Genomic DNA, 57,671 nt, shown 5'->3' on the forward strand with positions numbered 1-57,671 from the left:
ATCTTCTACTGCAACAACATCATATGCCTCTGCCATTTCATAACTCAGCTTATGTAAGAAATCTTTCCTCTGGTTTCAGATTTTTTCGTGACATAATGCAACACGTTTTTTCTGTCGGTAATCAGCTCATTGACGATTCGGCCTTCTTCACTGATTATTTCTCTCTCATAGACACCGGTCTTCACCGCTTCCGCTACATCCTGATCAAAAATAAGATTCACCAGATCGCCATCAAAATCCGCACCGCCTAAGCACAAAGGCGCCACTGATGAACGTGAAACCATCACAATACCTGTCAGATGGCCAAAATATTTTGTGTAAATATCATTTAAATAATAGGTATAATTTTTATAACTCGCATTTTTAGGATGATCTGCTTTCTGATAAATCGCAGCATCCGTTCTTACCATTGGCTTTAGCAGGCACTGCTCATTTCTTGACAAATGCGGACTTCTGAAAAAAGCATAGCTCTTATCATAATCCAAACCGTACACATCCGAGGCATCTATATACCGCATTTGATCTGTCTTTTCATCTTTGACTTCGACAGTTCCGACTGGCAGAAAAAAGCGTGACCAGTTCAAATACAATGTCACTTAGTTAAGCTTATTACAAATTAATGGATTTGTGTGCATCTAGCGTGAAAAAAATGTGGTAAACAAAAAAGAATAAAACAATCTTCATTCAAAAAAGATCATATAAATATCAGGCATGATGTTTTAATATCGATGTTATACATCGCCTGCATCAGTTTCCGCAGACAACAATACAAGACTATACCAAACTTTCTGTATTAATCTTGAAGATATTTTTCATCCTTTCTCCCTTCATTTTCCAATAGCTTTCCGCAAGTTCCATATAACGAACAACGTCTTTTCCTGATTTAATCTCTCTTTCTCCACTTTCTATCAATTTATCCACATAGCCTATACTATCTATCAAATACATATATTTGCAATATTCATATACATCATTAAATAGATTCAAAAAATTGAATAACGTTATCTTTAATTTATTTTTATTTTCTTCTGCGCTTCCTGATTTCGATTGTTTAGCCTGTGCCCTAGAAAATATATCCTGATCTAAATTTCTGTTATTAAAAAATTGATTCATATAATAAATATATTTATCAAAACGATCTAAATCTAGACCTCCTTTAAAATTATTCATTCCCGCTGTACACGGCATTAACGAGCAATTATTCAATGAATAATTTGCCTCCCAACATTTTTCTAACTGATTTAAATAATAATTTTTTTGCTTTCCATTATCAGAAAAATCTTGAATTATTAGTTTTTCATAATACTCGTATTTTGGTATTTTCTTTCCTTTTCCAAAATTAAAAACTATATCACCCGATATTTTGCAGCAATCGTCATCCTTACCAAACCAGAAACCAAATCCTTTTCCTACACGAACTAAAGTTATTTTACCAAACTTTTTCCATATATTTTTATTTAAATAGTATGGTATATATAAATTTTTCCATGTATAACAACATCTATCTGCTTCATCTGTTCCTTCAAAACATTTTTCTGGAATCTTTATTATATAATTCTCAGTTTTAGAATAGTTACCTTCCATCCTCCACCATCTCCACTTCATATTCCTCAATCGGCAACCATGCCCATACATACTCTAAGTCTATGGTCCCACCACGACTTTGTCTAAATTCACCAGGTGCTCCGTCCTTTGTTGCCAAAGTACCAGTATCCCAACATCCTGCCGACAAATGTCCTGTCCTTTCAACAATTAAACATACTTCAAAATCATCTGGCAAATCCCCATCCATGACATAATGGAAATCCTTCAATTCTACTGAAAGTTTTTGATGGAAATGGCATTCATCGTCAATATCAATCGCTAGCGATTTACGTGGAAATGGTGGAAAAGTACAGACGACCTTTTCTTGATCTTCTGTGTTTTCCATCCGTTGCATTAGTTTACACTCTCTACATTTCATCTTGTCCCATCCAAATACTCAATTATTTCAATTCTGCATCTTATCTTCTTAATTATCTCATATCTTTCAGTTATCGTAAATTAATTTTCATCATATTTATTATTATTTTGACATTTTTGTTAATGCTTTGCTATTTTCTTTCATTTTCACTTCTTCCCATTCAACCACAAGTTGAATGATTTTTCTTCTGAACCTGTTATACTTCAATATAAGTAATACAAATCCGTTGCACTATAGATGACAACTTTATAAACATGAAAGGTATGGGATAACGATGAGCAAATACAGAGAAACCCCTTGCAAATATTACATCAGCCACGGTGAATGTGCCAAAGGTCGCGATGCCGAACACAAAACCTACTTCCAGCATTGCAATAAATACTACCCACGCGCCAAAGTTCACTATATCAATAAGAAGCGCCAATACAATGAACGCCAGCGCAGCCAAATCACCCCCTGACACCAAACCGTGCCAGGGGATGTTCCATTTTATCGATTCAATTCTTTGGCAAAAGCTTCATAATTGGACGTATCTCTTGGTGAACAGTAGATGGCCAATTCTATGGTTTCAAAATCATAGATATGCGCTTCAATGGCTGCATGCATGGCTTTGGCCACCAATTTCGGAGGATTGGCAAAGGCGCCACAACCAAAAGCCCCCAAAATCACAACCTCTGATCCCAGCCATCTGGCCATATCCAGAATGCGATGAATCCGCTTCTGATAATTTTCATACAGCATCTGATCTGTCACTTTCTTTTCCCAATCCCGATCACGCTGTGACAGTAATCTCAAATTTGGTGCTGCACAACTGATCACATCCACATCAAACCACTCATTTTCCGGCAATGCGACAGGCATAGCCGTATCCTGCTTAAATACAGTGACACCTCTGGTAAGGATACAGTCATCGTTGTATAAAGCATCTATCTCTCCCGCTTTTAATGCCCATTTATGCTTTTTGTGAAAGGCATGCGTAATGGCATTGACTGACAGACATTCATATAACGTACTTGTTCGGCACAGACATTCTTCCTGCGCACTGGAACCTTTTTTCACACCGCCACCAGGATTCGTTGCCGAAGCAAAGTTGAGTACACAGACACGTTTGCCTTTATAAGCGGATGCCGCTTCAAAACTTCTTTTTTTAGATACAATCACCTCCGCCTTTTTCCCAGTGTCATGTGGCAGTGGTTTCAAATACTGCGCTGCATTTTCATCCGTAACCACCCGGTTATGTTGCCTGGAATAATTGATACTATTCATCAATCTCTGATTCGTATGGCACATAGATAAGGTATCTTCAAATATGTTAATCAATTCTACTCTGGACATTTTATTCACCCCTTGCATGTATTAAAAATTAATCTTTATCCTTGTCATATAAATCTATCTCAGCTTGCAGCTCATCCATTTCTACACTGATTTTGTCTTTTTCCATCTTTGAAAAAATGCGTACTCGCATATCTACAATTGCCTGTGCCTGGCATTCCTGAAATCCAAACAGATTCTGCAGCGATTTCTTTGCCATCCAAACATCTTGCGATTCATTAATCACAGATAGTATTAAATCATAATTATTTTGCGCCCACCTTATTGCTTCTAAGATAGTCAATCTTTCCCTTTTTCGGGCTAAACGCTCTGTAAAATCATCAGCCATTTCCCATACTCCTAATACCACTGTAAAAATTTCGACTAATCTGATTCCTCAATCGGAAATTGGTTGTACTGCAATCGTTTCAGCAGTTCTTCATCCTCCATAGAAAAGAAATCACAATTTCCACACACATTCAACAGGAGCTGTCCAAGCCTCATATCCGGATATTGCTTCCATACTATCTCTAATTTTGTAAGAATCTCCCGGATTCGTTCCGGCTTTCTTCCTGTACCTGAGAAAAGTGTATTCGATTCACGTTCATACAACACCTGTTTGATGTATTCCAGGAATCCTTTTCGTGGATCACCTTCATCAAGTGTCGCATATTCCAGCTCTGTAGGGCAGACATGCTCATGCGAAAAAACGGACAAATACTTATTCCCGTTAAACATAAGATTGACTGCAACCTGGAAATCTGAATAGTCGCCTTTTCGAGCCAAATCGCAATATTTTTCTTCCTCTGCATCATCCTTCGGGCCATCCACAATTCCAAGCAAGTCTGTGCCCACGATATGTACAATATCTCCCTGTCGGTACAATAACGGCAAATCCACATACCGATCTTCAAATCGATTCTTCACTCCTGTTTCATTTTGCTCAAAATCCAGTCCTTTATTTTTCTCATATAACCACAAATTTTTATGAAGATATCCCTGTTCGTCAAATTCAACAGCTCCAAATACACCATCCGTATCTCTTGCCTGTTTTTTACATGCCAATAATGCTTTCTCAATCCTAAATGGATCCCCTTCTTTTTTGCCGTCTAAATATGCTGCATCAAAACTGAGATAGATACCTTCAGTACTGTATCTTCCTTCATAAAGTACTGACAATTTGTAATAAGCATTACCATTACATTGCTTATATGCCTCATAAAATCTGTGATTTCTGTCCAGTCGTTCTGTAATCTGCCTCTGCAAGTTCGGATCTTCTGTCCGCTTTTTTAGTTCTAATAATGCAAAAATTTTCTCCGTGTGTGACATACCTGGTGCATGATAGATCAATGTCGCTTTGTCCCAATCCGACACGATCACACCATTTTCTTCTATAAACTTTTGGTAATCTTTAGACCTTATATAATCCATTTTCTTTACACCCTTTAGCTATTTTCATTCTCTTGACCATGCCAAAGAATTATCCAATCATCCTGTTGTGCATGATCTGGTTTTGATAGATCACCACTTTGTTTAAAACAAATTTCATTTCTAGCAACACAGTATTGAACACAATCCATATCCGTTGTGCACAAATCATTTTCACTATCATTTAGAAGCACTACATCTTTACGAATATGATTGTCCTGAATAATTTTCTCTAGAAGTTCAAAAGTCATCATCATTCCTCATCCGAATAAAACCGCTCTCCAGTTTCGATACACATGCAAGCCAATCGTCCGCTTTCGAATCCACTCCCACAATCCATAAGATACACATTCGACTTATCATTTTTCCATATCGAACACGACATTTCATCTAAAGAGACTAATTTGTGTTCCGCCCAGACGACACTACTGGCAGGCGTATGTCCCACAAATGAAATGTAACCATCAATGCCATAAAGAAAATAGTAATCAAGCGAACTGTTACCCATCAAGTAATATCCCCTTTTATGAATCACTGCCGGATGGGAAGTCATTGCATGGGCAAATAGATAGGATTTGCCATCAATTATCATTTCTTTTTGAAGCGGCAACTGTTGGATCTGTTCTGCTATATGAAGCATATCCGCTTGTGTCAGTCTCTTTCGCATCATTTCAAAAGTATTATACGCATAAGGCGCCATCTTTCGGCGTTTGCGTTCAGATTGTGCGTAATATTTCTGTACATAATCTGCCAGCCACTGGTCATGATTACCTCGTATCCATGTCAGCTCTCCCTGAATACCAGATAACATAAAATACACTTCTACCGGATCCGCTTCTGTACCACCGCGATCAAAAATGTCGCCCAGAACTATCAACGAATCTTTCGGTTTTATCTTTATCTGATTTAAAATACTTTGAAGTTTCTTCGCTTCATTGTGAATATCTCCGATTACATAATGCATTTTCTTCTCCTTCCCAAATATTTTTAATCCATAATATCCTCTGGTTTTTTTGCTTCTTCCAGTCTCTTTTCTGACAAGCTTTTTCTCCGACATACATCGGCATATTCCCGTGCATATTTCAATACCAGTTCCGGACAAAATATTTTTCCCATACTTTTATGACTAAGATAATCTCCCATCGCTTCCATTGCATATCTCAGTGCCTGTCTTTTGGGATTGTCTTCTATATATGGCGGAAATTCAACGTCCAGATACAACGGATTGATATGTTCATGCGACCAGATGCCAGATTCGGTAAGCCTGCTGCAAATAACCTGATCGTCCGAGAAATCTACATACCATTGGTTTTCTTCTATGCACTGCCAGTAACAATTCCAGTCTTCTTCTCCTTCTCCAAGAATATAATACTCACCATCTCTTACATCTTTAACTGGTAATCCTACTTGTAGCTCATTTTTTTAAAGCTCTCTCTCATCCACTGTGAAGGCACTAATTCAAACATCTTATTTCTTCTCCCATCCTCAATTCTGCCGTGCTGTGCGCATCGCATCCATAGATGATTTTCGCATCCGCCGGCACCAGTTTCCAAAACTCTGGCCTGTACTCCTTGGACTGCAATCTGCACATTGATCTGGCATTCTTTTCTAAGTAAATATTGCGATTCATGGCAATCTTAATCATCAGCTCTGAAATCCTGTCAAATGCCTCACACCAGTGGGTGTGTGCCTTAAATATTCGATCCGGATGCGCCACTACGTCAAAGAGTCCTGTATTCATTCCCTTAAGCGTCGCATTGCCCAGTCCGAAATAGGCCATTTCAGAATCATGAAAAAAGTACTGACCTCTGGATTCTTCATAATGATGCTGGCCAAGCATCAGCATATCGATTTCTTTATTCGCCCGCAATTCCTCGTAATAATCTCTGAAGGACGGCAGATATTCTATTTCCAGCCCCGTTTTAACTGTAATTTTATGACGATATTTTTCTTTTAAATACTTCAGTGACGCAAGATAGCTATCCAACTGTTCATAGGGCATGCGATTCGTAAAGGGATTCCCAAGAAATGGGGCATGGTCCGTAAAAATAATATATTTTGCACCCATTGCCACCGCTTTCCTGATATAGGCTTCATCCTGTTCATCGCTCGCATGCCCACACCGCCAGGTATGGACATGAAATAGATAGTTATACATCTCTGCCCTCTATTTGATCCATTTTCTTTTTCACATTTTCATAGTATGCATCATTCCAATCCCAGGTATAATCCTCGTCATATTCTGTCAATATGCTGCCGTCTCCTTTTTCCAAATCATAGACTTCATTATCCTCATTGACGAAAATACCTCGAATACCATATAAATCTACCAGATGTTCAAATGTTCCAATCGCAAACAGCCACTGGCTGGTTTTTGGTAATGCATAGGCATCTGCCAGCTTGCACGGTTTCTTTTCAAATTGTCTTTTTAAATCCAATAGTGTATGGTCGATTCGGTCTCCAAATACAGATGCCCGGGACATGTTAATGCCATTCATCTCCTGTGGAAAGAAAAAGATAGAGCGCTTTCTGTAATGTTCATACGTATCAATCATCTTTTCTGAAAATCCGTATTTTTTATAGATTCGTCGGATTGACAATAAACCATCTGCAGAGCACGGCACATCGGCTATCGATTCGTTCCAGTATCCATCCGGATCCAGATAAAATGCGTAGATCATGCGCCAGATCCATGCTTCATCATTGAAACCACTATCTAACATAAACAGATGCAGCAGATCTTTCATAACATCCACATTAAACTGATGCACCTGCGCGTATGTTTTTAATCCATCCGCGCAATGTACACGAATATTTTCACCAAATACTTCTTTTAAAATTTTATCTGACACATAAGTTCCTTTGTATTTTTCATAAAATGCGCTCTTTTTGTATAATCCTAAGATCTGTTCCTTTTCCATATGATTTTCTTCCCTTCTGCAATTTTCCAATATGCTGAATTTAAAATTCTTTGATATATTCCATAAATAAAATTGTCTCTGTCGCTGGGGTTTTGGCTGCAAATTGCGCCCGTTCGATACCATTTGTCAGCAACAACCGTTCCCAGATTTTTGAATATTGTCTGAAATCGAACTCGTTGTCATCCAAGATGAACTGATAGGCCTCCTGATAAGACAGCTTTTTCTCATCATACGCAAAAACAGCCGGAATACTTTTTTCTTCTTCTCTGTATGCCAGAAAAGAAAGATGATTTCTAAGATTTTTCGTCATATATTCATTGATGACTTCTAAGGTTTCCTCATATGAATTCCAATGACGACCCAGCTCTTCATTTTCTCTAATTGCCTGTGCGCTGATACCCAAGCTAAAATGATAATATCTCATCGCTTGTCCTCCTCTTCTTTTCTATCTTTTATTATACATTTTATGTCGTGTAAGAACTTACATTTTTTGAAGCCATCTCCGCGTATACCAAATTCCAAATTATTCAACGTCACCATCGAACCCCCATATCGGAAACCAAGACAAAAACTTTCTTCCTGCAATTTTGCAATTGCGCCAAATACCTGGTCTCGCTGATCAACTATTTCCTTTAACTCTTTGCTGTCCTTCACACTGGCTGCAATGTCAATGAGTTTCTGGATTGCCTGATCAACTTCTTTATTGGCCTCATGCAGAATGTCTCCTTCCGAAACCAGATATTGATAAAAATCCCTGGCCAAAAATTTTTCATCATCTTTTTTCCTATTCTCCATTCTGTTGCTTCATCCCCTTTTCTCTAATTGATATTGTCTTATCTTCTATGCTCTTATTCTACAGGATATTTTCATCCACGTATGGACAAAAAGTGGGACAAAAAAACTGCTGAATCAATATAGAAATTGAAACAGCAGTTTTTTGTTGTGTTCATAATTAATATGCCGAATTTGTTACCTTAAAACTCTTTAGCATTGCTATAACTTCCGCCTCCTGTTCCTCTGTAAATTGTCCCTCCGGTGCATGTGCCATGAAAACATGATACGTCAGATATTGAAACGAAAATGTCTCCAGCTGACCTGATCGTCCTACATATACTTTTTCTTTTTCAAAATTTTTAGGAAGAACCGCATACGATGTATAGTCACATGGTGACCAATCATCTTCTATAGTCCCCATCATTGTTGCAATATCATGGACTTTGGCAACCATAAACTTTCCAAGATACGAATAATCTTCATCTGTACCTTCCGGATATCCCGGTTCGAAATCTGAATCTGCTGCCTTCGTTAGCTCTGCTTTTGATGCTGCACGCCCATGTCCGCCAAGTAAATTTGGAAAATCCCAATATTCAACTGTCAGCCCCTCATCATTCTGTAATTCCACATGTTCTCTGATCACATCCGGTGCACTGTCAAGTTCTTCCGTCACCACTTTCCATCCATCCGGCACTTCAAACTGAAAGGTTGGATATTTTGTCTGATGCGCTTCACCCCATCTTGTGATATAAATTTTCTCTTCTTCTGGCCAATGATATTCCCAGAACTTCGGAAGATTTACCGTAAATAACGGTTGCTCAATTAAACCAGGTGCAATAACAGGTATATCTACCGCCAACGTTCCTGTTATCTCAGGGCCAATCTCCATATTCAATGCTCCGATATCCCGAATACCACTTGTCTTAGTTGACACTTTGACCGTTCCAACCACTTCGCCATCAACGCCGACTGACACATCGATTCCTGAACACCCGTATAATTTCACAATTAAATGTGCACTCACTCCTGCTGATGCATTCGCGGATACCTCAATTGCTTTAAATTCAATTCCTGGCGTCTAATGTTTCGTCTATAGAACCACCTGAGCCTATCAAACCGTCAGAATAATCTATTAAAACATCAACCGCCCCTGCACTTTTCACCGCCATGCTGCACTGTACATCCCCATGATCAATATTCATATCTATCTGAATCCATGCATTAATCCCTGCTTCTCCTGATAATGTAACCCCCTCATCTTTTATTTCTACTTCTGCGCCAAACATATAGTCACTGCTTGGCTTTACTTCAACCTCCGGCATTTGATATGTGGAGGTATCTGCTTCCATAGACATATTTCGAAATGACCCCTGCTGCTGACTTCCTACTTCAAGCCCATCTACTTGTTGAACGCTGACTTCTTCAAGCCCATTTTCTGTCAATTGCATGTATTTAACAATATGAGCTTTTTCAAACACATCTGTCAATAATGCCGGTTCTGTATAAAACACAAACTGGTTATTTTCTTTCTCTGCATCTATCACTCTCCGTATGAACCCAGCTTCTGCTTTCTCGATCATTCCCGAGACAATGACATCTCCTTTTTTATATTTCGGATTTTTCTCAAATACCAGCTTGTCCTCAGTCACTTCGACAGGCAGTTCATCAGCATCCATTTCACTGGTAATCACCCTGACATTTTCTTTGATGATCGTATCTCCATCTGTTTAACGAATAATATCCCCGTCAATGACGAGGATATCTTCGATACTTGTATGTAGTAATCGACTAAGTATAATGAAATTATCAAGACTTGGCAAAGATTTGCCGGAAATCCATTTATAAATCGCCTGTGATGTGTAGGATTGCAATACATATGGCACTACAAAAAAAGAATGTGACCAAGCACATTCTTTTATAACCACTTATTCTTCTGTCTCAAATTCACCTACTGAAACTTCCTTGCCATCTCTCCAGATTCTTTCCAGATCATAGAATGTTCTGGACTCGTCAGAGAAGATGTGTACGATGATATCATTGTAATCCATCAGGATCCAGTTGGCACTGCCGTAGCCTTCCACCTGACGTGGTTCATGACCGGCTCTTCCAAGGGCCTCACGAACGCTGTCAGCCATGGCCTGTACCTGATTGGTGTTGGAACCGCTTGCGATCACAAAATAGTCTGCAATAACAGATACACCGGCAATGTCAATGACACGAACATCATTGGCTTTCTTGTCTTCCAGTGCAGCAATTGCAAGTTTGGTCATTTCTTTAGACTGATTCATGCTTACCTCCATTTATTATCTGTATGCACATCATAAATCCGGATACAAATTCATCCTTCCGTATTCTCTGCACATTTCTGTAAGTAATAACTATAAGTAACTTCTGTGGCAGGATCGATCTCCCCGCCTTGATCACGCAGATAATCCAATGTCTGCTTCAGAATTTCGCAGACTGCCTGGTCAATGTCTGTAAATGCCAATTGACGAAGCCATGCAAGATTCGGTGCCTGATCCCGTCCCGGCTCAATATAATCCGCTGTAAAGACGATTTTCTCCAAAAGCGTCATATCCGGCTTACCTGTAGTATGCCACTCAATGGCGCTGAGGATCTCCGGATCTTCGACACCGTATCTGTGCCTGGCCAGCCATGCCCCAACTCTCCCGTGAAGCAGGAACGGATTTTTAGCCTCCACATCTGAAACAGGCAGATGGTGACTGCGGCACTTCTCCAACAGCTTCTCACCGGACATATGCTTAGCACAATCATGCAGCAAGCCTGCGTAGGACGCCTTTGTCAGATCTTCGCCATAACGCATGGCCAGACAAATGGATGTATAGCGCACACCGATGGTATGTCTGTATCGATGCGGATTCTGTTTCTGCTGCAACATCTCTTCAATTTCCTGTATTTCCATCATCAATCACCTCTTGAGCCTGCCCTTTCATTCAAAATCTGCCGAAAGATCCGCAAAAGGTCCGACTATCATCTTTTATTGATTGTACAGCTGATGTTCCTCTATATACTCACGCACACCTTCCGGAACCAAAAAACGTATGGACTGATGTTCCCTGACACGACGCCTGATTTCGCTGGATGACAGTGCAAGATCCGGAATATTCAGAAAACGGATATCCGCATGATATTTAACTTCCAGATAAGCCATCTGCTTTTTGAAAATATCATCCGGTGTATGATTCCGCATCGCTGCTAAGATCACACAATCCGACATGAGCACAGCCGGTTCATGCCATGTCTCGATCTGAAAGAGTGAATCTGCCCCCATAATGAAATAGTAGTCCGTATCAGGATGTGCGTTTTTCAGCTCCTCCAGGGTCACTGAAGAATAACTGTAACCCTCACGCCTGATTTCCATATCAGATATAGAGAAATATGGAATTCCTTCCACCGCCCGCTGAAGCATGGCCATTCTATGAACCGCCGGCGTGATGATTTTGTCTGTTTTGTGCGGCGGATCACCATTTGGCAGCATCATCACTTCATCCAGTCCAAAGCTGTGATAGGCATTCTCAGCCAGCGTCAGATGCACCATATGCACAGGATCAAAGGTACCTCCCATGATTCCGATACGTTTTCGTCGGCTCATCGCAAGCATCTCCTCCGACGTATATTATTTTTCAGGAAGAACAATCTTCTTTTTGTTATCCTTGCCTTCTTTATAAAGAACGATTTTTTTGCCAATGACCTGAACCACCTCCGCACGTGTACGTTCAGCCAGCATTTCTGCCATCTGGCGAGGATCATCAAGACAATTCTGAAGAACAGAAATCTTGATCAGTTCTCTCGCTTCAAGGGCTTCCGCTACAGCCTGTGTTAACTCAGGTGTTACGCTGGATTTACCAATCTGGATGATTGGTGTCATATTCATGGCAAGACCTTTGAGATATGCTCTCTGCTTACTGTTTTTAATCATCTGTATTAACCCTCTTATTTATAATAATCAAATTCCAGACCATACATACGGACCGTATCGCCCTCCTGTATGCCTGCCTTTTCAAGTTCATCAAGAATACCGTTTTCTTTCAGGAATTTCTGGAAGAAATCAAAACCTTTTTCAGATTCAAGATTCGTATAACCAAGCATTTTCTCAATACGCGGTCCCTCTACAACATAGACACCGTCTTCAACGCTGACTGTATACGGTTCCTCAACATCTGTATTCATAGGAACATATTCCGGTTCAAATACAACCGGCTCATCCCCAATCTGATCCAGCATCTCACGCACATAAAAGAGCAGTTCTCTGACTCCTTTGCCGCTGACTGCGGAAATAGGGAAAACCTTGATCCCCTTCGGCTCAAATTCTTCTCTTAACAATGTAATGGCATCGTCGTTCTCGCCCTCATAAAGGGTATCGATCTTGTTGGCAGCAATCACCTGCGGACGCTTCGCGATCTCAGGATTATAGGCTTCCAGCTCCGCATTGATCTTGTAAATATCATCAATCGGATCACGTCCCTCAACGCTGGCCGCATCCACAATGTGAATCATCACCTTCGTACGCTCAATATGACGCAGGAACTCAAAACCAAGTCCCACACCATCTGATGCACCTTCAATGATACCCGGAATATCCGCGATCACAAATCCTCTGCCATCCGGAAGATCCACAACACCCAGATTCGGATTCAATGTGGTGAAATGGTAATTAGCAATCTTCGGGCGTGCATTGGTTACACGTGAAAGGAAGGTTGACTTGCCGACATTCGGAAAGCCTACAAGGCCTACGTCCGCAATCACCTTTAATTCCAGGGTAACAACAAGCTCCATGGCTCTCTGACCCGGCTGAGCGTATTTCGGTGCCTGCATTGTTGCTGTTGCATAATGCTGATTGCCCTTACCGCCGCGGCCGCCTTTTAAAACAGTCACCCGCTTGTTGCCATGAGACATATCCGCAATAACACGTCCTGATTCAGCATCTCTGATAACCGTTCCTTCCGGTACTTTAATGATCAGATCTTCACCGTCTGCACCGTGGCAGCGGTTTTTACCGCCGTCTTCGCCGTTTGGTGCACAATATTTCTTCATATGACGGAAATCTGATAATGTATTTAAACCTTCGTCTACAACAAAAATAACGTCTCCGCCCTTACCGCCGTCGCCGCCGTTTGGTCCTCCTGCAGGAACGAAGAGTTCACGTCTGAAACCAACGTGACCGTCTCCGCCCTTGCCGGAGCGTATATATATTTTAACCTGATCAGCAAACATAAAAACACTCCTTCCTGCCAGAGCAGCCACATGCCGCGCTGCCTCTGTCTTTTAATTATCTACTGATTCAAAAAAACGACTTCAAATATCAAAATCTGAAGCCGTTTAATCTATTATTCGTTTACTACGACTGGGTAGATAGAAACCTGTTTCTTATCTCTACCTTTTCTTTCAAACCTTACAACACCGTCAACCAGTGCAAATAAAGTATCATCGCCGCCTCTACCAACATTCACACCTGGGTGAATCTTAGTACCACGCTGTCTGTAAAGGATATTGCCAGCTTTTACAAACTGTCCGTCTGCTCTCTTCGCTCCTAATCTCTTGGATTCGGAATCTCTACCATTCTTAGTAGAACCAACACCCTTTTTATGAGCGAAAAACTGAAGGTTCATTGTTAACATGAGTTACACCTCCTCGATTTCAAAATGTATAAACTCACTGTACTGTTCCGAAAGTGACTGCATACCAAGTACCAGTGCATCAATGAGCAATGAAGCATCATGTCCCGGAACATCCTCAAAATCAAAATCAATCAAACCTGATTCCTGATCTGCACCAACACTGAATGCATCTTCTGTCAGTGCCTCAATAGCATTACATGTATTCAATGTAAGTACTGAAACTGCACTGCAGACAATGTCCTCACCGGGCTCTGCATATTCCGCATGTCCATCGCATCTGAAACCTGTATAGTGATTATTCCTGTCTTTATAGACTGTCACACTGATCATCACATGACCTCAAAATTAAGCGTTAATCTTTTCAATCTTAACCTTTGTATAAGCCTGTCTATGACCGTTCTTCTTATGATAGCCAGTTTTTCTCTTATATTTGTAAACGATAACCTTCTTAGCCTTGCCATCGCCAACAGCTGTAGCTGTTACTGTAGCACCTGCTACTGTTGGATCACCAACTTTAACTTCGTCACCACTTACAACGAGAACCTGATCAAAAACAACTTCAGCACCAGCTTCAACACCAAGTTTCTCAACTCTGATGACATCGCCTTCTGCTACTTTATACTGTTTTCCACCTGTTGCAATAATTGCGTACATTTATAGGGCACCTCCTATTCACATTACTCGCCAGTTACGGTATCTGCAAAGCAATTCTGCAAATTTAGACCTCACTGTGCGGCATCTTCTGTATACTACCATGTTTTTCAAACTCTGTCAACAGTTTTTTCATCAACTTTTGCGTCTTTTTTTCGGAATATAAACTGACCAATGACAAAGTAAGGCCAGAGATACAGCATCATTCTCTTTCCCTCTATCATGACACCGGATCTGTGAAGCAGATACACAGCGATCAATTCCGTCACGCATACGGCAAGCATCATGCCATATAAACCTTCTGCCTTCTCCGGTTTAAAAAATCTTCCTACAGCAAAAAACATGATCACCGCCGCAGTGGCATAACCTACCATGGATGTCAGCGAACGGTAGTATCCCAGTTCCACTTCACTCTTGTCAATAAAAAGAATATGTTGAATACTGTTTTTGAAGGTTGTGATTTTTTCACCCCAAAAGTCAAAATCAGACCAGGTATTCGGAATCATATCTGCAGGAATCGATGGCTTGGCCTGGCAGATCACAAAAAAAGCGGTAAGCATTACAGCCAGCCCAATTATGCCCGCGATCAGCCAGAATGGACGATATCTGTTGCGCAGCAGATATTCGACACCGCGAAAGATCACCGTTATCAGGATCAATGCCGGAAGGAGAAACATAAAAAACGCCGCCAGACGCTGATAGACCAGACAATCTGTTTTGTTCTCTGTCAATCCCCATCTATTTTCAAATGCCTGAAGATATTCCGTCCTCTCTGAGCTGCCGTTTAATTCGGATCCCGGTTTAATAACAATTCTACCAAAAGCCGCCTCAATCCCGGAAGCATCGCCATCTCCTGTACTGCCGGAAGATGTCCCTGCATCATAATCTGCATCACCTCCGCTGCCTGAAGGGACGGCCTGACCGGCATTGGAAGCAGGCTTTTTGGCAAATACAGTCTCCGCCGGCAGGATAACAACGGCGTTAGTATCTTCATAGACACCTCTGACATAATAATTCTTTTCATTATAAGTCAGTATGCCGCCTGTAATGCTGCTTTCACCGAAGAGTTTCCATGCGGCTTCCGTGCTGAGCACACAGCCATTCAAGTCATCCTCCATCAATTCTCCGGTAGAGGTACACAGGTTTTCAGAACTGCCGTAGATATAAGTCAGTGTACACGTCAGTGACTTGCCCAGATCATTATTAGTGAATGTCTGCTGATCCAGACTGCCTGTTGCTGTAAACGGAAGATAATTTTCAAGGGCCTCATCGTTTTTGCGCATATTCTGAACAGTATCCAGAGAATACGTGTCCTTGAGATAATACACAACCGATGTACCATAACTGCCAAGTTCCGTCCCTATAGCAAGAATATGACCAAAGCATACGAGCATAACCAGCACGAGAATATATTTGCCCGCATGCTTTGCTGCCCGCCGCATTATTGTTCCTCCAGAAGACGTACACGGTCTCCGTCACGCAGTGTTTTGCTGGATGTCAGGACAAACTTCTGATCCCAGCTGAAGGTACCATCAATAGCTGCCTGTTCGTTATTTTTGTCAAGGATTTCCACCTGGACTTTGTCAACCGCTGTCTCCGTACCGAGAATCGTATCCTTTTCATTAATGACGTAGACATAATACTTGTCTCCATCACTGTGGAGTGCAGTCAAAGGCACACAGGTATCATATTTCTTACTTGCTTTTTCAACCTTTAAAGTTGCGATCGTACCGATTTTCTTTACCTTTGCAGGAATAGAAACTGTCAGTTCATAAGAATTCTTATCTTCCTGGGAAACATCAATACTTTGAATCTTCAGACCTTCAACACTTGTCCCATTGCCGAGATCCAGTGTCACTTTATCATCTTTGGCCAGGAATTTGGCATCTGATTTATCAAGGGTTGCTGTAAACTTATAACCGGCACTCTGGTCGGAAATACGAATGGCTGTATCCTCTGTCGTTGCCTCGCCTGTTGTTACATTCACCTTTGTCACAAGTCCGTCCGACGGAGCCGTCACCTTGCCGCCTGCATCCATGACTTTCTGAAGCTTGTCCACTGCCAGCTGTTTCTCCTGAAGATCATCATTCTCCGTCAGGGCACTGGCAGTATCCACGCTTTCCGGTGTATTGGCATCCTCAAGTGAACGATCCGCAGACTGGATCGTTGACTTTCTCTGCTTGATTGCTTCATCATAAGCTTCTTCTTTTGACTTATAATCATCGTATAATGCTTTCAGCTGTTCATCATAGCTGGCACTACTATTATTATTCTGCTGTTCATTGTAAGCAGATAAAGCATTCTCCGCCTCAGAAAGGGCATCCTTTGCCTTGTCAACCTTATCATTGGCATTCTTTAACAGTGAGACATTCTCCTGATACGCATTAACTCTCTCGCGGATTTTCTGCTCATCAGCCAGTGAAAGTTTCACCCCTTTTTCCTTTTCGCTTTTGATTTCGTCTTGAACCTCCGCCTCAATATGCTTCTCTACGCCATCCAGTTCATCAACAGCCTTATCATAAGCTTCCTGTTTTTCTTCAACTGTCTTCTGAAGAGAATCACTCACGGTTGTGTCTGTATCATCAGAATTGTTGTTATTGTTCTTCTTATAATCATTATAAGCTTTCCAGGCTTCACTCATATTGTCTTTCGCTTTTGACACCGCATCATCTGCATCAGAAATTGTCTGATTATAATCCTCGTATGAGCGTTCCAGACTCCTTGCCTTGTTGTCAGCCTCAATGGCTTTATTTGCTTTCTTATCAGATGCTGTCGCCTGGGCCACCGCCAGATCCTTCTGGGCTTTCAAAAGTTTTGTCTTCAGGTCATCCAGATCCAGCTGGATCAGGACGTCACCCTTTTTCACCGTTTTGCCCTCTGTTGCTTCAACAGAAGCGATCTTAATATCCGCACTTGTTGAAATCGCAATATCCTTATTCGGTGTAATATTGCCGTCGGTCTCAATATTGTGGCTGATAACACCGCCTGTTGCTGCAGATGCTGTCACCTTGGCAATTGTCAGTGAATCGGCAGCTCTGGACAAAATCGTCAGTAAAAACATCAGGATAAGAAATCCCGCCAGTGCTTTGATTGCTTTCACCTGAAGAGAACTTTTCTTGTCCTTATCCATTTCAAAATCCATCAGTTGCTTTAATTTCATTGTTCGGTTCCTCTCCCATATGTTATTCTTTGACAGCAGAAGCTGCAATGCCCTGTTCCAGATAATTCTGTCCTGCCATAAAAACAAGCAGTGACGGAATCAGTGTAATGACGGATGCCACAAATGCCAGTCCTGCATTGTCCATACTGATATTCGGCAAATACAGTGATAAAGGCCATAAAGTTTTATTTTTCAGGAATGTCAACGGCTGCTCAATGAGATTCCACGCATCCAGAAAACTTAAAACAAGGGCTGAAACAATACCGGATGATCCAAGGGGCACACCGATATGCAAAAACACCTGAAACTTGTTGGCACCATCCAGCTCCGCCGATTCAATAATTCCCTTCGGAATGCTCCTGAAGAAATGATACATGATAAAAACCGGAAATGTAGAAAATGCCGCCGGCAAAATCACCGTCCACTGGGTATCCATCAGATGCATGGCATTGAGTGTCAGATAATTTGACAGCATCGTCACCTGAAAAGGCATCAGCATCAATATAATGTATAAATTAAACAGAACCTTCTTTCCCGGAATATCCAGTCTGGCAAATCCCCAGGCTGCCGGAACACCTGTTAATACCTGTCCGATCAAAATAATACCGGTCATCTTCACTGAATTCCAGAACATAACAAAAAACTCAGGCGAATCCAGAAGAAGCTGTACATAAGCTTTAAACGTCGGATAGGTTGGAAGCAATGCCCATGAGGCAAAACCATCTGTTTTTCCAAGAACTGCACCGAGATAATGATTGAGTTCATCCGGTCCCATCAGTGATCCGACAATCAGGAATACAACAGGGAAACAGATGCCTACTGCAAGCAGCAGCAAAAACAGGAGCAGCAATTTTTTTAAAATTTTGTGTTTCATCTCTCCTGCCTCCTAATCTTCCCGGTCCCATGAACGCTGCAGTCCGAGAATCAGCACTAAAATGAGCAGGGCAATCACAACAGCAGCAGCTGACATTTTGTCCAGTGACAATTCCCTGAACCAGTTATTAAACAAATGCTGCAGAAGATACATACTCTCATGAGGGTAATCCCCCGCCACCAGATAAGCCTCTCTGAATACCTTAAAGGAATTCAGGAATGCCAGAACCGTAATCGTATACATTGTAGACATAAGATTCGGCATAGTAATATATCTGAAGCACTGAATGTTATTGGCACCATCCGCTCTGGCCGCTTCATATAATGTATCAGGAATTGCCGTCAACCCTGCCATCCATAATACGATATTATAACCGAGATTTTTCCAGACATAACTGAATACAAGAATCCAGAAAGCAAAGCCTGTATCCATCCAATCCTGAGACTGCATACCAAACATGTGCAGTAAACCGCTGAAATAGCCGTTCTGGTGAAACAGCAAACGCCAGATCAGAACAACAGAAGCAACAGGGATCGCCATAGGCACAAGATAAGCTGATTTCAGGAAATTGGCCCCTCTAATGCCTGCATTTAAAAATACTGCAATCAAAAGTGAAGATGCCATCAAGATTGGAATACAGATAACCATAAACTTGATGGTATTAAAAAAAGCCAGTCTAAAAGCAGAATTCTGGAAAATTGTGATGTAATTGGATAAAAAAACAAACTGTGTTCCCGCTACATTGGTAAAGGAACGTCTCAATACATCTATAAAGGGGATCAGCACAAAAATGCTGACCCCTGCTAAGCTCGGTATAATGAAAGCAATATCCGTAAGTCTTTTTTTATTCAGGCGAATCTTCATAAGCTTTCATACCTCTTTCATATTTATTCAGATAAGTAAATATTGATATCCTTGACAACCTGTGCAACATCATCGTCAATGGAGTCATCACCGAGAATAGATCCGATACAATCAGTGACAATCGTTGTCAAAATTGTATTATCGCCGTAAGCCGGTGTATCCAGTGTATCGATCAGATCCTTCAGCTGTTTGATCTGGTCATCTGTCGGCCAGTACATATCAATCGTATATTCCTTGCCATTCTCATCTGAAAATCCCCATGCTCCCTTGGATGCACTTGGATCATAGCCTTCACTTCCTGCATCCGGGTCAACCAGTGAGTCATCAAAGCTGTTTTTGTTGACTCTGAAACCGCTGTAATTGTCGATGATCTTCTGACCATCTGTACTCAGAGCAAATTCAAAGAATTCTTTGGCTGTATCCATATTCTTGGATTTTGCATTGATCGCCATCTTCTCAGAAGGGACATAAACGTTCTTAAGTTCACCAGGTAATGCTTTATAAGTCAGATCAGCGTCTTTCCTCATAACGGAACCAAGCTGCTCAAGGCCATAGGAACCTGCCATATTGCCATAAGCCAGTTTTCTTGAGCCGGAGATAATGCTGACTGCATCAGATGTCGGATCAAATCCAAAATAACTTGCATCAAGATCTGCATCCTCTCCTATATAATACTGTTTTGTCTCATCCAAACTGGATTTATCATCATCAGACAATGTACCATAAGCCGCATCATAAATAGATTTAATATCTTTCAGATAAGATTTCAGGCTGTCCGCGTCAAGTGAACCATCTTCCTTAAACCAGCTGGCTGAATTCACAGACATCATATCGCCGATGAGAGAAAGTAAACTGTAGCTGTCTACAAAGTTTTCACCTTTCTTGTGATCTTTTTCGAAATCCTGAGCCAGTGCGGCAAAATCAGAAAGGCTGTTCAGCTTATCCAGATCATCCTTATAACCGATAACAATCGGTACTGTAAATGTCAGTGGTGTTGCATAGATTTTGCCGTCATCTGATTTGTAGGTCTCTGCAATGTTTTTAAAAAGTTTTCCGTCAGAAATCAGCGGATTCATCACATCGCTGACATCTGCAAGAAGGCCTTTCTCAATATAGGAATTAACCGGAAGACCATCCATGAACAGAATATCCGGTCCTTCACCGGCCATCACCTCTGTATTCAGCGTACGGATCGCATCAGATGTTGTCACGGCATCACCGCCGCTGACACCGCTTTCAACATTGACATAAACATCCGGATGTGCTTTCTGGTAAGTAGCAGCTAATGTACGAATTGTATAATCATCTCTTAATGTATAGATCGTCAATTCTTTGTCCGGGCGCTTCGCCGCATTCTTGTCATACGCATAATTCAAAATAGAAGTTTCAGAAGTATCGCCTGTATAATCATTGAATTTAAGAAGGATCTGACCATCTGCCTTCGGCACCATAAATCCAACATTGCCATTTGGTGAAACAAGTGAAGACATATTGCCGTCTACAATCTGTTCAGAAGTATCATTGTCCAGATTGTATGTAAAAATACCTTCTGTACATGCATAATAGATTGTATTGCCATCCTTGAGATAATCTGCAATCATAACATTGTTCTTCGTCTGAATAATATTGGCCAATTCTTCGTGTTCTGCTACCTTCTTGTCTGTGGCTGTATCATACTCGATCACCTTCTGATAATCATCAAGCAGTAATTTATCACCACACAGGTACATACCGTTGACCCAGTCAAAATCATCATAAGATGAAGCAATCTTGCCATCAGCTGTTGTGATATGATGAACAGCACCATTGTAATCTGCAACATAGAGATTATCTGCATCCTTTAACTTGAATGTCTGAATACCGTTGTAAGAATCATCATCATTGTTGTCTGAATTCTCACCATCATTGATCACAACACCATCATCCTCTGTCTCTGATTCAGCGACTGCTTCATCTGACACAGCTGCCGAGCCATATGCAGTATCTTCTGACATATCATATTCATAATGCTGTGTCTTCTTAATGCCCGGGATCTCTGCCTTAATCTCCGACAGCTTACCGTCCTTTGTAAGCAGATAATAGCTTTCTGTCGAATCACTGATGCTTACATTATCCTTGGTACTGGATGTGGTTGAAGTATAGACAAAAGCAATATCTCCATCCGCATCAATAGAGATGTTGCCAAGATAGCCGTAAGTACCATTTCCGTCATCATCTGTGTTGGATGAAATTTTCAGCTGATCCAACGCTGAAAGATCCATGCTGCTGTCCGTCCATGTCTTACCGCCATCAGTGGAATCCTTAATTGAAAATCCTTTGTCTGAGCTGTCACTGATGACTGCCCGAAGAGTTCCGTCTGACAACTGGGCAATAGACTGCACATAACTGGAATCATCGTCACCGGAAGAAAAAGGATTTCCCCAGTTTTCTTCTACATAACGGCCCTTGCCGCCTGACGCATCAGCACTGCCTCCGCTGCCATTACTTCCTCCTGAGCAGCCCGCCAGCAGGCCCACAGTCATCGCAAGAACAAGACCGATACTAGTCAATTTCTTCATTCTTTTCATAAATGCGCCTCCATTTCCTAATTCAAAATAAAAATTAATCTGATATTGATTGAATTCATGATTTATATTTATTATATCAGAAAAACTGTCCAAAAACAGATGCAATTTCCTTACAATTTGTGCAATTCTTTACGAAAATCTTACGATCACAGGCGAACCTGTTCTGCTAAAGACCTGTGAACTTTTTTTCGGGTCATCTCCATCAGATGCAGGGATGTACGATCCACAACCGTTGTCTGTATACTGTCTCTTGCCGCTTCCTCCCTTAAGATATCCATCAGAGCTTTTAAATGCTCCGGTTCCTTCATATTAATAAAATCTACAATCACAATGCCCGAGATATTTCGAAGACGTAGCTGACGGCACACCTCTCTGGCAGCTTCTATATTAATTTTGAAAAAATTTTCTTCCATCTTCTGTTTACCGATGGCCTTGCCCGTATTGACATCAATAACGGTTAGTGCTTCCGTGGGCTCAATCACAAGATAGGCCCCTGATTTCAGCCAGACACGCTTCTGCAGTGCCCTATCTATCTGAGATTCAATGCCTTTTAACTTAATGAGCGGATAGGCATCATCTTTATAATATCTGAGAATCTCCGATGACAGCCCCCACCGTTCAAAATTCTCTTTTAACTCTTCATAGATTTCCGAAAGATCCGTCGTCACCCGGCAGTCACTGCCGTGAGCAAACTTTGTGATCAGCTGTGCATAAGGTGAAGCCCCGGACATAAGCTTCGTAAAACAGGTTCTGTTCCTTGCGGTTGACATAATTCTATTATAGTCAACTAATAATCTGTCCATTTCTTCTCTGATCACTTCTGATGACTGTCCCCGTGCTTCTGTCCGGATCATCCAGGCTGCTCCCTCCATTGGTCTGTCAGAGATAATTTCCGTCAAACGGCTTCTCTCCTCTTTATCTTTAATCTTGGAAGACACCTGAATACCTGCTTTTCCTTTTGTCAATACGGTATATCTTCCCGGAAAGCTTAACCGTCCTGTCAAAAACCATGCCTTTGTCTTGAGATTTTCTTTATCTACCTGAACCACAATCTCATCCCCGGCAACAATCTTATCATTTTTCTTCGGATTAACAAAAAAATGTACAGCATTCTCCTTCAGGGGATAGTATCCCATCACCCCCGGTGTAATCTCCACAAAGGCTGCCTGAATATTCTGTACAATGTGTTTTACTTTCCCTATATAAATATCGCCGACTCTTACACGGCTTTTCTGCGGCTCAAGATTCAGCTCGCAAAGTATATCTTCTTCATAAAGGGCTGTCAGTACCTTTGACTGCCAGCCCGTAATAACGATTTGTCTCTTCATTTATTCTGCAAAATCCTCCAGAGAAACCAGTTGTCTGCCTGTCTGCTCATTGCCTTTGTCCGCATACATATCACAGCGGGTCACAAGCCACGCATAATCATTCTCTTCAAGAGATTCCAGACGGCAAAGCGTCTGCATGACCAGCTCTGGTTTCAGATTCGTCGCACTGCCTGCTGCCACCTGCATAAAGATCTTCCCGTTCTCCTGCACAACCATCTGATAGATCAACGGCCGGATATCAATCTCGCGCTCGCTCTTCTTCGTCTTCTTGATCACACGTATCTCCGGACGGGACATAAAGCTTTCAACGGCCGCTCTCAGCTGCTCCCCATCACAAGGCACCATATCTTCACGAAATCCCACTTCATAATCCGCTGCTGCGATAATAGACATGGCATTCTTCGCCTGATCCGGTAGATGCCTGATACTGTAAACAACAATTCCCTCCACCATCTGGGCATTCACAGCATCCTTCATGGCTTCCAAATCATCAAAGCTGTTCACTTCCATATCAAGATATTCTCCCCGGCTCTCAAGCCCCACACCAAGGGGTGAGGCAAAAGAAAGACATGGGTGAGGATGATATCCCTGGGAATAGGTGATATCTACATTGGCTCTTCTGAATGCCTTCTGGAAATAGCGCATAATATCCAGATGTCCGATAAACTTCACAATTCCTTCTTTGCCAAAACGCATTCTAAGCTTCATAGCAGACACCTCCTTCATAAGCACGGCAGCCGCAGCCTGAACATCCCTGACGACAGTTCGGCGTCACAACTTCTTCATGTGCCCGTTTGTATTCTCTGATCAAAAATTCCTTTGTCACACCGGCATTGATGAAATCCCATGGCAGGATCTCATCCAGCGAACGTTCACGATGCACGTAAAACGCATAATCCACATGACATTCCTCAAAAGCCTTCATCCAGCCTTCATAATTAAAAAACTCAGACCAGGAATCAAAGATACAGCCGTTCTTGTAAGCAGCCACAAGTACCTTGCCAAGACGTCTGTCACCTCTGGCAAAAATACCTTCCAGCTTCGTCAGTTCAAATTCATGCCAGTTATACCGCATACTCTTATGGTTAATCTGTTCCTTCATCTTGGCACTTAAGAACTTCTGTTTCGCCACAAATTCCTCATCCGTGCACTGACGAACCCACTGGAACGGTGTGAATGGCTTCGGTACGAAGAAAGAAGTACTTGCTACCACATCCACACGGCCATTACCCGGGCGTTCGCCCTTCGGAATCTCATAGAACGTCTTGGCAACCTTATTGGCCAGATCTGCAATGCCCGCAATATCTTCCTCGGTCTCTGTCGGAAGGCCAAGCATAAAATAAAGCTTGACTCTGTTCCATCCGCCGGCAAAAGCGTCTGCTGCGCCCTTTAAGATCACTTCCTCTGTCAAACCTTTATTGATAACATCCCTCATCCTCTGACTTCCGGCTTCCGGTGCAAAAGTCAGGCTGCTCTTACGTACATCCTGTACCTTGGACATAACATCCAGCGAAAAGGCATCAATACGCAAAGACGGCAAAGAAATATTCACCTTTCGGTTCTCACATGTCCGGATCAGATAATCCGTCAGTTCTTCCAGTTCGGAATAATCACTGGAACTTAAAGAACTAAGAGAAATCTCATCATGTCCAGTGGAATTGAGCATCTTATCTGCATGTTCCTTCAGATAATCCAGTTTCCTCTCTCTGTTCGGACGGTAAACCATACCCGCCTGACAGAAACGACATCCTCTGATACAGCCTCTCTGGATCTCCAGAACAACTCTGTCCTGCGTCACCTTAATAAAAGGAACTAAAGGCTTCTCCGGATAACGGACACTGCTCAGATCCGTAACAACCTGTTTCTCAATCACAGCCGGTGCACAATCTCTGTTCGGTCCAAAGGAAGCGATGGTACCGTCTTCATTGTAAGCCACATCATAAAAGGCAGGCACATAAAGCCCCGGAATCGCCGCAGCCATCCCCAAAAAATCTTCCCTGCTACCGCCTGCTGCCTTATTAGCTTTATAGGCATCCATCAGCTGATCATACACCGTCTCGCCCTCTCCGATATAAAAAATATCAAAAAAGTCTGCCAAAGGTTCCGGATTATAGGCACATGGACCGCCGCCAATGACAATGGGATCATTCTCGCCGCGCTCTGATGCCAGCATCGGAATGCCGCCAAGATCCAGTACCTGCAAAATATTGGTATAACACATTTCATACTGAATCGTAATCCCGAGAAAGTCAAAATCCTTAATCGGATCCTGGGACTCCAGCGCAAAAAGAGGAATCTTCTTCTCGCGCATCACTGCATCCAGATCCATCCAAGGCGAATACACACGCTCACAGTACACATCCTCACGGGCATTCAATAAATCATACAATATCTGAATACCGAGATGAGACATACCGATTTCATACACATCCGGAAAACACATGGCAAAGCGGATCTTCCCTTTTGGATCCTTCACCACATGATTTACCTCATTGCCCAGATAACGGGCCGGTTTTTCTATTTTTAATAAAATATCATCGCTTAAAGCCAGCTTTTTCATTCTTTAACATCCTTTGCTTTTTTTTCACTGTCTTTCAATATAAAGTGTTTTTCGAAAAAAGTCAATATAAGAATGCCGCTGCCTTGAGGCAATCCGGATAAATTTATATTTTTCCCTGTGCTTTTGCATAATCACAGAGTGTTTCAAAGCACATCGCCGTCTCACCGGCAGTGGATAAATCCAATGCAGCTATGACATGATCACACGCATCTATCCACTTTTTTGCCTGCATCAGATGTGCCTCACTCACTTTTCCAAAAGGTGCCACACTGACAACCGCCTCTGCCAGTGCTTTTGCCGAAGGATAATCCAAATCATTCTCCCATAGAATACCTGCCGCAAAAGGAATGCCTTTCCTCTGCAATCTTCGAAAAACAGCCTTGCCTGTGCCATTGCCGGCAATAACAAATACCCTTGGCTCTCCGTGAACAGGCTGCAGTTCCACCTCTCCTGTTCCCGCATCATAACTGCCCACAGTCATACCATAAAGCTCTGATATATAACTGCCCGTAAAAATTTCCTCAGGTGTACCAAAACGATCCACATGATCGCCTCTGACACAGACAATCTTATCTGAAATACGTTCTGCCAAATCCAGTTCATGCAGCGACATCATAACTGTCAGCTTCTCCTTTCTTGCCATTTCCTGAAGAACGGACAGAAATTCCAGTTTATACCGCACATCCAAAAAAGAGGTCGGTTCATCCAGCACAAGTACATCCGGCTGCTGACAGAGTGCACGGGCAAGCATGACACGCTGTCTCTGACCATCGCTGATTTTGGTAAAATCTCTTTCTGACAATGCTTCTATATGCACCAGCCGAATTGATGCATCAACAATCGCCTCGTCTTCCTTCGACAAAATGCCAAATTTGCCGGTATAAGGATATCTCCCTGTTGCTACTACATCCCGGCAGGACATCATCTCAGGATGTATCCGCTCCGTCAACACAACTGAAAGCTTCCGGGCAAAAGTCCGGCCATTCATAGTCTCCGTCTTTACACCGTCTAGAACAGCGACTCCCTTTATGGGTTTTAACTGTCGGATCAGACTCTTAAGAATCGTGGTCTTACCGGCACCATTCGGACCAATCAATGTCAGGATTTCCCCCTTTTTCAATCCAATGGCAATATCTTTGATCAATGGGACACCCTGATAGCCCACTGTCATGGACTCTGTATAAAAATAATCCCGATCCATAGCTACACCGCCTTTTCTTTTCTTCGGTGGATCATGATATAGATAACCGCCGGTGCCCCGAATACTGCCGTCACAGTACTGATAGACAATTCCGTCGGCGCAAACAATGTTCTTGCCAATAAGTCACACACCAGGCAGAATACCGACCCCCCAAGAAAACAGGCAGGTATGAGGAGGATCGGCCTGGATGTCCCGAGAAGCTTTTTCACCAGATGAGGGACTGCAATGCCCACAAAGGATACCGGACCGGCAAATGCCGTTACACAGGCTGCCAGAATGCTGGAGAGCAGTACAAGCAAAATACGGAATACTCTGACATTCAGTCCCATATTCCGGGCATAGGATTCCCCCATCTCATAGGCGCTGACAGGTTTTGACATCATGAAAACACCGATTGCCGCAATACCGGTTACTACCGCCATCACTTTGACATTCTCCCAGGTCATACCGGAAAAACTTCCCTTGGACCAGTTGTGGAGATTCACGATATCCGCATCATCTGCAAAAGTAACGATGAAATCTGTCACTGCCGAACAGATATAACCGATCATAACACCGCTGACAATGAGCATGGCCATCTGATCGATCACACCGGACATAAGAATCACAAATCCCATACAGACCATGGCCCCTGCAAATGCAGCAATAATCATCACCCATGAGCTGAGCTTTAAGGCATTGCCGAGGGATGCCACCATTACAAGGGCAACCACCAGTTTAGCCCCTGATGAAATGCCGAGGGTAAAAGGTCCTGCAATAGGATTATGGAAAAATGTCTGCAGAAGATACCCTGACAGAGCAAGACCACCGCCAAGTATAGCTGCTGCCAGTGCTCTCGGAAAACGGATATTTAACACAATATCCCGGTAAGTTTCATTCGCACCGGTCTTTAAGAAAATACCCGGAATATCCTTCAATGGCACATTCACTGACCCGATACAGATATTCAGAATCAGGCTGATCATAAGGAGACCCCCAAGGATCATAAATGCCGCCCCAAATCTTTTGTTCTTCATGTTGGTCCTCATCTCATTTCAATTGGTATAAATAGGTCAGATCCTCATCATCACCTACAAGCATCCGATGAATGTCGGATGTGATGGTACCCAGTTCCATTGTGGACTGATAAAGATTCTTTGATGTACAGTACACATGTCCCTCCTGCACGGCCCTGAACTTTTCAAACAGCGGACTTTTTGCCAGCAGGTCATCGACAGAATCCAGTTCTCCTTCAATGGTACTGTTATAAATGATATAATCTGCATCCTTGGCCCCTGCATAAAATTCTTCCATCTGCATGGACAGGGTTGATGTTGCCTCTTCCTCATCTCCTAAATCTTTAAATATATACTGACCGCCGGCCATTTCGATCATCTTCGGAAGATAATCCGCACTTTTACGGACATTGGCCTGCCCGTTGCTCGTGATATAGAAAAAGGCAACTGTCTTTGTTTCTTTGTCCCCGGAAGCTGCAGCACTGTTTTGTACCTCTTCCATGGCTGCCTGCTCTTTGTTAAAAGCATCCTCCGCTTCTTTTTCATGACCTGTCAAAAGTCCGTATAACTTGACCCACTCTGTTCTTCCGAGAGGTTCCGGTTCATAGCTGGAATAATCTACCAACACATGGATACCGAATTTTTCAAGCTGTTCCTTCACCTCCGGTGTATGGAGAATCATAGTATTCTCAATTGCCAGCCCGCAATTTCCCTGAACGATCTGCTCATAATCCGGTGTGGAATATTTTCCGGCATACAGAATATCCCCGTTCTCCATTGCCTCTTTTGCCTGATCAATATACCAGCCATCTGCTTTCAGACTGCTGAACCTGATCGAATCCAGTGCGTCCAGAGAGACGAACATATCCATTGCCGCAGATGCTGCCAGATAAATATTCTGAACTGGTTCCTGAATCACGACAATGTCTGAGGCCAGATCATCTGGTACCTCTTTACCTTCCGGGACAAGCAGATAACGGCTTCCGTCAGTCACTGTCACCAAGTGGTAATCCCCCTCATAATCATCTATTGAAAACTTCTGTGCATAAGTCAGCTCCTCACTGTGATCAAATGTCAGTTTCTGGCTGATAGCCGTGTCATGTTCTTTCTCATTGGTATCTGCCGTTTTCCCGCAGGCTGCCAGCAGACACACCAGTATACCTATCACAAACAGTATGCTTTTCTTTTTCATCTTTTCGTCTTATCCTATCTTCTTTTTGTTTTTGCGTATGCCCCAAAATGCCGCCGCACATGCAATAACAACGGCTGCTGCAATACCGATGCCCGCTGTACCCATGCCATGCCCTGACTGGGCAGGTGAAACAGAATCCGATGCAAATGTCAGCGTATATTCTATTTCATGAGGCACACTCATGGCTGTTGTATCACCAATAACAGACATCGGTTCGTCAAATATTTCCACCGGTATTTCAAACGTGGAGTTTCCTTCTGTATTCACCGGGAGATACTTTTCTTCTCCAACCTTCATATAGTCATAATGGGAACTACTCCAGACAATTTTCGCTTCCGCCTGTCCGTTCTCCACCGATAATTCTGTGGGTGACTGAACGGAGGCCCTTCCGCTGCCGCCTTCCATAGTCACTTCCACTGTATATTCACCGTCTGCCAAATTGAGTTCTGAAACTTCCATTTTTATATGCTCCTTTCCGGCCTGTCAAATTCAATTATCTATTCCATGTTATAGAAAAAGGCTGCTGCAAAACGCTCATCTACATTCCACAGCAGCCCTGTCTTCTGAATGAATCAGTCTGATTATGTACTTGTCAAGGTTTGATCAAGCTCGATTACTCTTCAACAGCAACAGGATTAGATACGCTGACCTTATGATCATACCATACACCCTTCGTGCCGATCAGGGCAAGATCAAATTCTTCATCAATGGCCGGTACCGGTACATCAAAACCATTAACTTCTTCTGATGTCCCATCTTTATAAGTCACTGTATCTGTGACAGGCTGCAAAAGTTCTGCACCGTCTTTCTGTGCATCCTCTGCAAGACCCGGATAAAGGTTTACAATGTTCTTGGATGTAAGGGTAATATGAATGGTCATCTTGCCGTCTTTGACAGTTAATGTGCCCTTTCCATCACATGTCTCATTCACATGAAACATGCTGCTGTCTGTATTAAAATCTGCAGAATATATACCATCTGCCAGTATCTCCGCGGAAGTGCTCTCTGCGCCTTCTGTCTGAGCAGCTGTCTGGCTTTCTGTTTGAATCTGTGTTTCTGTCTGTACTGTTGTCTGGCTCTCTGTCTGAGTATTGGCATCCGACTTACTGCCGCAGCCAAACATCACTGAACAGCTAAGCAGCGCCGTACACAAACATACAATGACTTTCTTCTTCATTTTGTATCCATTCCTTTACTTGTAATTATTCAATAACTGCGGCTGTATGTGCTTTGTAGATTTCCTGGATTGCAGGGATTTCACCAAGACCTGCGATCTGGCAGTCAACACTGTCAAAATTGCCGGAAGCTGTGAACTGGCTCTTCCAGGAATCATCATCATCACCGGCCATATCGTTATTAGCATGATCACCGGCAACAACCATCAGCGGACGAAGAACAACTTTCTTGTAACCTGCGGTCTTAACTGCTTCGATCACTGCTTCGCATGCTGTATCTTCCGGTTCACCTTCAACAGTACCGATAAAGACATTCTCATAACCGAGGTCTTTCATCTGTGACTGCATCTGGCTGTAAGAAATCTTAGCTGTATGGGATGTACCATGACCCATGAATACGAATGCTGTACCGTCTTCTTTGGCTGCATCCAATGAATCATACCCTGCGGTCTTAACTGCTTCTGATGTAATAGCTTCTGCTACAGCTTTCTTATCATCATTCACAACAGTTGCATCGTCACCGACTTCACCAAGTAATGGCTCAGATATCTTGACGGATTCAAATTTGTCTTCATACTTCTGAACAGCCTCTGTTAATTCATCATATTCAGCACCATGCATCAGATGTGTCGGCTGAATAACAAGGTTCTTCACGCCGTTAGCAACTGCACGCTCCAGAGCCTGATCCATATTGTCGATGCATTCGCCGTCTCTTGCTTCTACATGATTGATAATGATCTGCGCTGTGAAAGCTCTTCTTACAGACCAGTCAGGATTTGCTTCCTGAAGGGCATCTTCAATACCTTTGATATCTTTCACACGGCTGTCATTAAAAGATGTACCGAAGCTGACTACCAGCAGTTCATTCTCGCCAATATCATCCTGGTTGCGGGGATCATCCTTGGAAGCATCCCCTGTATCTCTTCCGAAATAATCCGGATCTGCATTCTCGCCTTCAACCATGGCCTTCTGAGCATCTGTCAGAGCATCCCATGCGGCTTTTGCTTCCTTGCACTGTTCATCTGTGCTGTCATTTCTTTCTTGTACATAAATGGCATCGATCAGTGCTGCAACCTTATCTGCTGCTTCCTTATCCGCATCTGTACCTTCTGCAGATTCTGCTGCCGTCTCGGTAGATACTGCTGCCTCTGTGGATGCTGCTGTGCTCTCTGCTGCAGCTGTTGTCTCGGTCTGTTTGCCGCCGCATCCTGCTAAAAGAGATGCTGTAATAGCAGCAACACACACAAATGTTGTCATCTTCTTCATGTTGTTCTTCCTCCTGAAATATAAAATATAGACAGGCACACTTCCAGGAATAAGAAATAAAGAGGGAGAAAAAACAAAAATCCAGCGATAATTCGCCGGATTGCCTGTTATATGTTCTAAACTCATTCAGTACAGCCAATCCTCGTGACCTGGAACCTGATATTCCCCGTACCACAGTCTGGCAGGTCTCCTGGCTCACAGTCCAAACGTCCAACACTGTCTTCCCGATGACTCAGTGACATATTAGTAATGAACTCCTGCTCACAGTGACGAGATCGCACAGGATTTGCACCTGTTTCCCTATTCTCCGTTTTTACACGGCACCAGCTGTTTCTTATTCTGTTGTTTTATGCCATAAAATCATTATAGCACGATTTATCAAATATACAATTCTTTATTGAGAAAACTATGAAAAACACGCTCTGCGAGTTTTTCATAGTTTTCGCGACAGTCGCCAAGGTCTTGTGCCAGCACAGACTTTGGCTCGTTGTTCGCGTAAATTAAACAGTCTGACCTTGTCTGCTTATCCTGCGGCGCTTCTTCTGGCTGCGTTTAATTTTTTCAATCAGAATACAGATACTTACCGCCAGTCCGAAATGAAGGGCAAATTCCACCAGCATTCCCACAACCGGCACCGGTGAAATCCGACTTAATATCTGATTCCATGGAATAGCGATCTGGGAAACTGAATGGATGCAGCAGATCCACATGGCATGTTTTCCGATCCACCGGATTTTTTCAGACATCTGTCCCTCAAACCGGTTCAATTGCTGCAGTCCCACCAGTAGGCAAAGACCGGCGCCAAAGCTCATTATCCAATCGGCCAGTCCGCATTTCCAGTAGTTATCTGCCATATTGATATTGCCTTTCCAGGACATATAAAGCCAGCCCGCTGTCAGCAAAATCCATATCACCGGATGTATCTTTCGGTTAAAAATATCCAGCTTTTTGCACCATATGCCGGCATACATATAACCGGCGCCCACCAGTACCTGAGGAAGATAAAAGGGCATCAAAATATCCGTCCCGATATGAATACCAGCCACTGCCATCACAACAAGCAGCCCAATCTGCATCCATGTCTTCTCAAGTCGTAGCACCGCATTCAGAATGAGGGTATCCAGTACAAATACAACAAAAAACCAGATTGCCCCGATGCCATGGGATGGTATACCCATAAATATACCGGCACTGAGTCCAAGAAGATATGGAAAGAAGTTATATCTTACGGTTCCCAAATAATCCGAAGCACTGCCCTGTGCCAGACAGACACCAAAAAGACTGATAACCAGAACAGACACCGCAACAATACAGTAAGGCCGGATAATCGCCTTCTGGGCTCTCAGACAGGCTTTCCATGATTTCTTTTTGACGGTATAGCCGCACAGCATAAAAAACATGGCCATGGAACCGTATCCCATCACCTGCAGCGGATATAATTTTGCGCTCTGAACATTCAGACCATACCCAAATAGTCCATCTGTAATTGCGTGCATCATCATAATGGCAATCATCATAAGACCCTTGGTCAGGTTAAACATTCCCGGATAATTTCTCTGCATCAATCTGCCTTCCCCTGAAGTTCCGTCATCACATCAATCACATCTCCGATGGTGATCATTCGTTTCAGCATGGAATCCAGAATTCCCACCTCAAATTCCTCTTCCAGATCACTGAAAACCTCCTGCATCTCTATGGAATCCATATCCAGATCATCCATAATACCGCTGTCCTCCGTAATCTCTATTTCATCATCCGCGATAACATCCGTAAATGTACGAAATACAATATCTTTTACCTGATCTCTTGTCATCCTCTTTACCTCCTGCTGCAAATGCTGCATCATGCACATTTTATTCTAATTTCTTCTTATCTTCATGGCATTAATCTTCTCAAAGGGTGTCTCCCGAAGCTCCCATGAGACAATTCGTTTGCACAAAACATTCTTTCTGTTCATATCCCGGATATAATCATCAATATCCGCAGTCACAGCATTCTCCACTGACTGAACCTCTGCGTGAAGATGTCCGTCTTTCTCCCTTACCAGAGCTTCACTGATCATCGGACACTTTCTCAGCTGTCCTTCCAACTCCTCCGGGGAAACATTTTCCCCATTGGCCAGAATAATCAGATTCTTCTTTCTGCCCGTCAAATACAGATAACCTTCATCATCCACATAACCGAGATCCCCTGTTTTTAGCCAGCCGTCTTCAAAAACTTCATCGATTGCAGCCTGATCTTTGTAATATCCCAGCATAACGCTCTGGCCGCTGACCTGCACTTCACCATCCACGATTCTTATATGCACGCCCGGTGTTACCTCACCTACAGAGCCTTTTTTCTTCCGTCCGGCTCTCTCATTGGTAATGACAACGGCTTCTGTCATGCCATATCCACTGATAATATGCACCCCAAGATCTTCAAAAAAGTCTATGGTTTTTGGATCTGAAAAACTTCCGCCCACAGAAACTGTATGCAGATGACCGTTGAATTTCTGAAACTTCTCTGCTATTGTTCCCTCTGAAGTATCATTTTCCAGAATATTGCGCAGAGCCTCCAGAACCAGAGGCACAGCCTGGATAAAAGCAGGTTTCTGCTCATGGATATCTTTCAATGTCCGCTTTGTGTTGCTGGTAATATACTGTTCAATACCGTTACTGAACATGGAAATGATAGATCCAAGCTTCATCAAATGATAATTGGGTACCGGCGCCATACCCTTGTCAAATCGCACACCATCATAGGCAAATTCAGCACTGGCACAAAGGGCCATCATATTCTTCTGGGCCAGCATCACACCCTTTTTCTTTCCTGTAGAACCTGTTGTAAAAAGCACGCATGCAGGCAGTTCCGGGTCCAATTCATATTTTCCGGCAATATCAGGTGCCGGTGTCCTTTTTGCCTCATACATGGACGCCGTTTCCACAGATGTCAGCTGTTTCGCCCATTCCTGCTGTGCATCATCGATTTTGCCATACAGCAGCACATCCGGATCCAGCAGCCGAAGTTCTTCCTCAAGATCAGATACCTCCTGTGTATAATTCATGGTCATGATTACAGAACCTGTGTAGAGGAGTGTCAGATAGGCAATGGCCCACTCATAATCCATGGCCCCCACAAGGGCTGCCTTCTTTCCTGTCCAGTGATGTTCTTCCAGCCAGACTGCCGTTTTCTGGATGTCTGCATAAACCTCTTCGTATTTTTTGGTAATAAGTACTTTATTTTCTTTGTAAGAAATAGCCGGTCTGCCATGAAAAGCCTGTACCGCATACTCGATCATCTCATAAATATTATTGGCATTCATAGGATAACTCCTTTTCTCTCTCAGTCTGTCTATGATGAATGAAATATTTTCCCGAGCATCTGCTGCTCAATTTCCCACACTAAAGGTTCTCTCAGAAGCGTCAGCAGACCACCGTAAGCGCCAAAGAATAAAACTGCCGACAAAAGCAATGTCAGGAAACTGCCTATATGGAGATTTTTTACCCACAGAGATGCAATAACTCCTATCAGCACACCGACGGTAATCTTTCCGTAGCTGACTTCTTTGTAAGCCGGACGCACCATCTTCTTCAATGCTGCGAATTGCACCAGCCATACAACCGCTTCCGCTGCCAGTGTTCCGATGGCCGCTCCCACAGAAGCCACCCGCGGAATCAGAATAGCATTCAGAATAAGATCTACTGCAGCCCCGGCTATTTCTGAATAAAGTACCTTCTTTTCCTGCCCAAGGGGCACCAGCATCTGGATACCCATAATATTCGTCAGCCCGATCAGCACAAGGGTCGGCATAATGATCTGCATGGGCAGTATTGCCGGTATGTAAGCTTCTCCTGACAAAAACAAAACACTTTCGGATGCAAAAAGCATAAAATACACCATCAGGGGCACAGCGATTAGAAACACAAAGCGGATCGCTTTCCGGGTAATTTCATGGAATTTCTCCATTTCATGATGCTCCACATAATAGGAAGCTCTGGGCAGCAGGACTGTTCCAAGAGATGTCACCACCGCCAGAAGTACGTTCTTAATCTTCACCGCCGCATTATAATAACCCACATCCGTATTGCTTTTCATAAAACCAAGCATCACTGTATCAAGATTCGTATAGATCGTTGTAGCGCAGGACATGGCAAAAAACACCATAATTGGCTGCATATGCCGTCCAAACTGGTAATGCCCCATCGGCTTCAGATTGATATATTTATGCACATTCATCAGATTGCAGACATTTGATGCCGATGCCGCAAAAATAGAAATTCCGCCGTAAATGACATAATCACTCTTTTCATGGATCAGGGCAAACATCGCCAGCAAAGCGATAAATTTGAAGATAATAGAGGTCACCGTGATATACGTATACCGTTCCAGCCCCTTGTACAGCCAGTCCATGCCGATCATATTAAAGAAAATGGTCAGACTGATGACCAGAAACAAGGGCTTTTCGGCCTGCATCTTCGGCACCCTGAAAAGTACGGCAAAAAATACAGCATATGTCAGAATACTCATGACACAGTTAATCAAAAAAATCTCCTGTGCCGTCTGTGTCAATGCCTCTCTGTCATCACGCACCTTCGCACAAGCTCTGATACCGTAAGTTGGAATACCCAGCTGGGCAAACAATGCAAAATACGTCACCACCGATGTGGCAAAAGAAACCGTACCGGTGCCTTCCGGCATAAGAATCCTCGATACATACGGAAATGTAATCAACGGAAAAATAAAGGATGACATAGTCAGTATGGCATTCATTATGAAATTTAATTTTAACGAAGATGTCATTTTATCTTTCATCATTGTTATTTCTTCTCTCTCATTTTGCCGCCAATCCATTGCATCATCTTCTCAGGTACACGGTACTCCACGATAAATTTATCCAGTACGAAAGCAACCGGCACCAGCTTGATAAAAGGTGCATCAAAAATTGTCTCATAAAAACGGTTTGAAAAAGCTGACATCACCAGATCATTGAACAGATAGGCATAAATAAACAATCTGAAATCAATAGGATGACGGCTGATGTTTGTACGCACTTTCACATACGTCACTGAATAATAAAGTGCCATCATTCCTGTCCAGCATACAACACCAAAATAGCCGAAATCAAAGATAATCTTATAGAACATCGTATATACATTGCCAATCTCTATGCCATTTCTGCTGAAGGAGAAGAAATTAATTTCTGCAATAGAGAAAAGATTCGTACCGCAGACTTTGGCAATATAAGCATAAAGGCCCCGAAGAATATGGGGAGCAAAAACCGGAACTTCCGACACGCCACGAAAAAGCGTAATATCATTGTTACGCAGAAATGTATCCAGATTGACAACCGGTGCCCCGACATAATTAAAAATATAACCAAAAATATTGAAACCATCTGTCCCCCGACCCATGGCAAAAAGCAGTGCCAGCATCAGAAGACACAGTGTCCCCGCTGATGCCGCCATGATACCAAGAAGTTTGCCATTCAGACGGTACTGTCTGCCCTGCCGCATATAGAAAATATACAAAAGACAAACCACAAAAGTAACAATTCGAAGAATTGGTGATCTGCTGCCATTCATGACGATTCTCACAACCATCAAAAAAACAGAACATACATGCAGCGGATTGATTTTTTTATTCACCGTAAAATTGTATACAGCAATATACAAAAGAAGATACTCCGCCGCACAGCACAACGGATTTGTGACACGATAAACAAAAGGAATCGGCACTGCCAACTGGGCATATGTATCTGTCCAGAACTTTGTCATTGTATCATACAGCTTAATCTTTGCCCCTAGCCCTGCATAACTCTCTCCTGAAATGGCACTGTAAGCATCTGACAAATTGCCAAGATACTTAATAAAAAATATAATTGATAAAATCTGTGCAATTATCAGAAGCATAACATAGATATTGTTAAACTCAATAAACTGCGGCATTCTCACTGCCGTTGTCTTACGATTTAGCTTTTCGGTAATCCATGACACAAGAGAAAATACAGCAAGTCCTGCTGTGATAACACCCACAGTAGCCGGTATCATTTCAATTGCATAGGCATTTTTCTCAACAACGCAGACCGCTGCATAGCAAAGGAATGCCGCACTGAAAATAACCGGTGGGGTCATCCAGTCCATTTTTGTCCATTTTAAATTAAAAACTACAAAAGCTAATGTTATCACACACAACAGATACAGCATTTTTATCTCCTCACAAGTTCAAGTGCTTTTTGAAGGGCCGTCCTGCCATAGCAGCCGTGAATCAGCTGTTCTCTGACAGAGCTGATATTTCTGACATATTCAAGATATTCCTCCTCTGTCAGTCTGGCCATCCTGTCAATCAGTTCCGGCAGAGATGCCGCCGTAAGTCCCAATCCGTTGCCCCTTACGAAATCAGCCTCTGCCGCCCCGTTCCAGATGACAACAGGCAGCCCCGATGACAGATACAGGGACAATTTATGGGGATTATTATATCTCAGGTACTGACCTGCATCCCCCAGACAACCTTCAATGCTGCTACCATCCCATACAAGGCCAAAGCCCCTGTCAAGCTTTGAAGGTACTTCATCTGAAGGCAGATTACCGCCATAGCAGATATTGTCATAAGCACCCATCTTCTCGTCATAGTTAGGGCCGTATAACCGCACCTTCAGCGGCGCAAGCCGTCCCAGCTGTCCGATATAACCGCATTTCACAGTCTCCAGATTACCCGCAACTATAATTTCCCTGGCAAAAACAGGCATTCGCCCTCCATCATCCTTCTGCAGGTAATCGAAAATTCCCAGCTTTATTATCCTGCTGCCGTCAACACCCTGTTTTATAAAATAATCAGCCATACGGTCATTATGAACGATCAGTACATCTGCCAGATCAAGCATTGTCAGAAATTCATGTTCATAATAGGCATTATACCGAAATCCGCGCAATTTCTCAACATCATGTACAAGACAAATATAACGCACATGCCGCTGCTCTTTGAGTTTTCTTAAAGCACCTTCCCGTGTCAGCTGCGGGTAATGAAACGGATGCTGCAAAAGAACAACAGAATCTTTTTCAATCGTCCTGCATGCCTGATGCCAATCCTTCAGATAACCTACCTGCCGCTGGAGTTTGGCTGCTTTTGACAGCGCAGTAGAACGCATACGGATACTGACAGGCTTGAAGCCTATATTCTCTGCAATCCACGCAATATCTGATGTTGCCTTTGTTCCTGCATGATTATCATTGCCTGCAATTTCTACGATCTGATATAATTTCACGCCTTTTCTCCTAAAATTCGCTGCTCAAATTCATCTTTTACATGTTCTATCTCATATCCGCTTTGAATAAAATGCTCCCAGATATCCTCCGGATTTTCTCTGACAAACCACTCCTTCATCTCACATACCGCCTCTGCCCATATTTCCGGCGGCTGTTGAAGGCTGAGCATCTTTATATTCTTATTCATTCTGACTTCATCCGGAATAACATCCTCAGATGCCAATACCGGCACGCCATTCGCCTGAGCTTCCATGGCAGCCACCGGAAGTCCTTCAAATACAGATGGAAATAAAAAGAGGTCAAAACTGCTGAGCCAATCTCGGATATTGGACTGGACACCGGCCATATACACATACTCCTGAAGCCCCTTCCGGAAAATCTGTTCCCGGAGTTCACTTTCATCCTCTCCCTGGCCGACAAGCACAAGACGCACAGAGCGATCCTTCCTGACCAGCGCTGCCATCACCTCAAGGGCAAAACGCTGATTTTTCTCAAAATGCAGTCTGCCTACATTGCCGATGACAAATTGATTCTGCCAGCCAAGCTGCCGCCGGATATTCTCTCTTCCATTCTCATCATAAGCCATGCATTGAACATCAATGGCATTATGCAGAATCACTGCCTGTGAACATATCTCAGAAGGATAAAACCACCCGGCAGCTTCTGCTGAGCAGGCCCAGAAATCCGTGGCAAATCTGCCGATTTGCTTTTTATTGTGCTGATGCAGCAAACCTCGCAGTCTGCCATCCATGTTGGCTGAACTGTGACTGTGGATAATACGCTTCGGAATCCCGTACTGTGCTGCCAGTTTCAGATAATCTATATTGGCCAGACTGCAGATATTCACCCAGATTACCGCATATTCCGCAGCATGTTCCCTGAAAAAACATTTCAGTTCAAGGCGATATCTCGGATAATTTTTACTGCGTGCCGGGAAATGGAATGTATGACCCCCAAGAGCCAGCAATTCCGCTTCATATGCTACTTTTTCATAGGAATTGCACAGGAAATCGAACTGTATCCTTGTCCGGTCTATATGTCTGTAATAGTTCATAATGACACTTTCTACACCCCCCGGGGTCTCTGTCATACCAAATACAAGCACTTTTATCATCTGTGTTCACCTTTATCTTTTTCTCTTCTGCCAGACTCTCAGTGTATACACAACGCCCAGCAGTCCATATAAATGTCCTTTCAGCAGCAGGCCTGTCACACGTGAAATCCATCCGCCTGATTTCAGAGATACCCTTCGAATCGCCTTTTTAAAAACCGGATGTCCGGCTGTATCTCTGATTCTTCGGACCTTCTCACCACAGAAAACATCATTTCCTGTGCAAAATACACCATTCACCATGGCAATATGAAAATGCGCCAGTATATACTGATCACAGGCACACTGTATCGCTTCGGATTCACCTGACATCCGCTCCGTCATCACCGTCATGGCACGGATATAAGCCTCAACCTTCTGTGCATCAAAAGCATGCATCACCGATACCGGATTGATATGATAATCATAAACGATGTCCGGATAAAATGCAGCAGACCGGCAAAAAGCTGTATACTGGAAAGTAAAATCACTGTCCTCTGCCATGCTAAGCTCCGGCTCAAACAACACACCGGCCGCCACTACCTGCTGTCTTCGAAAAAGTTTCGCCCAGACCTGCATATACCGTGTGGGTGCTTCCAGCATCCGTATTCTGACCGCTTCAATTTCACTGCCGGTATAGAATTCTGATTCGCTGCAGACCGGCCGCCGTTTTTCTCCACTCTGATGTCCGAAAAGACACACATCCGCTTCACTGGTCTGCATCACCTCAATGAGCCGCTTCCCAGAACCGGGATGAAGCTCATCATCTGCATCCACAAACATCAACCACTTCCCGGAAGCATGCATCATGCCCTCATTCCTGGCATTGGAAACACCCTGTACCGAATGATACAGCCGTATATATGGCATGTGCCCTGCCAGTGCTTCAATCACTTGCCGTGTCCCGTCTTCAGGCCCGTTTTCCACGACAATAACTTCATATAAAATGTCGCTGCCCAATTCACGGCAGATGCTGGATATCGTCTTTTTAATTGTCTTTTTTGAGTGATAGGCCGGTATGACTACCGAAATCAGCATGGCATCCATTGAGTATCAAAATCCCCTTTCATACTTCTTCTTGAAAATCTTGGCACACAAAAAAGCGCCGCCTTTTTTGAACCAGTTGATTTTCTCTAAATGCAGACATGGTAACTCTTTGATTTCACTCTTCTTCATTCGCCCGCCATCTATTTCATGCTGCAGCCAGACATTAAAAATGATCTCGCTGATTCTGCCATACAGGCGTTTCTGAAAATCCGACAGATTTTCTGATGACGGCATCCGTTTCTCAAGTTCAAATAAAACATCAAACACCCAGGTGCAATAAGCTTCCATATCCTCCCGCCGCATGATAAACATATTGAACATATGTCCCCATGTACGTTTCATCACACAATCATAACTCTTCAGATAATCCGGATACTTCTCCGCTATAATCTCTCTTGTACAGTCCAACTGACAGGCATAATGTGTATGTGCATAATGCGAATATAAGGTTTCTATATAATAATGCCGCTTCTCCGGTACAAAAACTCTGTATTGGTGCAGCATAGGTTCCAACTCAGAATATGTGAGAACATGATTCACCCAGTCATCCCTTCGGCCCTTCTTCAGGCAGAAATATCTCCGATAATGAACCAATCCGATATAATCTTCTTTCAGATTCTTCCACGCCCAATATAATCCTGTCAGTTCACAAAATCCAGGATTCTTCTCTGAAATATGCTCTTCACCGGTGTCATCTCTTCTATATCCCAGATCTGTCTTTCCTTTCGCTCCTACATGAAGCGGAAGATACATAGAATCTGTTGGCATCTGATAGGCTTTATGCGTCGCAACAACAATTCTGACAGATTTGTTTGTCATAATACATTCTCCTTGTCTGGTTTATGCATTAGTTAATCATATCACATTTTAAAGAAAAATAAAACAAAAAACAGCCATAATCTCTATGACTGTTTTTTGTTTAAAGGGAGAAAAAATATATAATCAAAATAATGATTGATATCGCTTACTAATAGTTTGTATACTAATTATATATCTCGCTACATATTTTGTCAACTATCTATATTCAATAAATTTAGCGTGCTAATTATAGCTAATTTGTACAATTTTATTGTTCCTGTATCCAGTTCATCACCGGATAGACACCTTCTTCCACAACCGCTTTTCGAAGTGCCTCTACAGTCAGTTGTTTTTCCATCTCCGACATTGCCGCATGATACACCCTGCTGTTATCCAGCAACTGCATCTGTTTTAAGAACATGGTTACTGATAAGATCAGCACTACGATGATCATCCTGCCTGAGAAAGTACTCCTTCTCTCATTAGGAAAAGGCATATCCTTCCCGGCCTTTTTCCTTCCCATCTGTTTCAGCCGACGACTGTTGTTCCTCTGCTCTGCTTCCATTTCATAATAATCATCCATACAAAAAGCTCCGCCTTTTTGCTTATTATACTCAGGCGGAGCTTTATTTATGAGCAGCTGCTGCTTAAATCCATATTTATTTAAAACATAAACACTGTTCTGATCAACATTTTCCGAGCCGGATCAGAAAATCTGCATCAATGGTTCTGAAATCATCAATCACTGCATTGGCCTTTGACAAATCCTGCTCGCCGGATGTAGGGTTCTGATAACCAAGACAAGCCATGCCGGCTCTTACCGCAGCCAGTACACCATTGGCAGAATCTTCAATGACAACACATGTTTCCGGTGTTTCCTGCAATTTCTCACATGTTTCAAGGAAAACATCCGGTGCCGGCTTGCCGTTTTTTACATCTTCACCTGAAAAGATCAGATCAAAATACGAAAGGATTCCCAGCTTCTCCAAAACCGCATAGATAAAAGGGTAGGAAGAAGAAGACGCCACCGCCGTTTTTAACCCGTCAGCTTTGATACTCTCCAACAATGCAACAGAACCTTCTGTTGGTACAGCATCACTTTTTCTGACAAGACGAATCATTGTTGCTTCACGTTCTCTGATCATATCAGCCACATCTGCATCCAGATGATAACGCTCTTTAAACAATTCGAACCGCAGCTGATTGGTTGTCCCTGCATAGTCTGTCATCTCTTCTACCGGCACCTCAACACTATGGGCAGCCAGCGTCTGCTGGTCTCCCAGATAATGCATCGGCTGGCTGTCAATGAGCACACCATCCATATCGAATATAATCGCATGTATCATTGCCGTCCATACCTCTAATTACAGTAATTTTTAAATTCTTTAAGAACCGTAAGAACAAGCTCATAGGTTCTTTCAACGGAAGCAATTCCAAGGCGTTCTCTTGATGTATGGATATCATACATCTCAGGTCCCATGCTGACCATATCAAGCCACGGCATCTTCTCAGAGAGCAGACCGCATTCCAGTCCGGCATGGATCATCTCGATAGATGCTTCATTGCCTGTCTGTTCCTCATAAATCTTCTTGCACAGCGCACAGATTTTTGAATTCGGATTAAATGGCCATTCCGGATAATCCCCCCGGAAAGTCATCTCCCCACCCAAAAATTCTGTCATATATCTGAGTTTATCCATCATCAATGTTTTCAGGGATTTTACTGAACTCCTGATGGCCCATGTCATGACAATGCCTTCCTCTGTTGTCTTCAAAATACCAAGATTCAATGAACTTTCAACAAGTCCCGGAAGATCCGCACTCATGGTCTGGATGCCGTTTGGCACCTGCATCAGCATGAAAATTACCTTCTCAGTCAATGCCATAGAGAAGACTTCATAGCCTCCTTCCGCACGTACATCCGCATCGATGGCGATCACCGGATCACACACATGGAACTCACTGCGTACTTTCTCCTGAAAAGCAGCTGCCAGAGACTGGATCTCATCGATGTCTTCATCGGATACCACAATCTCAGCCTTACTATCTACAGGAATCGCATTGTCCTTGTCTCCGCCATCCACGGAAATAATACAAAACGGCAGTGCTTCATGCAGTTCAAACAACAGTCTGCCAAGTAAAATATTGGCATTGGCACGCCCCTTGTCAATCTCTGAACCTGAATGGCCGCCCACAAGACCGTGTACACGCAGTGTCATTGCCGTTCCCTCAGCAGACGCACAGCTCATCGGCAAAACAGCTGTGGCTTTCACGCCGCCTGCACAGCCAGCCAGAAAATGGCCTTCGTCCTCCGAATCAAGATTCAGAAGATACTTTGCCTTCAGATCCGTTGTATCCAGTGCAATGGCACCTTCCATTCCAACTTCCTCTTCTGTTGTAAACACAACTTCCAGTTCCGGATGTGCAATTGCATTGTCCTCAAGAATAGCCAGTCCCATGGCAACCGCAATGCCGTCATCACCGCCAAGGGTTGTTCCCTCTGCATGAACATATCCGTCTTCAACAACCAGATTCAGGCCGTCCTTTTCAAAATCAAAATCCACACCTGCATCTTTGACGCAAACCATATCCAGATGTCCCTGGATCATCAGAACCGGCGCCTCACCATAACCTTCAGAAGCAGGTTTTCTGATAACCACATTGTATTCCTCATCCTGACGGACCTCAAGATTCAAAGACTGTGCCACAGAAACACAGTAATCACTGATAGCTTTCACATTGTAAGAGCCATGTGGAATCTTGCAGATCTCCTCAAAATAATAAAAAACACGTTCAGGTTTTAAACCTTCTAAAACTCCCATTTCTATCTCCCAAAATAAAATTAATTTTTAAAACTGTGAATTGGCGCAGGTATTCTGCCGCCTCGATTGATGAAATCCGAACAATCAAATTCATTGACTTTCATGATCGGCGCATAACCAAGTAATCCGCCAAACTCAGCTGTATCGCCGACTTTCATGCCATGTACAGGAATGAGACGGACAGCTGTTGTCTTCTGATTGATCATACCGATGGCCATCTCGTCGGCGATCATACCGGAAATGGTCGTCGCCTTTGTATCACCCGGAATAGCAATCATATCCAGGCCAACAGAACATACACATGTCATGGCTTCCAGTTTCTCCATTGTCAATGCACCTTCCAGTACAGAATCGATCATTCCCTGATCTTCTGATACAGGAATAAATGCACCTGAAAGACCGCCCACATAAGAAGAAGCCATGATACCACCCTTCTTTACCTGATCGTTTAACAGAGCCAGTGCTGCTGTTGTTCCCGGTGCACCTACACGTTCAAGCCCCATTTCCTGAAGGATCTCAGCAACACTGTCGCCCACGGCCGGTGTCGGAGCAAGAGAAAGGTCAATAATACCGAATGGTACATTCAGGCGTCTGGATGCTTCCTGAGCAACCAGCTGACCGACACGTGTTACCTTGAAAGCTGTCTTCTTGATGGTCTCACAAAGAACGCCGAAGTCCTGCCCTCTCACTTCTTCAATGGCACGTTTAACAACCCCGGGTCCGCTGACACCTACATTGATGACAACATCCCCTTCTGTAACGCCATGAAAAGCACCTGCCATAAATGGATTATCATCCGGGGCATTGCAGAAAATAACAAGCTTCGCACATCCAAGGGAATCATCGTCCTTTGTCAGCTCTGCTGTTTTCTTGACAGTCTCACCAAGCATCTTCACCGCATCCATATCAATGCCTGTCTTTGTTGATCCCACATTCACAGAACTGCAGACAAGCTCTGTCTCAGCCAGAGCCTGAGGAATGGATTCGATCAGCAGTTTGTCTGCCGGCGTCATGCCTTTGGATACAAGTGCTGAATAACCGCCGAGGAAATTGATGCCCACCGTATGGGCAGCCTTGTCCAGTGACTTCGCGATCTTCACATAATCTTCCGGTGTTTTGCAGCAGCTGCCGCCTACCAACGCAATAGGTGTAACAGAAATTCGCTTATTGACAATCGGAATGCCGTAATCCAATTCGATTTGTTCTCCGACCTTTACAAGATTTTCTGCCTTCTCAGTAATCTTGCGATATATTTTGTCACAAACAACATCCACATCATTATCACAGCAGTCAAGGAGACTGATACCCATTGTAATCGTACGGACATCCAGATTGGATTCCTCAATCATCTTGTTCGTTTCCTGAACTTCAAATACATTGATCATTTATCTTACCCGCCTTTATTAAATTCTATGCATGATATCAAAAATCTCTTCGTGCTGCATCTTGATTTGTACACCGAGGTCTTCCCCGATTTTCTCCAGATCTTTGACAAGGGAAGCAAATTCTTTATCCGCACCATTGACATCTACGATCATCATCATATGGAAATAACCCTGGATAATAGACTGATCAATATCAAGAATATTGATTTTGTGTTCTGCAAGATATGTACATACGGCTGCAATAATACCTACTCTGTCCTTACCAATAACTGTAATGATTGTCCTGTTCATGATTCAATACCTCCGTTTTATAATGTGATAATGGCCATTGCCTCATCTCTTGGGGCAACGCTGACCGGCAGCGTTTCTTTTGTTACTGAAAAATCTCTTTCCAGCTCATTCTGAACGGCTTTAAGCGCAAGCTCAGGGAAATTATTCTCTTTGCTCAAATGGCCCAGGATCACTTTCTGCAATCTCTCATTCAAAAGTCTGCCGATCAGCTGACCGGACATCTCATTGCAAAGATGACCATAATTGCCTGCAATTCTGCGCTTTAACTGATAGGGATACGGCCCTGCCTGGAGCATATGCAGATCATAGTTGGCTTCCACATAGAGCAGATCGCAGTCCTGAAGTTCATTGACAATGGAATCATCAAAGTACCCAAGATCTGTCACTGTCCCGATTCTTGAGTCTGCCGATTCAATCTGATAGCTGACAGGATCCCTTGCATCATGGGGAATAGAAAAAGGATGGATGTCTAGATTGTTAATCTTAAAACTCTCTCCAGGACGAATCACATGAAAAAGTGACTCGTCTAATTTACCAAGAGACTTTGTTCTCCATATTTCTTCCAGCGTTCCTCTTGTTCCGTAAATCGGCACATGGTATTTTCTTGACCAGACACCAATTCCCTGAATATGATCCAGATGCTCATGGGTCACAAGAAGTGCATCAATATCCGAACCCTCTGTGCCGAAACTCTTCAGTCCCAGCTCAATTCGTTTCTTACTGATACCCGCATCGATCAAAATATGTGTATCATCATTTGCTGCATACAGACAGTTGCCGCTGCTGCCGCTGGCAATTGTTGAAAATTGCATGCATCTCATCCTCTCATCGTATAATAAAACAGAACTTCGGATAAAAATCTCTGAAAACAGAGCCGAATTCCGTGCCCGGATGTCCAGCGTCCGGGACTTTTACATTAGATTATAATCCATCGACATTTTAAACGCAACATTTATTTTGTATTAGCACACTAATTCATCAAAGTATACAAAAGGCTGCCTTCAGGCAACTTTTGTATACAACAAATTTCAGATATCTAAACCAATTTCTTCTTTAACTGTTCACGAACCGCATCCAGCGTTGTATTATTCTCGATCACAAATGCGCATTTATCGAAAAAGACTTCATCCGGCTGCTGATTTCGCATCACTGCATCCACTTTTTCATCGGAGTAATTGCGGTTTTCTTTCATACGCTGTCTTCGGATCTCCGGTTTTGTATAAACATACCAAAATTCATCGCAGATATTCTCATAGCCGCATTCAAGAAGAAGTGCTGCCTCCACCGCCGCAAAACGGTAATTGCCGGAGGCTTCTGCTTCAGCGATCTGCCTTTTAATCTCTTCTTTGACATAAGGATGGGTCATGCTGTTTAATTTCTCCAGGGCTTCCTCATTGTTAAAGACATGATCCGCCAATTTCCTTCTGTCAATCTCTCCGTCTTCCATCAGAATATCCCTGCCGAAATAATCAACGATCAGACGATAGCTGACATGCCCTTTCTGCGTCAATTCTCTGGCAACCTCATCTGCCATGATCACATAGCCCCGGAAATCATCCTGCAGCATCCGGATCACTTCGGATTTGCCTGTTCCGGCACCGCCGGTAATACCATATACCTTCATCTGTCTCTTCCCCTTTATTTTAATTCATACCAGTTATGACCCGTATGCATATCCACTTCAAGTGGAACTGCAAGCCGGGCTGCATGTTCCATTTCCTCTTTCAGGATATGCTTCACTTCATCCACCTCATCCAGTGTGGCTTCAATGAGCAGCTCATCGTGGATCTGAAGGATCAACTGTGATTTCATCTGCTGTCTCTTCAGCCGCCTGTCCACTCTGACCATAGCAATTTTGATAATATCCGCAGCAGTTCCCTGGATCGGAGAATTCATGGCGATACGCTCACCAAATGAGCGCTGCATAAAATTGCTGGAAAGAAGTTCCGGAACCGGACGGCGTCTGCCAAACATTGTCACTGCATAGCCTTTCTCCCTGGCATCCGCCACCGAACGTTCAAGAAAAGCCTTAATTCCCGGATAAGTCTCAAAATACTGCTGGATATAATTTTCAGCTTCTTTCCTGGTTATACTCAAATCCTGGCTCAGTCCAAAAGAGCTGATGCCGTAGACAATGCCGAAATTAACCGCCTTGGCGTTGCTTCTCTGAGCCGGCGTAACTTCATCAAAGGGTGTGTGGAATACCTGAGAAGCCGTCATCCGATGGATATCCTGCGCTTCTTTGTATGCCTGTATCAGGTGTTCATCCCCTGCCATATGTGCCAGAACACGCAATTCAATCTGGGAATAATCGGCATTCACAAAAATACAGCCTTCCTTCGGCACAAAGACTTTTCGGATCAGACGCCCAAGTTCCATTCTCACAGGAATATTCTGCAGGTTCGGTTCGGTGCTGCTGATACGTCCGGTTGCCGTAATGGTCTGATTAAACTTGCCGTGTATCCGGTGATCATCCGGTCTGATATACCCCGCCAATCCGTCCGCATAGGTGGATTTCAGCTTTGTCAGCTGACGATACTCCAGAATCTGACCAATGATCGGATCATACGAACGCAGTTTTTCAAGGATATCTGCGGATGTAGAGTAGCCGGTCTTTGTCTTCTTGGCAAAAGGCAATCCCAATTTTTCAAAAAGGATCACACCCAGCTGTTTCGGCGAGTTAATATTAAAGTTTTCTCCTGCCAGCTCATAAATATTCTTCTCAAGCTCTGCAATTCTTTCTGTCAGCTGGCTGCCGTATTCTTCCAGGGCATCTTTCTCCACACAGATACCGGCTTTCTCCATATCATACAGAGCAAAAACCAGGGGCATCTCAATTGTCTCGAAAAGTTTTGTCATCTCTGTTTCTTTCAGACGCTGTGACAATGTCTCATAAGCCATCACCGGGATCATTGACGCATATGCCGCATAATGGCCGAAATTCTCAGCATCCTTCTCATACGCTTCCGCCAGAGACTGCTTCTTCAGCCAATCTGCTCTGGATGGCACTGTCATTCCAAGAAAATCCTGCGCAATGCCGTCATACGTATAACTGTCCTTCAACGGATTCAACAGATACGCTGCGATCGCCGCGTCAAAAACCGGATCTTCTTCCATCAGATCCAGACTGTAAAGCTGAGGTTTTACATCGATCATGCAACAGCTTTCTGACCTGCGGACAGCCGATACTGTCATATCCCTAAGCACTTCCCTGGTCATCACCCCTGAAGCAGGAATAAATACCGGTTTCCTGTCTTCTTTGCAGGCAGCCAGGCCCTCCAGTTCACCCTCTGAAATATAACAAACACCCAGTTTCGTTGTCTCACTGATTCCTTCCAGCCATTGTACGGCCTCAGCAAAATCCGAAAGGACTTCTGCTGTCTGATAGGAAACAGCCGCCGCCTCTGCCACACCGTCAAAACGCTTGAGGATATTCTTCAATTCCAGACGTTTCATAATACTGTAAGAATCTTCATTCATCATCTGGCCGATTGCCGCATCTTCCAATTTAAAATCAAGCACACAATCCGTCTTAATTGTTGCCAGTACTTTGCTGAACTGTGCCTGTTCATAATATGCTGCCAGGTTCTCTGAGGCTTTCTTCGGCTTCAGCTCAGACACATGCTCATGGGCCGTCTCAATGCTGTGCCATGTACTGATGATCTTGGAAGCTGTCTTCTCTCCAATACCCGGAACCCCCGGAATATTGTCAGATGTATCGCCCATCAATGCCTTCATATCAATAAATTCCGTCGGTGTCACCTGATACTTTTCAAAAACATCCGCCGCATAATAATCTTCAATCTCTGTTCCTGCCATCTTTGTCTTCGGAATACGGATCTTGACCTTATCTGTAGCCAGCTGCAGAAGATCCCTGTCACCGGAAATGATCGAAACATCATAGCCTGCCGCTTCATATCGCTTACCAAGCGTGCCAAGAATATCATCCGCCTCGTATCCTGCATGTTCCAGCGTCGGAATCTGCATAGCATGGAGTACCTCCTTGATCAGGGGCACCTGTTCGCGCAGCTCTTCCGGCATCGGTTTACGCGTACCTTTATATGCCTCAAACATCTCATGCCGAAAAGTCGGTGCATGGACATCAAATGCCACTGCAAGATACTCCGCTTTCTCTTCATCAAGAATCTTAAACATAATATTTAGGAAACCATATACCGCATTGGTATGCAATCCCTCCGCATTGGATAAAAGTGGAATTCCGTAATAAGCTCTGTTCAAAATGCTGTGGCCGTCTATCAATATTACTTTACTCATTTAAAAACCAATCCTTTTCTATCTTGTTTTCCTCCGGCAAAGCCCGTTGATCAACTTCTAATCCTGCCGGCAGGATTACCGGATGCTGCCATTCAAAATTCAGTCTGCATTGATATGGTGACGGCAATACATCTTCATCACGAATCTTCCCGGTGGCTTCATCTTTACCGAACCAGAACGTATACAATGACAGTGCCGCCTCATTCCGAAAATCATCAATAGACTGAATTTTGTTCTCACTGGAAATAAACACATGTACCGAAAAAACGATTATAATGATCAGGGTAGCTGCCACTGCACGACGCAAAACCCTACGATTATGTTCTGCACGTCTGCGCATATATAAACCATGCTGCTCGGATTCAATAAAATCGCTCAGATTCTTTTTAAAATCCAATGTCTCGGAATGTTCTTCATCCAGCTGCAGCAGACCGGTTGTAATCATATAATAGACTTCCAGCTCATCATAACAGTCACGACAGGATGCAATATGCTCCAAAAAAGCCTCTAGCTGTTCATCTGTCAATCTCTTCTCTATAAAGCCCTGAATCATTCGCTGTACGTCATGACATTTCACTTTGCATCCTCCTTTTAAAAAGCACTTCTTTTGATACATGCATTCTCACGTATTCTTCAAAAGAAGTGCTTCTCTCATCTCTCACTTGCATTTATTATAAATCATTTTTCACTGTTTGTCACCTGTGATTTTCTTGACGTTTCTCCGGTTTCGATATATAGTTATATTACGCAGTCGGGAAATACCGACATCGATAAGTATTGCGCTATTTTGCGCAGAAATTCCCGGCAGACAACCGTCTGCTGTGGATTTTTGGGAGGATTTTATGTTAGATGGATTTTGCAGAACAATTGATTATATCCGGATCTCGGTGACAGACAGATGTAATCTCCGATGCCGTTATTGTATGCCTCCCGAGGGTATTACCTGTCTTCCGATGCATGAAATTCTTTCATACGAAGAAACCATTCATCTCTGTCGGATTTTTGCAGAGCTCGGCGTCCGCAAGGTAAAAATTACCGGTGGAGAACCTTTCGTCCGCAGAAATGTCTGTCATCTGATCCGGGCTATCAAAGATATCCCGGGGGTTGACAGTGTAACAATTACCACCAATGGTATTCTGGCACTGCAGCATCTGAAAGAATTGAAAGCCATCGGTATTGACGGTATCAATTTCAGTCTGGACACTCTGGATCCCGAGATTTTCCGACAGATCACCGGCACCGATGCCTTGTCAGATGTTCTGAAAGCCATTGATGCAGCCGCTGCCATAGGCATTCCCAACATCAAAATCAACTGTGTTCCCGTGCAGGGATCAAACACCGAAGACATTCCTGGGATTGCCGCTTTTGCCAAAAATTATCCCTTCCATGTCCGGTTTATCGAATTGATGCCCATCGGTCTCGGAAAGGATTATCAGTCGGTTCCCGAATCCGATATCCGCCGGATCCTTGAAACTGCTTACGGATCTTTACTGCCTGCAGAAGGCACTTTCGGCAATGGCCCGGCCCATTACAGCCATATTGACGGTTTCAGGGGACATATCGGTTTCATCAGTGCCATGAGCCACATGTTCTGTGAGCAATGCAACCGAATCCGGCTGACGGCTGATGGCCAGTTAAAGACCTGCCTTTTTTACGAAAAAGGTGTTAATCTGAAGCCATTACTCAGAAGCCATCATTCCGATGAAGAAATCATGCATCAGATTTCTCTGGCACTCCACGATAAGCCAAAGCACCATGACCTTGACAGCTTGTCGCCGGAACATCGCGGAATGTCACAGATAGGAGGATAAATTATGTACAAAGTTGCTATTATTACCGCCAGCGACAAAGGATATGCCGGCGAACGCGAAGATAAAAGTGGTTCAGTTATTGAAGAAATCGTAACCGCCCACGAACTGGAAGTGACAGGCAAAGTCATTCTCCCTGATGACCGCCAGATGCTGTCCGATCAGATGTTAAATTATTGTCACCAGGGGATCGATCTTATTCTCACCACAGGCGGTACCGGATTTTCCAAAAGAGATGTCACCCCGGAAGCCACCGCAGATATCGTCGAACGCAGAGCTGATAATCTGACATTTGCCATGATCGCCAACAGCCTGCAGTACACACCTAAGGCCATGCTCTCCCGGGGTATCGCCGGCATCCGCGAAAATACGCTGATCGTCAATTTGCCCGGAAGCCCGAAAGCCGTACGGGAAAACCTGGAATATGCCATAGATGCCATTATCCATGGTGTCAAAATATTAAAAGGTGATGACGCAGAATGTGCCAGAAAATAAATTAAATTTGCTGTCATATCTGCAAAGCAATCCTCTGCAGATAAATAAAAAAATGCAACTGTTCAGAGCCAAGCAAAATTTTAAAAACAGTCTTAAAAATGCAAGCATTTTATACCTGTTTTTTGAAATTTTGCTTGGCTCTGAACAGTTACAAAAAAATATTTAATTTATACAAACCAAACGCCTAATTTCCCTTAAAAACAGTTTTTTCTATACAGACAAATATTTTATGCAGAATAACGGCTGAAATAAAAGATAATATAAATAGAGTCAGCATAAAAGCAAATTCATCAGCAATATAGATGTAATTATTACGGAGCAAAATAAAAAACAATCCATGAACAAGATATACTTCATACGAAATTGAGCCTAACCATTCCATTATTTTACTTTGCAATTTAACCTTCATTCCAACCAAAACAATCATTGTTAAATACATCAGACATTTGAACTCATCCCATCCATATCCAAACTGCAATCCCATCGTCAAAATATAATAGAAAATAATAAGTCCTGCGAGCACTGCAAATATTCCTTTTTCTAAATTATTATCAATTTTGTTTTTGAAAAAGGCCCACAATATCCCATAACAAAAAGCAAAAGCCGCAGGAAACCAATGTCCTTCATAGTTCAGCTTCAGACATACAACGATATAAAAGATCGCTACTGCAGCATTCAATATTATTACAGCTTCTGACTTCTTAAGAATCAATGCAATCATCGACGATATATAAAACATCATATAAAAATATATAATTGCAGTTACATACCAGCCATTTGAGATAACAGATGATCCTCTAAAAAAATCATCTTTCATCGCACTTAAAGAATAGCCGTACATTTTCCATTTTATCAAAAAATAGATGACGCTCATCACTACTGCCGGCATAAGCACAACAAAAAGTCTTCTTTTTGGAAAAGACTTAACATACGCTCTGCCTTTATGTTCAAATTGGTACATAAGACCGTATCCTGAAATAAATAAAAATCCGCCAACCGCTATAAACCCGGCATTTGAAAAAAAGTTATATATATCTCCGACACCGGCAAAAATATTCAAATGATGGAACAGCACCAATAAAATAAATATCCCTTTTAAATTCTCTGTCTGCTGCACCGAAAGATAATCTTTATTATAGGATGTAATTTTTATGTTATAAAATGTAGCAAAACAAGTTAATATCAAAATAATATTCATTTTTGCATGAACCCCTCATATATTTTATCAAATTCAAAATTTGTCTGGAATTTCATTGTAATCTTGTTCACATGATTACCTCCTTTTGATGGCAAGAATCATGCGTATTACATTACCTTATATCAATATTCAATAAATCCATATAACGAAAAAAACGCTGTAAAACAGCGTTTCTATAAATTCTAGTACCGGTGGTCGGACTCGAACCGACATGGATTGCTCCGCATGATTTTGAGTCATGTGCGTCTGCCAATTCCGCCACACCGGCATATATGATGCCTAAGCAGACTTGCTTTCATCCATTTGGATTTTGGCATTAAAAAAATAGCCCGTAGGGGAATCGAACCCCTGTTTCCGCCGTGAGAGGGCGGCGTCTTAACCGCTTGACCAACGAGCCATTTGCTACTCTGCTATCATACACTACTTTTCAGGAAAATGCAAGCCTTTTTTTAAATTTTTTTGAAAAAATATATTTTTCTAACTTTCAACACTTTTTGCAGCCTGTAAATACGACTGTTACTCCTTCAATCAATCGTAATCTACAAAAGATGAAAGAAATTAACCTGTCGTTAAAAGTTTTCTCCCATCTATTAGAAAAATCAGTTCAGTGGCTGGATCCATATATCCATGATACCGCCGCAGACCAGTCCGTTTTCTGCCGCTTCTCTTCCTGTCATATCCACATGTTCAAGGGCACTTACTCCTTCCCGCATACAATAACGCGCTTTCGTAATTGCTTCCGCCTCTGCGCAGCCGCCGCCGATGGTGCCGATGATTCGTCCGTCTTCCAGCACAACCATTTTCGTACCTGCCTCCCTCGGTCCGCAACCTTTCTTGACGATAATGGTTGCCAATGCCCTTTTGATATCTTCTGCAGGATGCGCCAGCATCTTCTGCATATCTGAAGAATAACAATAATCCTCTGTACAGCTTCTTCTGCACTGGATCATCTCTGCGATAATAGACACCGCAATCTCCTCCGGAGTAGCGGCTCCGATCTTCAGACCTATGGGCATATGAACACTATCAAGCAGCATCTGATCGTACCCTTCTTCCAGAAGACCTACTTTCAGATTTTTCACTCTGACTCTGCTGCCCATCATGCCGATATAGCTGTGACGTTTTCCAAGGATGGCATGCATGCAATCCACATCATACTGATGTCCCCTTGTCACGATCACAAAATACGGCTCATTTCTGTCATCAATGGCTTCCAGTGCCTGAGAAAAAGGTTCACAGATAACTTCATCTGCCCCTGCCTCTCTGGCCTTGTTGCAGAAAGCCGGGCGATCATCAATAACTGTCACATGAAAGCCCACCATTCTCGCCATACGCAGCAGAGCAATCGAAACATGTCCTGCACCGCAGATAATCACCTGTTGTCCGCCGCCGACTTTTTCTGCAAATACTTTACCAAAATCAAACTCAAGCACTGACGGCAGCCGCCTGTCTGTCCATTCGCTCTGTTCCATCACAGATGTTATGATTGCAGCTGCTTTTTTCTTTGTCTCTGTCTTTTCATCTGTCATATATACGCAGACAGGCATCTCACCTTCCCACAAAATCTTCATACCGCTTAATTCGCCTTCAATGACCGTCATTTCATAGCAGCCTTTACTAGCTGAAATACTCTTTTCAAGCCATTGATAATATACTTGTGCGGATGTCGTATTTTCCATTTGATTTAAATCTTTTTTATTCATTATATTCTCCACTGTATACATTTTTATGCGGTCAAAAACGCCTGGATCAGGCCGGCATATGCATCCGGCTGCTGATTGGCATAAACAAGATGATTATAGCCTTTGACGATATGGACCTCTGCATTCGGGTAGTATCTCCTGATCAGATGTGCATTCACCTGCCTATTTGTCTCCCGGCTGCCATACAGACAGTATAGCGGCTGTTCAACTCCCGGACCGATCCTATAATTTACCAATACCTCTATCATTGCCTTCATAGAATTCTCTGAAAGTCCGGACATGCATCGCTGCATTTCTTCCGGCCAATTTCCAATAAAATTCTTCTCAAGATTGGCGATCATCTTCTCCCTGTCAGAAGCTTTTCTGATATAGCCGCTGAAAATATGACGCATGGCCATTCTTTCAAAAAAAGCAGCACCTGATGTATAGAAATTCACTGCACCATCAAGAAATATCTTTCGGATCGTCAGTTCTTCACACTTTGCAAGCTCCATGGCAAAAATCGTCCCCAGCGACATTCCCATTACCAGCTCGAATGAAATAAAATTCTTCTCCCTCAGCCATCTTGCAATCCTTGTACATTCCTGTTCCAATCCCGGAAATTCTGCCCCGGAGCTATCATATCCATCCAATGTCACGCAGACAAAATGATACTGCTGCATCCTAGATGCAATACTCTGCAGACAGGCACCGGACATAAATAATCCTGGAATGTACAGGATATGAGGATGCCTGCTGTCTCCAAATTCACAGATATTCATAAAACACCCCTCTTTCAATAACCAATACAGTCTATACCCCAAAAAACATATAACAGATGGATAATCTTCCATCTGTTATATATATTAACTACCAGTTAGTAGCAATGTCAAGCTGTGTTGGATTGGATGCTGCAAAACCACCGGTATCACATACCAGACAAGTTCCTAGAGAGCTCTCCACTGTGGTTCCTCTAGGGAATCGATCCAGATTAGCTGCACACATAATATATGGCCCAAGCATCTTACATCCATCTTCCCTCACCCAATAAGGATAATCTTCAGATGAAAATCCCATATTGCGCATAATGCTGACAACACCGCTCATGTCAAGATTATAGTAAGTTTCTTTACCTGTCGGTCCATACACGACACCATGACTTGGTGAAAGAACTGTTCCATCCCACGATGATGATGAATTTGACGAATTATCTTTAGGTGCTTCCGTCTCAGGTGCTTCCGTTTCAGGTGCTTCTGTCTCAGGCGCTTTTGTCTCTGTCTCTGCTTCTGTCTCTTTCTTCGCTGAACTGCTGCCGGAAGACTCCTTCTTTGTCGTTGTGCTCTGGCTAGCCTTCTTCACTGCAGCTTCTTTTGCTGCTCTTTCTTCCGCAGTCTTCTTCTCATCCGCTAAAATAGCAGACATTTTGTTATTCTGAGCATCAATCTGTGACTGGATATCTGAAATATCAGAATAAGCAGCCTGCATACTTTCATCCAGAGAACTCAGTTCACTCTGTCTCTCATCAAGAATCACATTCAGCTCGTCCATCTGCTGCTGATAAGTATCCTTGTTCTTTTCCAGATTGGCCTGTTTCTCTCCCAATTCCTGTTCGTAATCAAGAATTTTCTGTGTTGTCTCCTCAAGATTTGTATACAAATCATAATCATA

The 57,671-nt window shown here is 43.1% G+C and carries 63 protein-coding genes, 2 tRNA genes and 1 riboswitch (1 of these 66 running past the window's edge); of the genes, 2 read left to right on the forward strand and 63 right to left on the reverse strand.

Annotation, left to right across the window (positions count from 1 at the left end; translation table 11 throughout):
• Positions 1–44 precede the first annotated feature (44 nt).
• The 57 genes from HED67_RS09400 to HED67_RS09675 all read right to left on the reverse strand — a co-directional run bounded on the left by HED67_RS09400 (position 45) and on the right by HED67_RS09675 (position 51,397).
• Complete coding sequence (locus HED67_RS09400) at positions 45–518, reverse strand: RNA dependent RNA polymerase (RefSeq protein ID WP_221718131.1); 474 nt, start codon at positions 516–518, stop codon at positions 45–47.
• Positions 519–774: 256 nt separating this feature from the next.
• Positions 775–1,584, reverse strand: a complete 810-nt coding sequence (locus HED67_RS09405) for a hypothetical protein (RefSeq protein WP_221718132.1) — start codon at positions 1,582–1,584, stop codon at positions 775–777.
• Complete coding sequence (locus HED67_RS09410; RefSeq protein WP_221718133.1) at positions 1,574–1,939, reverse strand: hypothetical protein; 366 nt, start codon at positions 1,937–1,939, stop codon at positions 1,574–1,576. The genes HED67_RS09405 and HED67_RS09410 overlap by 11 nt, the downstream gene beginning before the upstream one ends.
• Positions 1,940–2,159: 220 nt before the next feature.
• On the reverse strand, positions 2,160–2,411 hold the full coding sequence (locus tag HED67_RS09415; RefSeq protein WP_221718134.1) for a hypothetical protein: 252 nt from the start codon (positions 2,409–2,411) through the stop codon (positions 2,160–2,162).
• A gap of 41 nt (positions 2,412–2,452) precedes the next feature.
• Positions 2,453–3,298 carry a TIGR02452 family protein gene (locus HED67_RS09420; RefSeq protein ID WP_221718135.1) on the reverse strand — a complete coding sequence of 282 codons (846 nt, stop codon included), beginning with the start codon at positions 3,296–3,298 and terminating at the stop codon, positions 2,453–2,455.
• Between the two features lie 28 nt (positions 3,299–3,326).
• Entirely contained in the window at positions 3,327–3,623 is a 297-nt protein-coding gene (locus HED67_RS09425) for a DNA gyrase subunit A (protein WP_221718136.1), read from the reverse strand.
• Between the two features lie 35 nt (positions 3,624–3,658).
• A complete protein-coding gene (locus HED67_RS09430; RefSeq protein WP_221718137.1) occupies positions 3,659–4,705 on the reverse strand; it encodes a hypothetical protein in 1,047 nt (348 codons plus the stop codon).
• Positions 4,706–4,719: 14 nt separating this feature from the next.
• Positions 4,720–4,956: a hypothetical protein gene (locus HED67_RS09435; protein WP_221718138.1), complete on the reverse strand. Its 237-nt coding sequence runs from the start codon at positions 4,954–4,956 to the stop codon at positions 4,720–4,722.
• Entirely contained in the window at positions 4,956–5,666 is a 711-nt protein-coding gene (locus HED67_RS09440) for a metallophosphoesterase (RefSeq protein ID WP_221718139.1), read from the reverse strand. The genes HED67_RS09435 and HED67_RS09440 overlap by 1 nt, the downstream gene beginning before the upstream one ends.
• A gap of 23 nt (positions 5,667–5,689) precedes the next feature.
• Positions 5,690–5,854 (reverse strand): hypothetical protein, encoded by a 165-nt coding sequence (locus tag HED67_RS09445; RefSeq protein WP_221718140.1) that lies wholly within the window; start codon positions 5,852–5,854, stop codon positions 5,690–5,692.
• A 301-nt stretch (positions 5,855–6,155) separates the two neighbouring features.
• Positions 6,156–6,860, reverse strand: coding sequence for a PHP domain-containing protein (locus HED67_RS09450; protein WP_221718141.1), 705 nt, complete (start codon positions 6,858–6,860; stop codon positions 6,156–6,158).
• The gene (locus HED67_RS09455; protein ID WP_221718142.1) at positions 6,853–7,623 is read right to left on the reverse strand and encodes a hypothetical protein; all 771 of its coding nucleotides are present in this window, start codon (positions 7,621–7,623) and stop codon (positions 6,853–6,855) included. Before HED67_RS09455 ends, HED67_RS09450 begins: the two co-directional genes overlap by 8 nt.
• A gap of 40 nt (positions 7,624–7,663) precedes the next feature.
• Positions 7,664–8,047, reverse strand: a complete 384-nt coding sequence (locus tag HED67_RS09460; protein ID WP_221718143.1) for a hypothetical protein — start codon at positions 8,045–8,047, stop codon at positions 7,664–7,666.
• Positions 8,044–8,418 carry a hypothetical protein gene (locus HED67_RS09465; protein WP_221718144.1) on the reverse strand — a complete coding sequence of 125 codons (375 nt, stop codon included), beginning with the start codon at positions 8,416–8,418 and terminating at the stop codon, positions 8,044–8,046. Before HED67_RS09465 ends, HED67_RS09460 begins: the two co-directional genes overlap by 4 nt.
• 157 nt (positions 8,419–8,575) lie before the next feature.
• Positions 8,576–9,421, reverse strand: coding sequence for a hypothetical protein (locus HED67_RS09470; RefSeq protein ID WP_221718145.1), 846 nt, complete (start codon positions 9,419–9,421; stop codon positions 8,576–8,578).
• A 40-nt stretch (positions 9,422–9,461) separates the two neighbouring features.
• Positions 9,462–10,088: a hypothetical protein gene (locus tag HED67_RS09475; protein ID WP_221718146.1), complete on the reverse strand. Its 627-nt coding sequence runs from the start codon at positions 10,086–10,088 to the stop codon at positions 9,462–9,464.
• A 36-nt stretch (positions 10,089–10,124) separates the two neighbouring features.
• The gene (locus HED67_RS17540) at positions 10,125–10,322 is read right to left on the reverse strand and encodes a helix-turn-helix transcriptional regulator (protein WP_334300937.1); all 198 of its coding nucleotides are present in this window, start codon (positions 10,320–10,322) and stop codon (positions 10,125–10,127) included.
• Complete coding sequence (gene rsfS / locus HED67_RS09480) at positions 10,323–10,685, reverse strand: ribosome silencing factor (RefSeq protein WP_015514205.1); 363 nt, start codon at positions 10,683–10,685, stop codon at positions 10,323–10,325.
• 50 nt (positions 10,686–10,735) lie between these two features.
• Positions 10,736–11,323 carry a bis(5'-nucleosyl)-tetraphosphatase (symmetrical) YqeK gene (yqeK, locus tag HED67_RS09485; protein WP_221718147.1) on the reverse strand — a complete coding sequence of 196 codons (588 nt, stop codon included), beginning with the start codon at positions 11,321–11,323 and terminating at the stop codon, positions 10,736–10,738.
• A 72-nt stretch (positions 11,324–11,395) separates the two neighbouring features.
• Positions 11,396–12,010: a nicotinate-nucleotide adenylyltransferase gene (gene nadD / locus HED67_RS09490; protein WP_178440731.1), complete on the reverse strand. Its 615-nt coding sequence runs from the start codon at positions 12,008–12,010 to the stop codon at positions 11,396–11,398.
• A 24-nt stretch (positions 12,011–12,034) separates the two neighbouring features.
• Positions 12,035–12,337, reverse strand: a complete 303-nt coding sequence (gene yhbY, locus HED67_RS09495; protein WP_178440733.1) for a ribosome assembly RNA-binding protein YhbY — start codon at positions 12,335–12,337, stop codon at positions 12,035–12,037.
• A 14-nt stretch (positions 12,338–12,351) separates the two neighbouring features.
• Positions 12,352–13,632 carry a GTPase ObgE gene (gene obgE / locus HED67_RS09500; protein WP_178440735.1) on the reverse strand — a complete coding sequence of 427 codons (1,281 nt, stop codon included), beginning with the start codon at positions 13,630–13,632 and terminating at the stop codon, positions 12,352–12,354.
• Between the two features lie 113 nt (positions 13,633–13,745).
• A complete protein-coding gene (gene rpmA, locus HED67_RS09505) occupies positions 13,746–14,036 on the reverse strand; it encodes a 50S ribosomal protein L27 (protein WP_015514200.1) in 291 nt (96 codons plus the stop codon).
• A 3-nt stretch (positions 14,037–14,039) separates the two neighbouring features.
• Complete coding sequence (locus tag HED67_RS09510) at positions 14,040–14,366, reverse strand: ribosomal-processing cysteine protease Prp (RefSeq protein ID WP_178440737.1); 327 nt, start codon at positions 14,364–14,366, stop codon at positions 14,040–14,042.
• A gap of 15 nt (positions 14,367–14,381) precedes the next feature.
• Entirely contained in the window at positions 14,382–14,690 is a 309-nt protein-coding gene (gene rplU / locus HED67_RS09515; RefSeq protein ID WP_015514198.1) for a 50S ribosomal protein L21, read from the reverse strand.
• A gap of 107 nt (positions 14,691–14,797) precedes the next feature.
• Positions 14,798–16,129: a hypothetical protein gene (locus tag HED67_RS09520; RefSeq protein ID WP_221718148.1), complete on the reverse strand. Its 1,332-nt coding sequence runs from the start codon at positions 16,127–16,129 to the stop codon at positions 14,798–14,800.
• Positions 16,129–17,847 (reverse strand): HlyD family efflux transporter periplasmic adaptor subunit, encoded by a 1,719-nt coding sequence (locus tag HED67_RS09525; protein WP_221718149.1) that lies wholly within the window; start codon positions 17,845–17,847, stop codon positions 16,129–16,131. Before HED67_RS09525 ends, HED67_RS09520 begins: the two co-directional genes overlap by 1 nt.
• A 22-nt stretch (positions 17,848–17,869) precedes the next feature.
• Complete coding sequence (locus tag HED67_RS09530; RefSeq protein ID WP_221718150.1) at positions 17,870–18,721, reverse strand: carbohydrate ABC transporter permease; 852 nt, start codon at positions 18,719–18,721, stop codon at positions 17,870–17,872.
• 12 nt (positions 18,722–18,733) lie between these two features.
• Positions 18,734–19,585: a carbohydrate ABC transporter permease gene (locus HED67_RS09535; protein ID WP_221718151.1), complete on the reverse strand. Its 852-nt coding sequence runs from the start codon at positions 19,583–19,585 to the stop codon at positions 18,734–18,736.
• Positions 19,586–19,608: 23 nt separating this feature from the next.
• Positions 19,609–22,152 carry an ABC transporter substrate-binding protein gene (locus HED67_RS09540; RefSeq protein ID WP_221718152.1) on the reverse strand — a complete coding sequence of 848 codons (2,544 nt, stop codon included), beginning with the start codon at positions 22,150–22,152 and terminating at the stop codon, positions 19,609–19,611.
• Positions 22,153–22,298: 146 nt separating this feature from the next.
• Complete coding sequence (locus HED67_RS09545) at positions 22,299–23,480, reverse strand: ribonuclease E/G (protein WP_221718153.1); 1,182 nt, start codon at positions 23,478–23,480, stop codon at positions 22,299–22,301.
• Positions 23,481–24,188, reverse strand: coding sequence for a TIGR03936 family radical SAM-associated protein (locus HED67_RS09550; RefSeq protein WP_178440751.1), 708 nt, complete (start codon positions 24,186–24,188; stop codon positions 23,481–23,483).
• Positions 24,178–26,040 (reverse strand): TIGR03960 family B12-binding radical SAM protein, encoded by a 1,863-nt coding sequence (locus tag HED67_RS09555; RefSeq protein ID WP_221718154.1) that lies wholly within the window; start codon positions 26,038–26,040, stop codon positions 24,178–24,180. Before HED67_RS09555 ends, HED67_RS09550 begins: the two co-directional genes overlap by 11 nt.
• A 103-nt stretch (positions 26,041–26,143) precedes the next feature.
• A complete protein-coding gene (locus HED67_RS09560) occupies positions 26,144–27,241 on the reverse strand; it encodes an ABC transporter ATP-binding protein (RefSeq protein ID WP_178440755.1) in 1,098 nt (365 codons plus the stop codon).
• Between the two features lie 2 nt (positions 27,242–27,243).
• Complete coding sequence (locus HED67_RS09565; RefSeq protein WP_221718155.1) at positions 27,244–28,257, reverse strand: FecCD family ABC transporter permease; 1,014 nt, start codon at positions 28,255–28,257, stop codon at positions 27,244–27,246.
• A 13-nt stretch (positions 28,258–28,270) separates the two neighbouring features.
• Entirely contained in the window at positions 28,271–29,428 is a 1,158-nt protein-coding gene (locus HED67_RS09570; RefSeq protein WP_221718156.1) for an ABC transporter substrate-binding protein, read from the reverse strand.
• A gap of 9 nt (positions 29,429–29,437) precedes the next feature.
• Positions 29,438–29,887 carry a hypothetical protein gene (locus HED67_RS09575; RefSeq protein WP_221718157.1) on the reverse strand — a complete coding sequence of 150 codons (450 nt, stop codon included), beginning with the start codon at positions 29,885–29,887 and terminating at the stop codon, positions 29,438–29,440.
• Positions 29,888–30,041: 154 nt separating this feature from the next.
• Positions 30,042–30,605: a hypothetical protein gene (locus HED67_RS09580; protein WP_215633169.1), complete on the reverse strand. Its 564-nt coding sequence runs from the start codon at positions 30,603–30,605 to the stop codon at positions 30,042–30,044.
• Positions 30,606–30,630: 25 nt separating this feature from the next.
• A complete protein-coding gene (locus tag HED67_RS09585) occupies positions 30,631–31,869 on the reverse strand; it encodes a sirohydrochlorin cobaltochelatase (RefSeq protein ID WP_221718158.1) in 1,239 nt (412 codons plus the stop codon).
• Positions 31,870–32,032: 163 nt separating this feature from the next.
• A riboswitch (cobalamin riboswitch) is annotated at positions 32,033–32,209 on the reverse strand.
• A 160-nt stretch (positions 32,210–32,369) separates the two neighbouring features.
• Positions 32,370–33,431 (reverse strand): acyltransferase family protein, encoded by a 1,062-nt coding sequence (locus HED67_RS09590; protein ID WP_215633171.1) that lies wholly within the window; start codon positions 33,429–33,431, stop codon positions 32,370–32,372.
• Complete coding sequence (locus HED67_RS09595) at positions 33,431–33,682, reverse strand: acyl carrier protein (RefSeq protein WP_221718159.1); 252 nt, start codon at positions 33,680–33,682, stop codon at positions 33,431–33,433. Before HED67_RS09595 ends, HED67_RS09590 begins: the two co-directional genes overlap by 1 nt.
• 45 nt (positions 33,683–33,727) lie before the next feature.
• Positions 33,728–35,173 (reverse strand): class I adenylate-forming enzyme family protein, encoded by a 1,446-nt coding sequence (locus tag HED67_RS09600; RefSeq protein ID WP_221718160.1) that lies wholly within the window; start codon positions 35,171–35,173, stop codon positions 33,728–33,730.
• Between the two features lie 29 nt (positions 35,174–35,202).
• On the reverse strand, positions 35,203–36,663 hold the full coding sequence (locus tag HED67_RS09605; protein ID WP_221718177.1) for a flippase: 1,461 nt from the start codon (positions 36,661–36,663) through the stop codon (positions 35,203–35,205).
• 5 nt (positions 36,664–36,668) lie between these two features.
• Positions 36,669–38,054 (reverse strand): O-antigen polymerase, encoded by a 1,386-nt coding sequence (locus HED67_RS09610; RefSeq protein ID WP_215633174.1) that lies wholly within the window; start codon positions 38,052–38,054, stop codon positions 36,669–36,671.
• A 2-nt stretch (positions 38,055–38,056) separates the two neighbouring features.
• Positions 38,057–39,112, reverse strand: a complete 1,056-nt coding sequence (locus HED67_RS09615) for a hypothetical protein (protein WP_221718161.1) — start codon at positions 39,110–39,112, stop codon at positions 38,057–38,059.
• Positions 39,109–40,227, reverse strand: coding sequence for a glycosyltransferase family 1 protein (locus tag HED67_RS09620; RefSeq protein WP_221718162.1), 1,119 nt, complete (start codon positions 40,225–40,227; stop codon positions 39,109–39,111). The genes HED67_RS09615 and HED67_RS09620 overlap by 4 nt, the downstream gene beginning before the upstream one ends.
• Before the next feature lie 12 nt (positions 40,228–40,239).
• Positions 40,240–41,250 carry a glycosyltransferase family 2 protein gene (locus HED67_RS09625; protein ID WP_215633177.1) on the reverse strand — a complete coding sequence of 337 codons (1,011 nt, stop codon included), beginning with the start codon at positions 41,248–41,250 and terminating at the stop codon, positions 40,240–40,242.
• Between the two features lie 6 nt (positions 41,251–41,256).
• Positions 41,257–42,069 carry a DUF4422 domain-containing protein gene (locus HED67_RS09630; RefSeq protein ID WP_215633178.1) on the reverse strand — a complete coding sequence of 271 codons (813 nt, stop codon included), beginning with the start codon at positions 42,067–42,069 and terminating at the stop codon, positions 41,257–41,259.
• A 247-nt stretch (positions 42,070–42,316) separates the two neighbouring features.
• Entirely contained in the window at positions 42,317–42,631 is a 315-nt protein-coding gene (locus HED67_RS09635; RefSeq protein ID WP_215633179.1) for a hypothetical protein, read from the reverse strand.
• A gap of 103 nt (positions 42,632–42,734) precedes the next feature.
• Positions 42,735–43,394: an HAD family hydrolase gene (locus tag HED67_RS09640; protein WP_221718163.1), complete on the reverse strand. Its 660-nt coding sequence runs from the start codon at positions 43,392–43,394 to the stop codon at positions 42,735–42,737.
• A 14-nt stretch (positions 43,395–43,408) separates the two neighbouring features.
• Positions 43,409–44,869: an aminoacyl-histidine dipeptidase gene (locus tag HED67_RS09645; RefSeq protein WP_221718164.1), complete on the reverse strand. Its 1,461-nt coding sequence runs from the start codon at positions 44,867–44,869 to the stop codon at positions 43,409–43,411.
• 20 nt (positions 44,870–44,889) lie between these two features.
• Positions 44,890–46,254, reverse strand: coding sequence for a PFL family protein (locus HED67_RS09650; protein ID WP_178441832.1), 1,365 nt, complete (start codon positions 46,252–46,254; stop codon positions 44,890–44,892).
• Between the two features lie 18 nt (positions 46,255–46,272).
• Entirely contained in the window at positions 46,273–46,545 is a 273-nt protein-coding gene (locus HED67_RS09655) for an ACT domain-containing protein (RefSeq protein ID WP_221718165.1), read from the reverse strand.
• A 17-nt stretch (positions 46,546–46,562) separates the two neighbouring features.
• Positions 46,563–47,357, reverse strand: coding sequence for an MBL fold metallo-hydrolase (locus HED67_RS09660; RefSeq protein WP_221718166.1), 795 nt, complete (start codon positions 47,355–47,357; stop codon positions 46,563–46,565).
• 224 nt (positions 47,358–47,581) lie between these two features.
• Positions 47,582–48,169: a dephospho-CoA kinase gene (gene coaE, locus HED67_RS09665; protein WP_221718167.1), complete on the reverse strand. Its 588-nt coding sequence runs from the start codon at positions 48,167–48,169 to the stop codon at positions 47,582–47,584.
• Between the two features lie 14 nt (positions 48,170–48,183).
• A complete protein-coding gene (polA, locus tag HED67_RS09670; RefSeq protein ID WP_221718168.1) occupies positions 48,184–50,820 on the reverse strand; it encodes a DNA polymerase I in 2,637 nt (878 codons plus the stop codon).
• Positions 50,813–51,397 (reverse strand): anti-sigma factor family protein, encoded by a 585-nt coding sequence (locus tag HED67_RS09675; RefSeq protein WP_221718169.1) that lies wholly within the window; start codon positions 51,395–51,397, stop codon positions 50,813–50,815. The genes polA and HED67_RS09675 overlap by 8 nt, the downstream gene beginning before the upstream one ends.
• Before the next feature lie 265 nt (positions 51,398–51,662).
• On the opposite strand from HED67_RS09675, the gene moaA reads away from it, so the two are divergent.
• Both moaA and HED67_RS09685 read left to right on the forward strand, forming a co-directional pair.
• Entirely contained in the window at positions 51,663–52,631 is a 969-nt protein-coding gene (gene moaA, locus HED67_RS09680) for a GTP 3',8-cyclase MoaA (protein ID WP_221718170.1), read from the forward strand.
• A gap of 3 nt (positions 52,632–52,634) precedes the next feature.
• Positions 52,635–53,123, forward strand: a complete 489-nt coding sequence (locus HED67_RS09685) for a MogA/MoaB family molybdenum cofactor biosynthesis protein (protein WP_221718171.1) — start codon at positions 52,635–52,637, stop codon at positions 53,121–53,123.
• Between the two features lie 184 nt (positions 53,124–53,307).
• Here the strand turns inward: HED67_RS09685 and HED67_RS09690 are convergent, their stop codons facing one another.
• The 6 genes from HED67_RS09690 to HED67_RS09715 form a co-directional block, all read right to left on the reverse strand.
• The gene (locus HED67_RS09690) at positions 53,308–54,321 is read right to left on the reverse strand and encodes an acyltransferase family protein (protein WP_221718172.1); all 1,014 of its coding nucleotides are present in this window, start codon (positions 54,319–54,321) and stop codon (positions 53,308–53,310) included.
• Positions 54,322–54,507: 186 nt separating this feature from the next.
• Positions 54,508–54,589: transfer RNA gene (locus HED67_RS09695), tRNA-Leu, on the reverse strand.
• A gap of 57 nt (positions 54,590–54,646) precedes the next feature.
• Positions 54,647–54,718: transfer RNA gene (locus HED67_RS09700), tRNA-Glu, on the reverse strand.
• Between the two features lie 202 nt (positions 54,719–54,920).
• Positions 54,921–56,024, reverse strand: coding sequence for an XdhC family protein (locus HED67_RS09705; RefSeq protein ID WP_221718173.1), 1,104 nt, complete (start codon positions 56,022–56,024; stop codon positions 54,921–54,923).
• Positions 56,025–56,047: 23 nt separating this feature from the next.
• Positions 56,048–56,785: an alpha/beta fold hydrolase gene (locus tag HED67_RS09710; RefSeq protein WP_221718174.1), complete on the reverse strand. Its 738-nt coding sequence runs from the start codon at positions 56,783–56,785 to the stop codon at positions 56,048–56,050.
• Positions 56,786–56,873: 88 nt separating this feature from the next.
• Positions 56,874–57,671, reverse strand: the 3' portion of a protein-coding gene (locus HED67_RS09715) for a coiled-coil domain-containing protein (protein WP_221718175.1). It continues 462 nt past the right edge of the window; the window shows 798 of its 1,260 coding nt (coding positions 463–1,260); its start codon lies off the right edge, out of view; its stop codon occupies positions 56,874–56,876.

Source organism: Pseudocoprococcus catus, from assembly GCF_019734885.1.
Taxonomy (GTDB): domain Bacteria; phylum Bacillota; class Clostridia; order Lachnospirales; family Lachnospiraceae; genus Coprococcus_A; species Coprococcus_A catus.

What these genes read in the sequence shown, in the direction of transcription:
- HED67_RS09400 (WP_221718131.1), bottom strand. Translation starts at nt 518, where the DNA reads ATGCGGTATATAGATGCCTCGGATGTGTACGGTTTGGATTATGATAAG.
- HED67_RS09690 (WP_221718172.1), bottom strand. Translation starts at nt 54,321, where the DNA reads ATGAATATTATTTTGATATTAACTTGTTTTGCTACATTTTATAACATA.
- HED67_RS09625 (WP_215633177.1), bottom strand. Translation starts at nt 41,250, where the DNA reads ATGGATGCCATGCTGATTTCGGTAGTCATACCGGCCTATCACTCAAAA.
- rsfS (WP_015514205.1), bottom strand. Translation starts at nt 10,685, where the DNA reads ATGAATCAGTCTAAAGAAATGACCAAACTTGCAATTGCTGCACTGGAA.
- HED67_RS09705 (WP_221718173.1), bottom strand. Translation starts at nt 56,024, where the DNA reads ATGAATAAAAAAGATTTAAATCAAATGGAAAATACGACATCCGCACAA.
- HED67_RS09630 (WP_215633178.1), bottom strand. Translation starts at nt 42,069, where the DNA reads ATGACAAACAAATCTGTCAGAATTGTTGTTGCGACGCATAAAGCCTAT.
- HED67_RS09570 (WP_221718156.1), bottom strand. Translation starts at nt 29,428, where the DNA reads ATGAAAAAGAAAAGCATACTGTTTGTGATAGGTATACTGGTGTGTCTG.
- HED67_RS09710 (WP_221718174.1), bottom strand. Translation starts at nt 56,785, where the DNA reads ATGAATATCTGTGAATTTGGAGACAGCAGGCATCCTCATATCCTGTAC.
- HED67_RS09450 (WP_221718141.1), bottom strand. Translation starts at nt 6,860, where the DNA reads ATGTATAACTATCTATTTCATGTCCATACCTGGCGGTGTGGGCATGCG.
- HED67_RS09635 (WP_215633179.1), bottom strand. Translation starts at nt 42,631, where the DNA reads ATGGATGATTATTATGAAATGGAAGCAGAGCAGAGGAACAACAGTCGT.
- HED67_RS09455 (WP_221718142.1), bottom strand. Translation starts at nt 7,623, where the DNA reads ATGGAAAAGGAACAGATCTTAGGATTATACAAAAAGAGCGCATTTTAT.
- HED67_RS09585 (WP_221718158.1), bottom strand. Translation starts at nt 31,869, where the DNA reads ATGAAGAAGATGACAACATTTGTGTGTGTTGCTGCTATTACAGCATCT.
- HED67_RS09580 (WP_215633169.1), bottom strand. Translation starts at nt 30,605, where the DNA reads ATGAAGAAGAAAGTCATTGTATGTTTGTGTACGGCGCTGCTTAGCTGT.
- HED67_RS09445 (WP_221718140.1), bottom strand. Translation starts at nt 5,854, where the DNA reads ATGGAAGCGATGGGAGATTATCTTAGTCATAAAAGTATGGGAAAAATA.
- HED67_RS09520 (WP_221718148.1), bottom strand. Translation starts at nt 16,129, where the DNA reads ATGCGGCGGGCAGCAAAGCATGCGGGCAAATATATTCTCGTGCTGGTT.
- HED67_RS09510 (WP_178440737.1), bottom strand. Translation starts at nt 14,366, where the DNA reads ATGATCAGTGTGACAGTCTATAAAGACAGGAATAATCACTATACAGGT.
- HED67_RS09425 (WP_221718136.1), bottom strand. Translation starts at nt 3,623, where the DNA reads ATGGCTGATGATTTTACAGAGCGTTTAGCCCGAAAAAGGGAAAGATTG.
- HED67_RS09410 (WP_221718133.1), bottom strand. Translation starts at nt 1,939, where the DNA reads ATGCAACGGATGGAAAACACAGAAGATCAAGAAAAGGTCGTCTGTACT.
- yqeK (WP_221718147.1), bottom strand. Translation starts at nt 11,323, where the DNA reads ATGATGGAAATACAGGAAATTGAAGAGATGTTGCAGCAGAAACAGAAT.
- HED67_RS09535 (WP_221718151.1), bottom strand. Translation starts at nt 19,585, where the DNA reads ATGAAGATTCGCCTGAATAAAAAAAGACTTACGGATATTGCTTTCATT.
- moaA (WP_221718170.1), top strand. Translation starts at nt 51,663, where the DNA reads ATGTTAGATGGATTTTGCAGAACAATTGATTATATCCGGATCTCGGTG.
- HED67_RS09460 (WP_221718143.1), bottom strand. Translation starts at nt 8,047, where the DNA reads ATGAGATATTATCATTTTAGCTTGGGTATCAGCGCACAGGCAATTAGA.
- HED67_RS09595 (WP_221718159.1), bottom strand. Translation starts at nt 33,682, where the DNA reads ATGACAAGAGATCAGGTAAAAGATATTGTATTTCGTACATTTACGGAT.
- HED67_RS09435 (WP_221718138.1), bottom strand. Translation starts at nt 4,956, where the DNA reads ATGATGACTTTTGAACTTCTAGAGAAAATTATTCAGGACAATCATATT.
- HED67_RS09610 (WP_215633174.1), bottom strand. Translation starts at nt 38,054, where the DNA reads ATGCTGTATCTGTTGTGTGTGATAACATTAGCTTTTGTAGTTTTTAAT.
- HED67_RS09600 (WP_221718160.1), bottom strand. Translation starts at nt 35,173, where the DNA reads ATGAATGCCAATAATATTTATGAGATGATCGAGTATGCGGTACAGGCT.
- rplU (WP_015514198.1), bottom strand. Translation starts at nt 14,690, where the DNA reads ATGTACGCAATTATTGCAACAGGTGGAAAACAGTATAAAGTAGCAGAA.
- HED67_RS09605 (WP_221718177.1), bottom strand. Translation starts at nt 36,663, where the DNA reads ATGAAAGATAAAATGACATCTTCGTTAAAATTAAATTTCATAATGAAT.
- HED67_RS09420 (WP_221718135.1), bottom strand. Translation starts at nt 3,298, where the DNA reads ATGTCCAGAGTAGAATTGATTAACATATTTGAAGATACCTTATCTATG.
- rpmA (WP_015514200.1), bottom strand. Translation starts at nt 14,036, where the DNA reads ATGTTAACAATGAACCTTCAGTTTTTCGCTCATAAAAAGGGTGTTGGT.
- HED67_RS09550 (WP_178440751.1), bottom strand. Translation starts at nt 24,188, where the DNA reads ATGAAGCTTAGAATGCGTTTTGGCAAAGAAGGAATTGTGAAGTTTATC.
- yhbY (WP_178440733.1), bottom strand. Translation starts at nt 12,337, where the DNA reads ATGATTAAAAACAGTAAGCAGAGAGCATATCTCAAAGGTCTTGCCATG.
- HED67_RS09575 (WP_221718157.1), bottom strand. Translation starts at nt 29,887, where the DNA reads ATGGAAGTTTCAGAACTCAATTTGGCAGACGGTGAATATACAGTGGAA.
- HED67_RS09560 (WP_178440755.1), bottom strand. Translation starts at nt 27,241, where the DNA reads ATGGATCGGGATTATTTTTATACAGAGTCCATGACAGTGGGCTATCAG.
- HED67_RS09540 (WP_221718152.1), bottom strand. Translation starts at nt 22,152, where the DNA reads ATGAAAAGAATGAAGAAATTGACTAGTATCGGTCTTGTTCTTGCGATG.
- HED67_RS09555 (WP_221718154.1), bottom strand. Translation starts at nt 26,040, where the DNA reads ATGAAAAAGCTGGCTTTAAGCGATGATATTTTATTAAAAATAGAAAAA.
- HED67_RS09565 (WP_221718155.1), bottom strand. Translation starts at nt 28,257, where the DNA reads ATGAAGAACAAAAGATTTGGGGCGGCATTTATGATCCTTGGGGGTCTC.
- HED67_RS09650 (WP_178441832.1), bottom strand. Translation starts at nt 46,254, where the DNA reads ATGATCAATGTATTTGAAGTTCAGGAAACGAACAAGATGATTGAGGAA.
- HED67_RS09405 (WP_221718132.1), bottom strand. Translation starts at nt 1,584, where the DNA reads ATGGAAGGTAACTATTCTAAAACTGAGAATTATATAATAAAGATTCCA.
- HED67_RS09530 (WP_221718150.1), bottom strand. Translation starts at nt 18,721, where the DNA reads ATGAAACACAAAATTTTAAAAAAATTGCTGCTCCTGTTTTTGCTGCTG.
- HED67_RS09655 (WP_221718165.1), bottom strand. Translation starts at nt 46,545, where the DNA reads ATGAACAGGACAATCATTACAGTTATTGGTAAGGACAGAGTAGGTATT.
- HED67_RS09640 (WP_221718163.1), bottom strand. Translation starts at nt 43,394, where the DNA reads ATGATACATGCGATTATATTCGATATGGATGGTGTGCTCATTGACAGC.
- HED67_RS09645 (WP_221718164.1), bottom strand. Translation starts at nt 44,869, where the DNA reads ATGGGAGTTTTAGAAGGTTTAAAACCTGAACGTGTTTTTTATTATTTT.
- HED67_RS09685 (WP_221718171.1), top strand. Translation starts at nt 52,635, where the DNA reads ATGTACAAAGTTGCTATTATTACCGCCAGCGACAAAGGATATGCCGGC.
- obgE (WP_178440735.1), bottom strand. Translation starts at nt 13,632, where the DNA reads ATGTTTGCTGATCAGGTTAAAATATATATACGCTCCGGCAAGGGCGGA.
- HED67_RS09660 (WP_221718166.1), bottom strand. Translation starts at nt 47,357, where the DNA reads ATGCAATTTTCAACAATTGCCAGCGGCAGCAGCGGCAACTGTCTGTAT.
- HED67_RS09440 (WP_221718139.1), bottom strand. Translation starts at nt 5,666, where the DNA reads ATGCATTATGTAATCGGAGATATTCACAATGAAGCGAAGAAACTTCAA.
- coaE (WP_221718167.1), bottom strand. Translation starts at nt 48,169, where the DNA reads ATGAAGGTATATGGTATTACCGGCGGTGCCGGAACAGGCAAATCCGAA.
- HED67_RS09620 (WP_221718162.1), bottom strand. Translation starts at nt 40,227, where the DNA reads ATGATAAAAGTGCTTGTATTTGGTATGACAGAGACCCCGGGGGGTGTA.
- HED67_RS09465 (WP_221718144.1), bottom strand. Translation starts at nt 8,418, where the DNA reads ATGGAGAATAGGAAAAAAGATGATGAAAAATTTTTGGCCAGGGATTTT.
- HED67_RS09590 (WP_215633171.1), bottom strand. Translation starts at nt 33,431, where the DNA reads ATGCAGAGAAATTATCCGGGAATGTTTAACCTGACCAAGGGTCTTATG.
- nadD (WP_178440731.1), bottom strand. Translation starts at nt 12,010, where the DNA reads ATGAGCCGACGAAAACGTATCGGAATCATGGGAGGTACCTTTGATCCT.
- HED67_RS09525 (WP_221718149.1), bottom strand. Translation starts at nt 17,847, where the DNA reads ATGAAATTAAAGCAACTGATGGATTTTGAAATGGATAAGGACAAGAAA.
- polA (WP_221718168.1), bottom strand. Translation starts at nt 50,820, where the DNA reads ATGAGTAAAGTAATATTGATAGACGGCCACAGCATTTTGAACAGAGCT.
- HED67_RS09430 (WP_221718137.1), bottom strand. Translation starts at nt 4,705, where the DNA reads ATGGATTATATAAGGTCTAAAGATTACCAAAAGTTTATAGAAGAAAAT.
- HED67_RS09545 (WP_221718153.1), bottom strand. Translation starts at nt 23,480, where the DNA reads ATGAAGAGACAAATCGTTATTACGGGCTGGCAGTCAAAGGTACTGACA.